This window comes from Devosia crocina (genome assembly GCF_900116545.1).
GTDB lineage: Bacteria > Pseudomonadota > Alphaproteobacteria > Rhizobiales > Devosiaceae > Devosia > Devosia crocina.
In genome coordinates this window covers 567,377-625,047 of sequence record NZ_FPCK01000001.1, presented here as the reverse complement: position 1 = coordinate 625,047, position 57,671 = coordinate 567,377, and the positions used below count along the sequence as shown (strand labels likewise).

The window sequence follows — 57,671 nt, the reverse complement described above, 5'->3', positions numbered from 1 at the left end:
GGAAAGATCTTTACCGCCATCCGAGGCGGCGCCAATGAAGCCGCGGAGGCCATTGCCGATGGCCAGTCCATGCGCATCCTGGATCAGGAAATCCGGGACGCCGAGCAGTCCCTGCGTCAGGCGCGGTCGGACCTTGCCGGCATCATGGCTTCCAACAAGACCGTCATGCGCCGGATCGAGGAGAACCGCGCCAAGGAAGCCAAGGACACCGACAGCGCCCGTGCCGCTATCGCTGCAGGCCGCACGGACCTTGCCCAGGGGCTTGCGCAACGGATCGCCACCATTCGCGGCGAACTGCAGCGCGACCAAGCCGAGCTCGATCAGCTCCTGCCGCGCCAGCAGCAGATGCTTCGCGCCATCCAAGACACCGAAGCGCGCATCACCCAGATGAAGCGCGAAGTGGAAAATGTGAAAGCCAATGAGGCGCTCCTCAAGGCGCAGTCGGCGCTGGCCCATAGCCAGTCCGGCATCAACACCCGCCTCGGCAGCGCCGTTGACAGCCTCGAGCGCATCAAGAAACGTCAGGAAGCGACCGCAGGCCGGATCGCGGCCGGCGCGGAATTGGCAGCGCTGGAAAACGGCAACGATCTCGACCGGCAATTGCTGGAAGCCGGCATCGGCGGATCCAATCAGTCTGCCGACGATATTCTGGCGCAATTGATGTCGCCCTCATCGGTCGACCCGCTCTCCTTGCCGGGTCAGAAAAAGAGCGACTGATTGCAAAAAGGGCCTGACCGATTGATCAGGCCCTTTTTTTCTAAGGAGACTGGAGCTGTACGCCACCATCAAGGACGTGAGCGCCATTTTGCCGTGCCTTCAAGGATCGGCTGCGCGCCTTAGAGGATGTTTGCCGCTAGAAGCCCCAGCAGAATAAGGCCAAGAGCGACCCGGTAGATGACAAACGGCGTGTAGCTCTGCCGGGCGAGCCACTTCATCAAAAGTGCAATACTGGCCAGCGCACTGATAAAGGCCAGCGCTCCCCCCCAAAGTGCATAGGCGGTGAAGTTTGCATCGCCGCTCCGCACCAGATCAAGCGTCGTCAACAGTCCGGCACCAAGAATTGCCGGAATGGCCATCAACATGGCCAGCCGAGCCGAAAGCGGCCTGTCGAGCCCGATAAATCGTCCAGCCGTCATGCAGATGCCCGACCGGCTCACCCCCGGAATGATGGCAAGGCACTGCGCCAGACCTACGATCAGGGCATCGCGGAACGAAAGTCGCTCGATCTCGCCCCGTTCAGAAGGCCGCCTGTCAGCGACAAACAGCAGCACGCCGAACACCAGTGTCGTCACCGCGATGATGCCGACAGAGCGCCCGGCTTCCGTCACCAGATCCTTGAAGATCAGGCCCGCAACCACAAGCGGCAGGCTGGCAACGATCAGCACCCAGAGCGTTCGTGCCGCAACGCCACCGCGCGCCAATACGGTATCGCGCAGGCCGCCGAGAAGCATTGCGATGTCGCGCCAGAAATAAACGAGAATGGCGCCAAGCGACCCGATATGAAGCGCTATGTCGAGCGACAGTTCTTCCGCCGGGGTCATCGTAAGAGGCGCCAGCCCCAAGAGGTTCAGCAAGGCACGCCCGAGGATCAGATGCCCCGAGGAACTGACGGGCAAAAACTCCGTGATCCCCTGCACCAGGGCCAGAAAAACCAGTTCGACATTCATTGGATCTACCTCGTCCACACCGTGCGCCGCAGCGACGACAGAGCGATAGGAGTCTAAGGTAACCGTTCGATTAAGCTTCCCCCACGTCACCTCGGCGTGTTTTCGCGGCAAGCCGTACCGCACTCGGAGTGTGAAACAACATTGCGGCAGACCGAGACCCGATCACGATACAAACGCAACCCTTGAAATGTAAAGCGATCGTTTTACATGTGCTGCATGGACAAGCGCACCAACATCATAGCCGGCGCCGAGCGCATTTTCGAAAACCAGGGATTCCGCGGCATCGGTGTCGATGGCATCCTTGCCCCTTCCGGAACCTCGACCCGTACTCTCTACAAACATTTCGGCTCGCGCGAGGGCCTTGTTCTGGCTGTGGTGGCGGAACGCCACCGCAGCTTCATGGAGCGCCTGCGCGACTGGCCCGAGGCGCACGATCCGATCGGCAGCCTTTTCGATGTTCTCGAATCCTGGCTTTCCGAACATGGCGCTCGCGGCTGCATGCTGCTGCGTGCCCATAGCGAATATGCCGGTTCACACCCCGATATCGCCAGCCTCGTTCGGCAGCAGAAGCGCGAGTTCGCAGACGAGATCGCCCGGCGGGTCGAAACCGCCCTCGGCCAACCAAACAACGAGATCGCACTCTCGATCTGGCTGCTCTTTGAAGGCGCGACGGCAGCCGCAAGCGTGACCGACAAACCCGTCGTACAATCTGCAAAGCGCGCGGCTCTCACCCTCCTTTCCGACAGATGAGAGCGACTTTTATGGACAAGCGGTTCAACCTCGTCGCTGCGGCTTTTTCTCTGACAGCCTTGAGCTATGGCCTCGCCCGTTTTGCCTATGGGCTCCTCTTGCCCGCCATCAGCGACGATCTCGCACTAAGCGCTCCGGCCGCTGGGTGGATTGGCGGCAGTGCCTTTGCCGCCTATTGTCTCGGGATCGTCTTCGCCTTCACTTTTGACCGGCGATTTGGTTCCCGCGCCATCGCGGTGGCGGCAGGCGTGGCAGCAACGGCCGGTTTGTTGCTCGTTGCGATCGCTCAATCAGCACTGGGCATCGGGCTGGCCATGGCACTTGCGGGACTGAGCACTGGCCTCACTTCACCCCCGCTCGCTGCTGCCGTCGCGCAGGTTTTTGCGGACGCCGAGAGGCCACGGGCAAATGGCGCCATCAATACTGGCACAGCGATCGGGATCGTCCTTTCCGGTCTTGCCGTTCTTGCGCTCCCCGGAAGCTGGCGCATCGTTTATGCCATCTTTGCTTCGGCAGGTGCGCTGGTGACGCTCTGGCTCTGGTTCTCCGTTCCGCAGGCAGAAGGTCGAACGGGCAGCACGCCGATTTCTTTTCTATCCTTTACTCGCGCTGGGACAGGCAGGCTTGCGAGCAGCGCCTTCATGGCTGGTCTTGCCAGCACATCGATCTGGACCTTCGGCGCCAATCTCCTGCGCGAGGAGAGCGGTTACAGCCATGGCATGATCGCGCTTGCGTGGATCGTCCTGGGCGCGGCTGGATTGATTGGCATAGTCACAGGCCATCTCACCACCCGGTTCGGCCTTCCAGCGATCCACCGTATATCCATACTGCTGATGGCTCTGGCCATTGCCAGCCTCACCCTTTCGAGTGCCGTTCCGCCCCTCGGCTTCGCTGCAATGGCACTTTTCGGTACAGCCTATATCGTCGCCACCGGCACATTCCTCCTGTGGGGCATCTCTCTTTATCCCGAAAGCCCGGCCTTCGGCCTTGGTCTGCCCTTTCTCCTCCTCGCTTTGGGACAGACCGCAGGTGCTCCACTTTTTGGGACCGCTCTAGACCTTATCGGCCCTACAACTACCCTCCTCCTTTTCGCCGCCACTATGACCATCGCAGCCTTTTGCAGTTCCAGATCTGCATCCAAGGTCTTGGGGGCTGAAAATAATATCGCAGGGCCTTCCGAGAGGGTGTCGACGGTCGATTCTCGACACCACGAAAACTCGCATATCCATTCATGAGCGACATTCTGCAATCTCCCGCACGATTAGTCCCGCTACGTGAGGCGAACACGCAGCTGCGGATCTACCGGGTACATCGAAGCACCCCCTGCGTTGAAGCTGTCCGTCATGACAGTTGGGTTTTCTCCGGCTAGGGTGTTTGAAAAGCCCGCATCATGAGTCTCTGCGCTTGAACGACATCGATAAAGACGTTGCCGCCATTCGGCAGATTGACACTATCCCCTCGATTCTTCAGGTGGTGACGGACGCGACCGGCATGGGGTTTGCAGCGGTCGCGAGGGTAACCGAGAACAAGTGGTTCGCCTGTGAAGTTCTCGACAACATCCATTTCGGTCTCGAGCCCGGGGGCGAATTGCCGCTCCACACCACGATTTGCAACGAAATCCGCAGCGTGCGCGAAGAGGTCGTCATTGATCACGTGGCGGAAGACCCGGTCTATCGCAATCATCATACGCCCGCGATCTACGGCTTTCAGAGCTACATCTCAGTTCCGATCATTCTGCCGGATGGGGAAATGTTCGGCACGCTGTGTGCGATCGATCCGCATCCGCGCAGGCTCAGAGGCACAACCTTGCCCGGCATGTTCCGGCTCTTTGCCCAGCTCATCGCCTTCTATCTCGATGCCAACCAGAAGCTGAGCGATACGCGATCGGACCTGCGCACCGCCCACGCCAATCTCCAGAACGCCAACTTCGATCTGGCCGCCGAGCAGTCGAGCTCCCAGCTGCGCGAGCAATTCATCGCCGTGCTGGGACATGACCTGCGCAATCCTCTTTCGGCAATCGAGGCCGGGCGCCGAATGCTCGAGAAAGAGCACAAGGACGCAAAGTCGGTTCGCATTCTTCGCCTCATGGGTGAGAGCGTTGAGCGGATGTCGGGCCTGATCAGCAATGTCATGGATTTTGCGCGTGGCCGACTGGGCGGAGGCATTGGCATCGAGCGATCTTCAGGACAGCGCATCGAACCTATGCTGGCGCAGGTGATCAATGAGATCAAAGCCGGGCATCCTGACCGGGTTATTGAGACTCGCTTCGATCTCGCCTATGCCATCGACGTGGACCAGGCTCGCATCGCGCAGATGTTTTCCAATCTGCTCGGAAATGCGGTCACTCACGGTGCGCCGGAAACCCCGGTCGTGGTGCACGCGATGGTGGCAAATGGGCATTTTGAACTCGCGGTAAGCAATGGCGGCGCACCCATTCCGCCTGAGGCCATGCAGCGGCTGTTCCAGCCATTCGCCCGTGGCGAAGTCAGAGCCAATATGGAAGGGCTGGGCCTCGGGCTCTACATCGCAAGCCAGATTGCAGAAGCGCATGGCGGGCGGCTGGAAGTGAGCTCAACCGAGGGCGAAACAAGGTTCACCTTCCGCGTGCCGGTGAGCGCCACGCTTCGATCCAGCCCTTGACTGGATCGACAAGCGACTTCCGCAGTCCCGGCATCAAGCAAGATCAGATCGGCGCGATTGCGCCTCCTCAGCGAAGAGTGCTGGGGTTCAATCACTGCAAATGTGAGACGAGCCTTGCTTCTGACATCAATGACTGCAATATAGGATCATACGTTTCCAGCCTCAGGCGGCTGTCTATCCCGCTTGCAACGGGTTTCTGGCTCTCTGATCCACCTTGCGAACGTCCTACGCCTTGCGCATGTTGCACTAGGCTAACCGCTCGTTTGCCATGGCTCCGAGCTTACCAGGAAAAATCATGTCTCAGATCACCGGTACAGTGAAGTTCTTCAACACCACCAAGGGTTTCGGTTTCATCACCCCCGACAGCGGTGGCAAGGACCACTTTGTGCATATTTCCGCCGTCCAGCGCTCGGGCGTTGATGGCCTCTACGAAAATGATAAGGTTTCCTATGATGTCGAAACCGGCCGCGATGGCCGCGAGTCGGCGATCAATCTGATCCTGCTCAAGTAAACATGAATGCAAAGGCCGCCTCTCGGGCGGCCTTTTTTCTTGAGGTGAGGAGACGACGCTGAAACCGCATGTAACCGCTCTTGAACGGGCTTTCGAACTTGCCAGGAGTGGCAAATTTTCAACCGTGTCGGAGATCAAGGCGGTTGTTTCCAGGGAAGGCTACGGAGCCAGCCAACTCACCGGCCCTGCCCTGTCCCGGCAGCTGCTCGCCTTGCTAAGAGCGCACAAGCAACCATGAACTAACGGCGCCATGCTCTGCAGGACGTGTGGTGCTCCTACCCTGCTGCAGGCAAACGACCGTCAGGAGTCATCTGGTTCACAGCATCGGGCAGAGTTTCCGACAAGCGCTTGAGCAGGTCTTCGCGCGACAGCCCAGTTTTAGCGACCAGCTCTGCAATCATGTCCTCGCCAAGCGTCTGCTCGAGGTCGGACGCATCCACAGGATCGTTGGCGCCTTGGTTGACCCAGCTATCCGCCTTTGCCCCACGGCCAGTCTGGCGGAACTGATCAACCAGATCTCCAAGCCCGCCGGTGAGAACATTCCCACCCGCAGCGCCACCAAGCAACCCGCCAAGGCCGCCGAGAATATCTCCAAAGCCGCCTTTGTCACTGCGGCGATCTGCGGGGTCGCCTGGCTGGTTGCCCATTCCGTTGAGCAGCTCACCGAGTTTGTCGCGGTGCTGGTATCCGGCAACTGCAAGAAGGCCTAAAAGCGCCACCATGGAAGGGGTTTTGGCCATGTTGTATCTCCTTGTCTGCTGATTATGCTCGACGGCGGGCGATCACGCCCCAAACGAACAGGATGATCAAAGCACCGACGACGGCGCCAATCAGGCCTGCACCCTCACCGGGATCATACCAAGCGAGAGCCTGCCCAAGGAACGTCGCCACAAAAGCACCGACGATCCCGAGGATTGTGGTCAAGACGAACCCCGACGGTTCATTCTTCCCGGGCATAATAAATTTGGCGATCACGCCTGCGATAAAACCAATGATGATGGTCCAGATGATACCCATGGCACACTCCTGATGCTGGACTGCAACGCTCATGGGGTCGCGACGTTCCGGCTCGACTTGCGCCGCGAGGTTGGGCAACACACTCTGCTTTCCAGGTGAATGCTGGCAGGGCAACGCTCCTCGACCTATCGGGCCGCAGTACATCGGGTGGATCCAACGCGGCTATCAGCGGAGAGCGTCTGAAGCCGCGGATCTCCAGCTACCGCAACGCATATATGGCCAGCGTTCGCGCCATGCAGCTTAAGAGCCATGCCGCGCCCGTCCGACCTTGCCAGCACATTGCAAATCCAAAGCAAGTCACCGCACTGCTTCGGTGAAGCGTGGTGGTCCTCTGAGACGAAGCAAAGAGTTTAGTCGCCGTCGCCTTGGCGTGCACCCTCCTGCAACTCTGCCAGAGCACGCCTCATCTGCAGACCCTCTAAATCCTCGCGCCAGCCGACGATGTTGGAATAGTAGAACCTGTCGAAATCAGCAGAGGAAAGGCTCGAACCCAAACCTAGGTCAGCTGCGATGGCCGACAAGATGCGTCGATATTTGTCGGCGATCAATAGCCGTGATTCAACCGACTAGGGTTTCATTCTGAAAGATCGGAAATTGCCAGGTTCGAGGGTGGTGACACTCGGGTGACACAGGACCTACGGCAAGAGGAGCACTCGTTCCCAAGTCATCTTTATATTGGCGCACCCGGCGAGATTCGAACTCACGACCTCTGCCTTCGGAGGGCAGCGCTCTATCCAGCTGAGCTACGGGTGCAGACCGGAATCGGGCTTAAGCCCGGTGGAATGGCTGCAAACTAGTGCAAGGTCCGCTGGGGTGCAACTGGGCAAATGCGCTAGGGCACATAAAGCGCAGGGCACCTTGCTGACAATTGCTGACCTGGCCCGAATTCATCAATCATCTGCGGGATCGAAAGGGAAAAACGCATGGAACTGTTTCGAGCCGACGATGGCCTCCTGCGCTGCCAGTGGTGCGGCGGCGCAGCGGAATTCATTCCCTATCATGACAAGGAATGGGGTTTCCCGGTAGGTGACGACGTGAGACTGTTTGAAAAGCTGTGTCTTGAAGGATTTCAATCGGGTCTGAGCTGGCGGACTATACTGAACAAGCGTGAGGCCTTCCGCGAAGGCTTTGCGGGCTTTGACCTGGGGAAGGTGGCAGCCTTTGCCGATCAGGATATTGAGCGGCTGCTTGCCGATCCCGGCATCGTGCGCCACCGTGGCAAGATCGAGGCTGTGATCAACAATGCAGCGCGTGCCATTGAGCTGAAAGAAGAGTTCGGGTCTATTGCCGCATACGTCTGGCAGTTCGAGGAACGGGAAGAAACCGCGGCTCCTCGAACCCGCTCGACCTCGCCGCAGTCAATCGCCATGTCTAAAGATCTAAAAAAGCGCGGCTGGAAGTTTGTCGGACCGACGACGGTCTACGCCTTCATGCAGGCCATGGGCCTCGTTAACGACCACGCGGAGGGTTGCGCCAGCCGCCCGCTCGCCCAAGAGGCACGGCAGCGCTTCGCCAGACCGACCGGATTGGGAGCCTGACTAACGAGCAAAAGCCCCGCTCTTCAGCGGGGCTTTGGTCTTACTCGGCAGCCTTGAGAGTCCTGTGCCCTGGCTCGGATGGGAGCGCCTGCGCACCGGCATGCTCGTGGTCATCCGGCGCTTTGGGCATGAAGCGGCGGGTAAAGCGGCTGAAGCTATCGATATAGGTGAGCAACACCGGCACCACCAGCAGCGTCAGCACGGTCGAACTGAGCAGTCCTCCGATAACCGCGTGGGCCATAGGCGCATTTTCACCCGAGCCGCCATGAAGATTGATCGCAAGCGGGATCATGCCCGAGATCATGGCCAGCGTCGTCATGATGATCGGACGGAAGCGGGTAGCGCCCGCTTCGACCAGCGCCTCGTAAAGATTTGCCCCTTGCTTGACGTGCTGGTTGGCGTTGTCGACCAGAAGGATCGCGTTCTTCACCACAAGACCCATCAGCATGATGAAGCCGATAGCCGAGAACATGTTCAGCGTGGAACCGCCAACCAACAGACCGATCATAACGCCGATCAGTGCCAGCGGCAGCGACCCCATGATGGCGACCGGCTGCAGGAAACTGCCGAACTGGCTAGCCAGCACCAGATAGATGAACACGATAGCCAGCAACAGCGCCGAACCAATGGCAGCTGACGTTTCAGCGATTTGCTCCACATCACCACCAAAGGAAGTGGAATATCCGGTGGGTAGCTCCATGGCACCAACCAGCGCCTGAAGCTGTGGCGTGACTGTGCCCAGTTCCACGCCCTCAAGGAAAGCTTCGATGGTGACGCCACGCTGCAGGTCGGTTCGATTGATGGTAGCAGGGCTTGTGCTCTGAACCACTTCGGCAACCTGACTCAACGTGATCATCCCGCTGGACCCGGTAGCGCCGGACTGCGCTATAGGCAAGCTGCCGATCGCGTCGATGTCGTCGCGCAAAGATTCGGGCAGTCGCACCACAACCGAATAGATCTGACCGTTCTGTGCCGTCCAGTCGGCGACTTCCTCGCCGCTGATGAGCGGGCCCAAGGTCGCAGCGATCTGGTTCATTGAGACACCCAGATTGTCGGCAAGGTCCCGATTGACCTGGATACCTACGACCGGTTGCGCTTCGTCGAGACTGGACGTGATGTTGATCAGGCCCTCGATCTGGCCCAAGTCAGCAACCAGTTGGTCGGCCAGACGCTCCAATACCGTGAAGCTATCGCCAAAAATGGTGATCGCGACCGGAGCCCCAGATCCGCCTCCGCCCATTCCACTCGACGACGTCACCTGGAACTCGGCCCCGGGGATAACATCAAGCGCGCGACGGATGCCGGGCATGAACTCTTCAGGGGTGATGGTGCGCTGCGATTTGTCGACCATCGTGACAGTCATCGAGCCGCTATTGGAACCGCTGGCAGCGAGCCCGCCCGCAACAGTTGAATAGGTGCGCTCCACTTCGGGATAGGTACGCAGGATGCTTTCCGCCTGGCGAAGCTTGGCGGCGGTCGCTTCTTTGGAAGTTCCGGCGGGTGTTTCGATATTGACCGAGAAGATACCGGTGTCAGTGACAGGGATGAACTCGACCCCAACGCGCGGAAAGAGCATCACCGAACCCACAAGGGAGAGCACGGCTATAAACAGCACCGTTTTGCGGAACTTGAGCGACCAGCGGACCACATGACGGTATCCGCCAGTGAACCATACAAACAGCCGGTCGAACTGCTGAACAGCTTTGCCGATGGGGCCACGCTTGGCATTCGGATTGGCTGCCGGGTCGTGCCAGACAGATGACATCATAGGGTCGAGCGTAAACGCCACAAACATCGAGATCATCACCGCCACCGAAACGGTAACGCCGAACTGGAGGAAGAACCTGCCCATGATGCCGTCCATGAACGCCACCGGCAGGAACACCGCGACGATGGACAGCGTCGAGGCCAGCACCGCCAAACCGATTTCATTCGTTCCGTCGAACGCCGCCTGGCGGTGGCCCTTGCCCATATGCAGATGCCGCATGATGTTCTCGCGCACCACGATGGCGTCGTCGATCAGGATGCCCACGGCCAGCGACAGGGCCAGAAGCGTCATCATGTTGAGCGTGAAGCCCAATGCATTGAGCGCAATCATCGTGCCGATGATCGAAATAGGCAGGGTCAGTCCGGTGATTACGGTCGAACGCCAGGAGTTGAGGAACAGAAAGACGATGATGACGGCGAGGATAGCGCCTTCAATCAACATGTTCTGCACGGCGTGGAATGAATCCTCCACCGGCTTGGCATTGTCCACCACGACTTCGATATTGACCCCATCGGGCAATTCATTGGCAAGAAGGTCGGCGATGACATGACGGATTTGCTCCGCCACCCCGACCGTGTTGGCGCCTTGCGTCTTGAGCACGTCGATAGCCAAGGCAGATTCGCCGTTGAGAATGGCTAGGCTGTCGGCTTCGCCGGTGCCATCCACGATCGTGGCGACATCACGCACGGTGACAGGCTGCCCCCCCTGGTTGCCCACGGTGATGTCGTAGAAATCCTCTTCGTCCTGCAACCGGCCCAACACCTGGAGCGACTGGACGATGCTTCCTTGTGTGATCGAACCAGCTGCCAGATCCCGATTGGCAGCGCGCAAGGCGTTGACCACGGCATCTGGGCTGATGTTATAGGCGGCAAGCCGGTCTGGATCGATCTCGATATTGAGCTGGCGCGGCACGCCACCCACAACCGTTGCGCTACCGACGCCACTGATGTTTGAAAGACGCGTCGAGATGACGTCTTCCGTCAGCGTCGTCAGGTCTCGTGCCGATAAGGTGTCCGAACTGACAGCCAGCGACAGCAGCGGCAGCGCGCTGGGATCGAACCGGAGGATCAGGGGGTCATTCGCACCATCTGGCAGGTCGGCTCGCACAGGGTCGATCTTGTCGCGGACCTCTTGCAGCTTTTCCTGCGAATTCTGCTCGAGGTCGAAGATCATCAGGACCATAGCCTGGCCCGACTGCGCAGTGGATTGGACCGAGTCGAGCCCTGCAATGGTGTTGACGGCGTCTTCGATGGGTTCGACCACGTCTGCTTCAACCGCCTCGGGCGAGGCACCGGGGTAGCTCACGACAACCGCAACAACCGGGAAGTCGATGTCGGGCAGCTGTTCGATGGGAAGACGCTGATACGAATAGATGCCGAACACCATGATGGCCACCATGATCATGGTGGCAAAGACAGGGTGACTGACGCTGATGCGGGTCAAAAACACGGTTTCAGCCCTCCACGAGCAGAATGGTATCGCCTGGCTGCAGTTCGGCAAAAGCGGCTGAAACAAATACATCGCCTTCGGCGAGCCCACTCACTTCAAGAAGGCTTCCACGGCTCCATTCGCGCTGAACCTCGATCGGTTTGCGCGTCAGCGTTTCGCCTTCAAGCACGAGAACGAACTGACCTTCCGCATCTTCACGCAGGGCCGATGCAGGTATGGCCAGGGCGTTTTCCTGCTGCCGCACGACGATCTGACCAGTGGCAAACATGCCGCCGCGCAGGCTGCCGTCCGGGTTGTCCAGATCGATATAGATCGGAACGGTACGGGTGCCGCTCAGCGCCACGGGATTGACCCGTGACACCTCTCCTGCAAACTCCCGGCCATCGAGACCAGTTACGGTGACGGTTGCGTGTTGACCCTGATCGACCAGAGCGCTGGAATTGACAGAAGCCGCGCTGTCGAACTCCATCGTTTCCAGATTGACGATGGTGAACAGCGGCGTACCGGCCTGAATGGTTTGACCCGGATCGACGGAGCGCGCCGACACGGTCCCCGAAAGCGGCGCCTCAACCGTGGCGTTGGCCAGGGAGAGCTCGGCTGTTTCCACGGCACTCTCAAGTGCTTCAAGCTGGGACTGCAGCGCGGCTGCAGCAGAGCGAGCCTGCTCGAGCGCGGATGGCGTTGTAAGGCCCTGGCTCGCCAGTTGCTCGGTCCGCTCCAGCTGCTGCTCGGATGATTGCAGCTGGACGCGGGTAGCACTGGCGGTCGCCCGCTGTTGACTAAGCTGCAGTTGCAGGGCGGCCGTATCGATCTGAGCCAGCACATCGCCCTCCTGAACCGTATCGCCAGGACGGACTGTCACCGACAACACCCGGCCTGAAGCCTGCGATGCAACTTCTGAGCGCTGCCCCGGCTCCAGGGTACCAGTTACCTTTACGGTTTCCGCCAGGGTCATGGGCGTCACGGTTCGCATTTCAGATTGCCTGATCTGACGAACGAGGGTCTGTTCCTGCGCCACCTCGACCTCTTCAGCCGGCGGTGCTGGATTGAGCAGAATGTACGCAGCGACAGCAGCAACGATCAATATCAGCACGATCCAGGGCAGAATCCTGCGCTTGGGCTTCAGGCCCTCTGCGACGCGACGGGCATTCTCTTTTTCCCGTTTGCTCTGTGCCCATTCGGGCTTTTCATGGGCTGTCGTCGTCATGGTGTCCTGGAGCTAGCTTGGTCGAGGCTGTCTATCGGCCGGGGGCACTGAGTTGGGTATGGCATGCGCTGCTGGCGGTTACGCTTGTGTTCCAAAGGTGTGACACTGCAAGGACAGGTCCCCCTCGAAACGGGCCGCGGGCTTGTTTGGGTTGACGGACAGACCACGGGCAAGTCAAGCGAATTCGCTCCCTTCTGTGACTCTCATATTGCCGCAACATTGCGGACGCGCGAAGATTCAGACGCAATGCAATGGCAATCATTCATGCGCATAAGCTGGTCCATAATGAGGTAGCCATGCGTATTCTTCTGATTGAAGACGAACTCGATCTGGCTCGCGCCCTGATCAGCGCGCTCGAGCGGCACGACATTCTGGTGGATCATGTATCCAATCTCGCCACGGCGCTCGAAGCTGTGAAGAATAGTGTACACTCCGTGGTTATTCTGGATCGCAACCTGCCAGATGGCGACGGACTGACCATCATCCCGGATATCAGGCGTGCTCAGGCAGGCCTGCCGATCATCGTACTCTCTGCACTGGGTCAGGCTGCCCAGCGCATCGAAGGCCTTGAGACTGGCGCAGACGATTATCTGGCCAAACCCTTTGTCGTCGATGAACTCGTTGCGCGGATCCGCGCCTTGATGCGCCGGCCTGCTGCCTTGGCCGAGATGAGCGTGACCGTAGGCCAACTCGCCTTCAATCTCGGCGATGGCACCGCGCTTGTTGCCGGCACTCCGCTGACGCTGACGCGCCGCGAAGTGCTTGCTCTGGAGGTCTTGGTGCGCCGCGCCGGCCGTACCGTTGCCCGCTCAGCCCTTGAGGAAGCCGTCTATGGCTTTGATGACGAGATTGCCTCCAACACGCTCGATGCGCATATCTCTCGCCTAAGGCGCAAGCTCGCGCCTGCTGATGTGGAAATTCATTCGATACGCGGTATCGGCTATCTTCTGAAAGCAATCGCGTGAGAAAGCACAGCACCATTTCGCTGCGCAAGGTCCTGTCCCGCGGGCTGATCGCCATTCAGGCTGTCGTTCTTGTCGGCTTTACGGTTCTCGCCATTCTTCCGGTGATGCTGACGGTTTCGGAACAGCAAGGGCTCGATGACAGCGTAATCGACGATATTGTGAAGTCAGTCGCGCGCACCGAAACCGGAAGCTTTGCATTGAGTGAAACGAAGGGGCTGCGCACGATCCAGCTCGACTATCCGGACCTCTGGTTCGTGGTGGTCGATGCGGCAGGACATGTGCTGTCACAGGGAAACACGCCCTTGCAGGCCCGCCTTTTTCCGCAAAACCTGGTTCATTTTTCGTCCGCCAATTTCGCCAATTCGGACGATGCCGTGATGCCCTATGCGATTGTGCGGACGCGCGACACGGCCGACGGACGGCTCTGGGTGATGACCGGTGGTGGCCCGCTCATGGGCATGCGGATCATCGGCCATGTTCTGGCTAATCCGTTCTTTCTCGGCCTGCTGCTGCTGCTGGCGACCACTACACTGGTGGTCATCCCGCCGCTGATCAAGCGCTCGCTCGTAGGCCTGGAGCGCGTCGCCCAGGAAGCGGCGATCGTCGATGTCAGCAAGACCGACATTCGCCTTTCCTATGACGGGGTGCCGACCGAACTCGTGCCCCTTGTGCGCGCCTTCAACGGCACGCTCGATCGCCTCGATGGAGGCATTGCGCGCCAGCAGCGCTTCATGGCCGACGCGGCACACGAACTGCGCACACCGATCGCCATTTTGCAGACGCGCCTGGAATCACTCCCCGATGGCCCCGAAAAACGTCAGCTGCAGCGCGACACCGCTCGCCTTGCCGGCATGGCCAATGAGCTTCTCGATCTCCAGCGCATGGCGCAGTCACCTGACAGTTTCCAGCCGGTCGATCTAGTGGAGATGGCAGCACAAGTGACCGCTGATCTGGCGCCTCTCGCAATCGACGCGGGCAATGACATCGAGTTCGTCGGTCCGCCTGCTCCTGTTCTGGTGCAAGGCGACACATCCGCCCTTAGCCGCGCCGTGGCCAATCTCGTGCACAATGCCATGGCCCATGGCGGCCCCAAGGTCGCCATTCGCGTCGAGGTGACGAAAAACGGCTCTATCGCCGTTTCCGACAATGGTCCGGGCGTAGCGCCGGACCATCGCGAAGAAATTTTCTGGCCTTTCCATCGCCTGTCGCAATCCCCAAACGGGGCTGGACTGGGCCTGAGCCTTGTGAGCGACATCGTCACCCGCCATGGCGGCAGGATCAGCGTAGGCACGGCGCCACAAGGAGGCGCGCTCTTCGAAATCAGCCTGCCTTTGGCGGCCTAGTGCTGCCAGCGGTCCCTCAAGACAAAGACGAAGCCAAACAGCGCCAGCAGCGTCAAGCCGAACCAGGTCAGTGCATAAACAAGATGGTTGTTGGGAAAGCTCAGAACCGTGAGGCCCCCGATAGGGCCGCTTGATCCTGTCGCATCGGCATCGATAAAGAAGGGCGCAGGATCATCGATCCCGAGTGTTGCCGAGATTGCGGCGACATCGCGTGAATACCACCGGCCTGTTTGCGCATCATTGCTGCGCAGGAAACCGCCTTCCGGCTCAGTCTGCCGCAGGAGCCCGGTTACCGTGACATTGCCCGGCGGCCGTGGCACCGCGGTCTCGCGATCGGGAGATGGTACGAAGCCGCGATTGACCAGCACCTGCCTCCCGTCGGCAAGCGTGAGCGGGGTCAATACCCAGAAGCCGCCGCCATGAACCGTCACGGCTTGCGCGAAGGCATCGGTGCTGCCGAAGCGCCCTGAAACGGACACGCGCAGGTATTCATTGGCCACCGGGTCAAGCGCACCCCAATCATGCATGTCGAGATCAACGGGAGCGGAGGTGCTGCGCGTTTCAACCGCAACGATCAGCTGGTTTTTCCAGGCGAGCCGATTGATTTGCCAGATGCCGAGGGCTGCGAAACCGATGGCACAGGCAAGGCAGAATGCGCAAAAGGCCAGAAGGCCAGGAGACAGCTTGGCCCCCTGCCCTTTTCGTTCGGTCATGGCACTAAAGGAGATCGGCCGGGTTCATGATGTGTCCCGGCATCATGTTGGTATTGAGGTGGAACATGACCCACAGCGAACCGGACAAGGCGATGACGATGATGATGATGGTGAAAATTGCCGCCATCATCGTCCATCCGCCTTCGGACTTGGTGTTCATGTGGAGGAAGTAGATCATGTGGACCACGATCTGCACCGCACCGAAAGCCATGATCACGATGGTTGCGACCATTGTGTCGGCGATCACATCGGCCATGACCAGCCAGAAAGGAATGGCGGTGAGCACCACCGAAAGGGCGAAGCCGATCAGGTAGCTGCGGCGCGTGCCGTGATTGTGCTCTTCGTCATGCGCATCGGGATTGGGATGCGCATGGGCCATCCGCGCCGCGGTCAGACTGTCATTGGTGGTTTCAACACTCATCGCAGCATCCCCATCAGATAAACAACGGTGAAGACGCCGATCCAGATGACGTCAAGGAAGTGCCAGAACATGGAGAGGCACTGAACGCGAATCTTGTTGGCGGGAATGAGCCCCTTCATGCCGATCTGAACCAGAAGGATCACGAGCCAAAGAATGCCGAAAGCAACGTGCAGCGCGTGCGTGCCAACGAGCACGAAGAATGCCGACAGGAACGCGGAGCGCTGCGGGACAGCGCCTTCATGGATCAGGTGGTTGAACTCATAAAGCGTAAACCCCATGAACACTGCACCGAGAAGGCCGGTGATGATCAGCCAGATGATCGTGCCCTTCTGCTTGCCCTCCTCCATGTCCAGCATGGCAAAGCCATAGGTGATGGAGCTGAGCAGCAGCGCCGCTGTGCTCATCGCTACCAGCTTGAGGTCGAACAGGTGCTGGGGCGATGGACCGGCGGCATAATTGCCCCCAAGTACCCCATAGATGGCAAAGAGCGACGCGAAGATGAGGCAATCGCTCATCAGATAGATCCAGAACCCGATCTGGGTCGAGCCATGGGGTGCATGGTGATGCGGCACGAGTTCGTAGAACTGTGGGGCCTCACCGTCTGCGGTTTGAACCTGAGAACTCATTAGCGTGCTCCGCCCAGGATCTGCGTTCGTTCGTCTTCCACCTGCGTCACCGCTTCGGCCGGGATGTAGTAGTCACGATCGTAGTTGAAGGTGTGGATGATGGCGGCACCGATGATGGCAACGAAGCTCAGGATAGCCAGCCACCACATGTACCAGATGAGCGCAAAGGCAAGGACGGTGCTCAATGCGGCGATCACAACCCCCGTACCGGTATTACGCGGCATGTGGATCTCGAGGAAGTTCTGCGTCGGGCGCTGCGCATGCCGGCTCTTCATGTCCGCCCAGGCATCGTTGTCATGGATCACGGGTGTGAAGGCGAAATTGTACTGCGGGGGCGGCGAAGAGGTGGCCCACTCGAGCGTGCGGCCGTTCCAGGGATCGCCCGTTGTGTCCCACTCCTTGTTCTTGCCCAGGATCGACACGACGAACTGGATCACCATGGCCGCGATACCGCCGGCGATCACCAGCGCACCGATGCCAGCAATGATGAACCAGATCTGCAATGACGGATCATCGAAGGTGCGCAGACGGCGCGTCACGCCCATCAAGCCCAGCACATATAGCGGCCCGAAGGCGAGCCAGAACCCGACATTCCAGAGCCAGAACGAGATCTTGCCCCAGAAAACGTTGAGCTTGTAGCCGAACGCCTTTGGCCACCAGTAGTTTATGCCTGCGAAGATGCCGAACAGCACGCCGCCGATGATGACGTTGTGGAAGTGCGCCACAAGGAACAGCGAGTTGTGCAGCACGAAGTCGGCCGGTGGCACGGCAAGCAGCACGCCGGTCATGCCACCGATGGTGAAGGTCAGCATGAAGGCGATGAGCCACATCATGGGCAGCTCGAACCGGATACGACCCTTGTACATGGTAAAGAGCCAGTTGAAGATCTTGGCGCCCGTCGGGATCGAAATGATCATGGTCGTGATGCCGAAGAACGAGTTGACGCTCGCCCCCGATCCCATGGTGAAGAAGTGGTGCAGCCAGACAAGGTAGGACAGCACCGTGATCACCACGGTTGCATAGACCATCGAGGTATAGCCGAAGAGGCGCTTGCCCGAGAAAGTTGAAGCGACTTCGGAAAAGATCCCGAACATGGGCAGGATGAGGATGTAGACCTCCGGATGACCCCAGATCCAGATCAGGTTCACATACATCATCGGATTGCCCCCGAAATCGGAGGTGAAGAAATTGGTGCCGACATAGCGGTCGAGCGCCAACAGCGTCAGCACCGCCGTCAGGATCGGGAAGGACGCCACGATCAGGATGTTGGTGCAGAGCGAAGTCCAGGTGAAGACCGGCATCTTCATCAGCGTCATCCCAGGCGCGCGCATCTTGATGATGGTCGCGATCAGATTGACGCCCGATAATGTGGTCCCCACCCCGGCCACCTGCAGGGCCCAGATGTAATAGTCCACCCCAGAGGCAGGCGAGTGTTCGATGCCAGAGAGCGGCGGAAAGGCCAGCCAGCCGGTTTGGGCAAACTCACCGACGAACAGGCTCATCATCACGAGCACAGCGCCGCCCGCGGTCATCCAGAAGGAGAAATTGTTGAGGAACGGGAAGCTGACATCGCGCGCGCCGATCTGCAGCGGAATGATGTAGTTCATGAAGCCGGTAATCAGCGGCATGGCCACGAAAAAGATCATGATCACGCCATGGACCGAAAACAGCTGGTCGTAATGGTGGGCGTTGAGATAGCCCTCGGACCCGTTGAACGCGATCGCCTGCTGCAGCCGCATCATCAGCGCATCGGCAAAGCCGCGCAACAACATGACAAGGCCCAGCACCATGTACATGATGCCGATCTTCTTGTGGTCGACGCTCGTGAACCACTCCTTCCAGAGATAGCCCCAGAGCTTGAAATAGGTCAGTGCGCCGACAACGCCCACCCCGCCGATGGCGACAACGACGAAGGTGACGATGACGATCGGATCATAGGGCAGAACGTCCCAGGTCAGGCGACCGAAGATGATGGACCAGAATTCGTTGCTCATAGTGCGTCCGCCGGTATGGTTTCAGTGGAGGCCAGCTTGCCGGCGAGCCATTCGAGCGCGGGCGCATTGCTTTGCGCGACCGCTTCTCGGCGATCAAGGCCACGTCCCAGAAGTGGCGCGGTGCTGGGCGCAGCGATTGCCGGTAGCTTGGCGGTCATGGCGATGGCTTCGTCTGTCGAGCAGATGGCTGCAACATAGGTTTTTTGCGGACCGAACGGAGAGCGGTTGCGTTCGCCACCGCCATAGAGCTCGGGAGCCAGATTGTTGAGCCCTGCATGGCCAAGGCCTCCGCGCTCGTCGATCGACATCATCTCGCTCATGCACATCTTGTCGCGCTCGACGCACATGTTGACGATTGCGGTGTAAAGGCCGCTCTCGACACCGGCAAAGTGCATGACGGGCACATGTTCGCTTGGTTTTTCGACCTCGAGATAGCGCTGGCGGTTGAGCATGTCCGGCGAATTGCGAACATCGGCAACCCAGGTGTCGAACTCGGCATCGCTGACGCCCTTGGTTGCAAATTGCATGCCCGAAAAGCCATGGCCGCTATAGTGGGCGGCAATGCCCTTGTACTCGCCCGGCACGTTGATCACGCCATGGAGACGCGTCTGCATGCCCGGCATGGCATAGATCATGCCCGCCATGGCCGGGATGTAGAAGGAGTTCATGACCGTGGAGGCGGTCAGCTTGAAGCTGATCGGCCGGTCGACGGGCACGACCAGTTCGTTCACCGTGGCGATGTCGTATTGCGGGTAGATGAACATCCACTTCCAGTCGAGCGCAACCACTTCGACCTCGAGCTGCTCGACCCCTTCTGGCACGAGACGGTCCGGCCCGATGCGGGAGAGCTGGCGATAGGGATCGAGCAGATGGGTCGACACCCACGTCACCGCGCCAAGGCAGATGATAATGGCAAGCGGAGCGGCCCAGATGACGAGCTCGAGATGGGTCGAGTGATCCCAGTTCGGTTCGTATTTGGCGTCCGTGTTGCCCTGCCGGTATTTGCGGGCGAACACGACCACGAGCACCATCACGGGGATGATGATCAGCAGCATGAGCACAGTCGCGATGATGATCAGATCGCGCTGCTGCATGGCCACATCGCCCGCGGGCGCCATGACAACGGCATTACATCCGCCCAGAAGCGATGCAACGAGGGGAACGAGGAGAAATTTGGCAAATCGAGACATTGCGGCCCTTGGAAGGAAGACTGCACCTGGACTGCGGCCTACTCCTGTGGCTAGGCTTGCGCCATCGGACATTTTGTCCACTCGCATGTCGCCGCGCTATAATGCATGAGAAAACGAAATTGCCCACACTCGGGCATTTCTCTGCAGCAGCCGAAGCGCGACTGGGCAGATAAAATCAGTAATTTCAGGAGCTTAGCGAGATGGCCGCTTCTTCTACCCATGTCGGTGAAACATCGGCAGAACAAGATGCGCGCAATGTCAACGACAGCCACCGGCCAGTTGACGCGGGAGAAATCGCCATCGGTGTGATTATTGGTCGCACCTCCGAGTTCTTCGATTTCTTCGTCTATGCGATCGCCTCCGTGCTGGTTTTTCCCGCGGTTATCTTCTCCTTCACTGACCCGCTGACCGGGACCCTCCTCTCCTTTGCGGTCTTTGCCCTTGCTTTCGTGGCCCGGCCTTTCGGCACCGTCATCTTTTCGGCAGTCGACCGGAACTATGGACGCGGCGTCAAACTGACGATTGCCCTTATGTTGCTGGGCGTCTCGACGGTAGCGATCGCCTTCCTGCCCAGCTACGATCAGGTCGGCTGGCTGGCCATAGTGATCCTGATCATCTTCCGCATTGGCCAAGGCCTCGCCCTTGCAGGCGCTTGGGACGGTCTTGCTTCGCTGCTGGCCCTGAATGCGCCGCAGAACAAGCGCGGCTGGTATGCCATGGTGCCTCAGTTGGGCGCCCCGATCGGCCTGATCGTTGCGAGCGCGCTTTACGCCTATCTGTCCTCGGCCCTGTCGGCGGAAGATTTTCTGGCCTGGGGCTGGCGCTATCCGTTCTTTGTAGCCTTCGCGATAAACGTCGTGGCGCTTTTTGCGCGACTGCGCATTGTGGTGACGCCCGAATATACTGGCCTCTTCAAAAGCGGCGAACTCGTCCCCTCCACCATCCGCGAAACGCTGTCCAATGACTGGCGCAACATCGTCATCGGTGCCTTCGCGCCGTTGGCGAGCTTTGCCCTATTTCACATGGTCACAGTGTTCCCGCTCTCCTACGTCTTCCTCTACACTCAGGAAGCGCCTGCCAATTTCCTCGTCATCGAGATTTGTTCTGCCTTTGTGGGCCTCGCGGCCGTTGTGCTGTCGGGCTATCTCGCCGACCGGTTCGGACGGCGTTGGCTTCTCGGCGTCACCGCAGCGGCAATTGGCATTTTCTCGATCTCGGCTCCGCTCCTTCTAAATGCCGGTTCGAGTGGCGAAATCCTCTACATGGTGTCCGGCTTCATCCTGCTTGGTCTCGCCTTTGGCCAGTCATCGGGCGTCGTCGCCTCCAACTTCACCCGGCTCTACCGCTATACAGGCTCCGCCCTCACCTCGGATCTCGCCTGGTTGTTCGGCGCGGGGTTTGCTCCATTCGTGGCCCTGGCGCTCTCAAGCGCCTTCGGCCTGATCTCGTCGGGCGCCTACCTTCTTTCTGGCGCGATCTGCACGCTTGTCGCGCTCTACCTCAACCGGCAACTGGCCCGTACCAACTAAGAAACAGTTCAATCTGGATCATCCTGTGCGCTGTCACGAAAGTGGCAGCGCACATTGTCTTTTCAGCGCCGGAAAAAAGAGATAGTGATGGCACGCAATCTTGTATGGTACATGGTGTCACGCCGCAAAAGTACTTTCGCGGCGACTATCGAGAGACGGAACGGCGAGGAGCAGAAATGGCCAAAACATACGCAATCGTGGGTACGGGCGGCCGGGCCAGGATGTTCTACGAGGCTATTCTGGGACCGCACAAGGACAGCTCACGAATCGTGGCACTGTGCGACACCAACCAGACCCGCATGGACTTCACCAACCGGCTCTTCACCGATGAACTCGGGGGCAAGGCGGTGCCGACGTTCAAGGCGGGTGAATTTGATCGCATGATCGCCGAAACTAAGCCCGATTTCGTGATCGTCACTTCGGTGGATCGCACCCACCACAAATATATCGTCCGCGCCATGGAGCTCGGCTGCGACGTCATCACCGAAAAGCCGATGACGATCGACAAGGAAAAGTGTCAGCACATCCTCGATGCCGTGGAGCGCACCGGGCGCAATGTCCGTGTGACCTTCAACTATCGCTATGCTCCGCACAACTCGGCCCTGCGCGAACTGATCGCCGAAGGCGTGATCGGCACCCCGACCTCCATCCACTTCGAGTGGCTGCTCGATACCCGTCACGGCGCCGACTACTTCCGCCGCTGGCACCGCGACAAGCGCAATTCTGGCGGCCTGATGGTGCACAAGTCGACCCACCATTTCGACCTCGTCAACTTCTGGCTCGGCTCGCAACCCGATACCGTTTTTGCCATGGGTGACCTGAAGTTCTACGGCCGCGCCAATGCCGAAGAGCGCGGCGTATTCACCTCCTATACGCGCACCACGGGCGTCGAGGCGGCCAAGAACGACCCCTTCGCCATCGACCTCACCTCCAACCCCATACAAAAATCGCTCTATTGGGACGCGGAGAAGGAAGACGGCTACCAGCGCGATCAGAACGTCTTCGGCGATGGCATCTCCATCGAAGACACGATGAACGTCATGGTCCGCTACCGCAACAAGGCGGTGATGACCTATTCGCTTTACGCCTATGCACCCTGGGAAGGGTTCAACGTCGCCATCAATGGTACGGGCGGGCGCCTAGAGCTGACGGTGCATGAAAACTCCTACATCAATGCCGGCTCGACCTCCGACACCGAGGGCTCGGCCAAGGGCGTGAAGCTCTATCACTTCCCGCTGCATGGCGAACCGCGCGTCATTCCCATCAAGCACGCCGAAGGCGGACATGGCGGCGGCGACAAGATCATGCTCGAGGAGATCTTCGGCAATGCCACGCCTCGGCCTGGCTATGGTGCTGATCATCGCGATGGCGCCCTGTCGATCCTGACGGGCATCGCTGCAAATCAGTCCTTCGCGACTGGCCTGCCGGTAGATGTGAGAAGCCTCGTCAGGCTCTAGTTCGACTGCACTGTGCAGAATCGCGGGGCTCCGCTAGCCCTTGTGGAACTGGACCTTGCTTAAGCTAGGCCCTTTGCCACAAGCTGGGACGAAAGGTCGGAAGGGACCGATCTCTGTTCCCAAGGAGCCCCGTCATGTCCGCTTTCGCGCTCTATCCAAGTCTTGTCGGCATGCCGGTTGTTATCTCGGGTGGCGCTTCCGGCATTGGTGAATCGCTTGTCCGCCAGTTTGCGGCACAGGGCAGCAAGGTCGGTTTCGTCGACATCCAGGCCGAACGCGGGACCGTCCTGGCGCAGGAGCTGAAAAGCGCCGGACACTCGGTGCTTTTCACCGCTTGCGACATCACTGACACCCAAGCATATCGGGCAGCCATCTCCGGCTTTGCCAAGGCTCATGGCGACGCCCTTGTGCTCATCAACAATGCCGCACATGATCAGCGGCATGAGTGGGCGGACGTAACGCCGGCCTATTGGGACGAACGTATGGCCGTCAATCTCAAGCACAGCTTTTTTGCCATCCAATCTGTCGCCAACGGCATGATTGCCGCCGGCCGCGGCTCGATCATCAATACAGGCTCCATCAGTTGGATGATCATGAGCCCCAAGATCCCCGTCTACGAAACTGCCAAAGCTGCGACCCACGGCCTAACCCGCGGCATGGCGCGGGAACTGGGCAAACACGGCATTCGCGTCAACACACTTGTGCCCGGCTGGGTGATGACGGAGAGGCAATTGACTCATTGGGTGGATGATGCGGCAGAAGCGCAGATCGACAAGGACCAGGCACTAGCCGGACGTGTCGGACCAGATGACGTCGCCCGCATGGCACTTTTTCTCGCCGCTGACGACAGCGCCATGATCTCTGCCCAGCAATTTGTGGTCGACGGCGGTTGGGCGCATGCCTGAGCGGGTGCGCATTTCGGTGCGTTGACCCTTTCAGCATCCCCATCTAGCCTCCTTGTAAAAACTCACCCCTAGAGGACGCAATGGATCTGCTCGTCAATCTTTATAGTCAGCGGCTTGACGACTTGGGCCGGCGGGTCGAAGCCACGGCGGCGATCATACGCCTGGCCCTGCCGCCCGAGCAGCACCTCATAAAGCACTGGGTCCGCAGCAATTTCTCAGAGTATTGGGTTAGCGAAGTCACCGCCGCTATGGCGCACCAGCCGCCCGGCTGTTTTGTTGCGACGGTGGATGGACAACTCGTCGGCTTCGCTTGCTACGATGCCACTGCACGCGGGTTTTTTGGCCCTACAGGCGTTTCGGAAGCTCATCGCGGCAAAAGTATAGGCATAGCACTGCTCTACCACACGCTCGCCGCGATGAAGGCGCAGGGCTACGCTTATGCCATCATCGGCTCGGCGGGGCCGGTCGACTTCTACGTCAACGCCCTTGGCGCCCTCCCTATCCCGGCAGCCGAGGGAGAGAGTATCTACAGAGGCATGCTGCGCAGCGAGTAGATAGAAATGAAGTTTTCAAATCGGGAAACACGACAAGACTCTTCACACCAACCCTGCTACAAAGTATATCTAAAAATATACTAAAATGCTGAAAGTCAGCGGATTCACGTACCTGTGTATTATACTCGACTTCGCCTGAGTGCTCGAAAACTCTCCTCACCCAAAAACAGGAGAGAAAATTGGGACTTCTGGGAAGCGTACTCGATCTCGACAAGACTCTGAACGGCATCCTCGGCGGCGGGAGCGGGGGGTCCTCGGGCCTATTGAGCCCCGTGACTAATCTCGTAGCCAATCTGACGAATATTGGCGGCGGCAGCGGAACTAGCGGTGGAATCGAAAATCTTCTTGATCTCGAATTGCTCAACGACAAGGGCGTCGTGCAGCTTACGCTCCTGGGCAAGGATATCGTCGTCCTGCCCGACAATGGCGGCATCATCGAGACAGATTTATTGTCCGATGGTGACATATTGGGAGGATTAACCGGAGGAATTACAAATATCATCGAGCTTGATGGCCTCCTCAGCGACGCCGGACTACTCAATCTCACCGGGCTTCTGGGAGATGATGGTATTTTATCGCTTGACGGTATTCTTGGGGAGGTTCTGGGACTACTTGGCATCATCCTCACGCCTCGAGATCCCAATGATCCGCTGGATCCGGATGCTCCGGTAGATCCCAAGGATTTCGAGAACCAGCTGATCGGCACGTCGGCTAAAGACACGTTCACCATGCCTCAATCCTCGACCTATGTAGATGGAAGAGGCAATATCGACACTGCCAATTTCGCCCGCAGCGCAGAGGGACTAAGTTTTGCTGTTGGCAAAGACGCAGTTCTTTTCGCAGAGGGTGACGATATTTATTACCTGCGCGATGTAGAACGCATCAACTTCTTTGAAGGAACACTTCTTCTTGATACCGGAGCAGGTGAGAATGCTGGCATGGCTTACCGGCTATACCAGGCAGCTTTTGATCGTATCCCGGATGCCCCGGGTCTTGAATATTGGATCGGTCGCCTTGACAGCGGTAATGTAAGCTTGACGGCGATTGCCGACAGCTTCATTCACTCGCCAGAATTCATTCGCACATTCGGCACAAAGGAAACTGTGTCCAACGAGAAATTTGTCGAACTTCTATATACTCACACCCTGGCTCGAGATTTCGATCAATCAGGCCTCGATTACTGGGTTGAACGCCTCGATAACAACATGACCAATCGCGGCGACCTTCTTGCCTTCTTCTCAGAAAGCGAAGAAAATCAGGCTCGTGTTGCCGAAGCCATCGACAACGGGATCTGGCTTGCCTGAGGTAGCAATTTAGCTGCGGAAGGAGTGTTCTGGTTGGTGTTCGGGTAGCATCTTGCTAACCCGAACACCCGCTTTTGTGCCATCCGTTGCGGATTGGTTGTTTTAAGCCAATCCGCCGATGCAGGCATATTTGAGTTCGAGGAATTCGGTAATTCCGTGGTGGGAGCCCTCGCGGGAATTGCCGCTCTCCTTGACCCCGCCAAAGGGGGCGAGTTCGGTGGAGATGAGGCCGGTATTGACGCCCACCATGCCATATTCAAGGCGCTCGGTGACATGGAAGACGCGAGCGGCGTCGCGCGTATAGAAATAGGCGGCAAGGCCGGTGTCGGTCGCATTGGCTGCAGCGATGGCTTCGTCTTCGGTGGTGAAGCGAAAGACCGGTGCGAGAGGGCCGAAGGTTTCTTCGCCGGCAAGGGTCATCTCGCCGGTGGCGCCAGTCAATACGGTGGGCTGGAAGAAGGTGCGCCCGCGCGGGTCCCTTTTGCCACCGATCAGAATTTCGGCACCCTTGGCAACGGCATCGGCGATGTGGGCCTCGACCTTAACGACTGCGTCTTCGGTGATGAGAGGACCCTGCATGACGCCGTCCTCGAAACCGTCACCCAGTTTGAGCTGCGCGACACGGGCGACGAGCTTTTCGACGAACCGGTCGTGAATAGCATCCTGAACATAGATGCGATTGGTGCAGACGCAGGTCTGGCCCATGTTGCGGTATTTGGATTGGATCGCGCCCTCGACAGCTGCATCGAGATCGGCGTCGTCGAAAACGATAAAGGGTGCGTTGCCGCCGAGTTCAAGAGCGACCTTCTTGACCGTGGTGGCGGCCTGCCGCATCAGGATCTTTCCGACTTCCGTGGACCCGGTGAAGCCCACAAGGCGCACCTTGGGATGACTGGTCAACACGCCGCCGATGGCGATAGCGTCTCCGGTAAGGACATTGATTGCGCCCGGGGGAAAGCCGGCGCGACGCGCGAGTTCGGCCAGCGCCAGGGCGGTGAGCGGAGTTTCGGGCGCGGGCTTGATGACCACGGTACAGCCAGCAGCAAGCGCCGGACCGACCTTGCGGGTGATCATGGCAGCTGGAAAATTCCACGGGGTGATGGCAGCGACGACGCCGATCGGCTGGCGCAAAACCATGATACGGGCATCGGCACGGTGCGACGCAAGCATTTCGCCGGCAACGCGCTTGGCCTCCTCGGCGTAGAATTCGATATAGGAGGCGGCGTAGTCGATCTCGCCCAGCGCCTCGTTGAAGGGCTTGCCCTGTTCGGAGGTGAGGATTGTGGCAAGATCTGTCCGATGGGCCATGATGAGATCGAACCAGGTCCGCAGGATGGCGGAACGCTCCTTGGCTGTGCGCCCCGCCCAGAGGGGAAAGGCTACAGCGGCAGCTTCCACCGCCTGCTCTGCCTCCGGGGCACTCAGGTCAGGAACCTGCGCCAGTGTTTCACCCGTGGATGGATTGGTGACATCGAGCGCAGGCGAACCGACAAAGGCGCCATCGATAAAGCATTGTGAAACAAGAATCGTCGGATCGGAAAGCGTGCGCATCAAAAATCCTGGTTTGGCGCCAGACCGGAACTGCCTGGCCGGATAGGTCCGAACGCGCGGCGCGCGAAAACGTGCGGGCAGTGGCAGGTCCGGACAGGATCAGGATGGCACCTGGCAAGACGAAGCACCAGAGCATGCGCGCGCAATCGTGAGAAATACGGCGACTGCGGGTTGACGTGATGGCTGCGGCAGCCAAGGTTCAGACCGAAGATTTCTTGCAAGCGTCCGTTTCATGTCCAGAAATGCAAAACCCGTGATCGGGGTCATCTCCTGCAATCGCCCCATCGAGGGCGAGGAAGGCTATACGGTCAAGCGCCGCTATGTGGATGCGGTGGCGCTTTATGCCGACGCCGTGCCACTGATCATTCCCAGCCTTCCCGATGCTGCGGATGCTGCCGCCATGATCGAGCGGCTCGACGCAGTGCTGTTGACCGGCAGCAGTTCCAATATCGAGGGGCACCGTTACGGGGTCCCTGGCGGAAGAGATCCGTTCGATCCGAAACGCGATGCCATGGCGATGGGGATCATCGCAGCCGCAGGCGAGACGGGAAAGCCGGTCTTCGGGGTGTGCCGGGGATTGCAGGAAATCAATGTGGCGCTGGGCGGAACGCTGCGCGATCAGCGCGACGGGCCCGGCGGCTCTGTCGAGCATCATGCGCCGGATGGAGTAGCACTCGAAGCCATGTTCGGCCATTGCCATCGTGTTGAAACCGTGCCGGGAACACCGCTGGCTGCGATCATGGGCACCGCTCCGATCGGGATCAACAGCGTACACTATCAGGCGATCGACAAGCTGGCCGAGGGTCTGACCGTCAATGCCCGGGCCGAAGATGGCGTGGTGGAAGCGGTATCGCGCGGAGGCCCTGCCCCCATCCTGGCGGTGCAATGGCACCCGGAGTGGCAGCCGGAAGGGCGTGCGCACGATCTTGCTTTTTGGCGGGAAGTCGGGCGCCTTGCGCGCGGCTGAGGCCCGCCGAAACCGACGGCGCCTATTTCTCCGATTTGAAACTGCAGCGCCCAAGCGCGGCCAAGACCCAGGAATTGTTACATGAGCTACCAGACGCACCTCTTTATCGATGGCGCTTATGAAGGGGGAAACGGCCCGAGCCTGCCCGCGCATGAGCCGGCAACGGGCAGGCTCATGGCCGATGTCGCATCGGCCGATCCCGGACAGATCGACCGCGCGGTGCGTGTCGCGCATGCAGCTTTTGCCGGGTGGAGCCAGACAACGCCGAAGGCGCGAAGCCTCGCGCTGTTGCGCATGGCCGATGCGATCGAGGACCGGGCTGAAGCGCTTGCCGATGTGGAAGCGGCCAATGCCGGCAAGCCCTGGCGCTTCGTCAAGGCGGGCGAACTCGCCAATGTGGCCGATGTCTTCCGCTTTTTCGGCACGGCCGTGCGCAACATGCCCGCCACCGCCGCCAATGGCTATCGCTCGAGCCAGCACACGAGCCTGATGCGCCGCGACCCCATCGGGGTGATTGCCTCGATCGCGCCCTGGAACTATCCGCTGCTGATGGCGGCCTGGAAGATCGCGCCGGCCGTGGCGGCCGGCAATACGGTCGTGATCAAGCCCTCGGAGAATACGCCACTCAGCCTTTTGCTGCTGGCTTCGATCCTGAGCGAGTTTTTGCCCAAGGGCGTGGTCAATGTAGTGACCGGCAATGGACCGGATGTAGGACAGGCACTGATCACCCACGACCTTGTGCGCATGATCTCGCTGACCGGGGATGTGCGCACCGGCCGGGCGGTGCTCAAGGCCGCGGCAGGCGAGACGATCAAGCGCACCCATCTCGAACTCGGCGGCAAGGCTCCGGTGATCGTTTGCGCCGATGCCGACCTCGACCGGCTGGTGGATACGCTGCGCGAAGCGAGTTTCTACAATGCGGGACAGGATTGCACGGCCGCCTGCCGTGTCTTTGCCGATCGCTCCATCGCCGATAAGGTGACCGAGAGGCTTTCGACCATGATCGGTTCGCTGGTTTATGGCGCGCCACAGGAGAACGATGTGGAATTCGGGCCGCTGATCACGGCTGCGCAACGGGACCGCGTCGCCGGGTTCGTTGAGCGGGCACGCGGCGCTGGCGCAGAGATCGTGGCCGGCGGAAAAACACCTGAGCGCGAGGGCTATTATTACGAGCCAACGCTGGTCACTGCCCCCATCACCGCGGAAATCGTGCAAAAGGAAGTGTTTGGGCCGGTGGTGACCGTAACAGCGTTCGATGAGCCGGAGACCGCGCTCAACTGGGCCAACCAATCCGAATATGGCTTGGCCTCATCGGTCTGGTCACGCGATGCCAGCCTTGCCATGCAGATCGCCAACCGGCTAGAATATGGGGTGACCTGGGTCAACACCCATGGGGTCTTTGCCACCGAGATGCCCCATGGCGGGATGAAGAATTCCGGCTACGGCTCGGATCTCTCCATGCAATCGCTGCTCGACTATACCCAGATCCGGCACATCATGCTCGCCTCGTGACGGGCCTGATCCGGATCAGGCGCTGAGCGCCAGTTCTGCGGCATTGACCCGGAACAGGGCGGCAACCACATCGGACTGGGTGACCATGCCGACGAGCCTGCTTTCCGCATCGACCACGGGCACATGGTGATGACCGGTTTCGGCCATCACCTGCACGATGCGGGCAATGGGCGTGTTGGCAAGGACCGTGCGTACCGAAGGCGTCATGACATCGCGCGCCTTGCCTCGAAGGGGGCGATCCGAATTGTTGATCGAGCGCAGGCGCCAGCCAAGGCCTGAGCCGGTGGCCGAGGGCCCCCAATCGGCCTTGTCGAGAAGATCGGTCTGGGTGAGGATCCCCACGACGCGGCGCTCTGCATCGACTACCGGCAAGGCCTTGATGCCATTGCTGCGCAGAAGGCGCAGGGCTACCCGGAGCGAGGTGCTCGGCGCCACGCTGGCCACTTTTTGCGCCATGACCGCTGCGGCAACGACTCCGCCGGAGCGCCGGGCGAAAGCCAGGATTTCAGCGCGCTGCAACACCTCTTCGAGATCGTTGGGATCAACGGGGACGATTTCGTCGCGTTCACGAATGGCGGAAGCAAGATCATGCACCGTGACGCCCAGGCCACCGCCCGGAAGCGGGGTGGCGGTGGGAAGATGCGGCTGGATGGCATGCGGATAGGGCTTGCCGGTCAAGCGATTGTAAAGCGTTGCCACCAGCACCAGGGCAAGCGAGCCGCTGAGCACCGGCCAGAGCACGAAGAGATAGCCCAAATCATGAATGGCGGGACCGCCGATCGCTGCCGTCAACGCCACCGCTCCGCTGGGGGGATGAAGGCATTTGAGGCTGAGGAGCGCGAGAATGGCGGCCCCCAGCGCAAGTGCTGCGGCGAGGGCTTCCTGAGGCACAAAGAGGGCACTGGTGACCCCGATCGCAGCCGCGATGCCATTACCCCCGAGAACCGCCCAAGGCTGGGCCAAAGGGCTCGCCGGAACCGCAAACAACAAAACCGCCGAAGCGCCGAGCGGCGCGATCAGCAGCGGCACATGTAGATGGGCGGCAGTGAGAAAGCCCAGGCCAGCAATGGCAAGAATGCCAAGAAGGGCGCCGATGGCGGCGCGGAGGCGCTCGGCTGGACTGACGGAAACAAGGGCCGGATGAAGGCGCGACCAAAAGCGGGAGAAGATCATGGCCGGTTCCTAGCCGAGACTGTCCACTGCGCCAAGGCACGGCCAACCAAAGGCGCCTTCTGGCGCGGAAACCTTTTCGTACCGGGCGCGCGTACTGCCCAAACTTTACGCAGGGCGCTGCGGTTTGGGCGAAATGGTTGGTGTGCGGAGGGGAGGAAGCAGGGTTTCCCGTGAGTTTGGGTTGGCATGGAACATGCATCGACTGCGACCGTGAGATGATCACAGGCGTCCAATGATGGGCGCAGGCACAGCCGCCATTGACCTTCGGCCCGAGCGGGCCGGCAGATCAATGGCGGCTTTTTTGTTTCTGCGTTTCCAGCGGGCGGAATCGGCGAGGTGAGAATGGAAAAGCTTGTGGTGATCGGCGCGGGAATGGCGTCGGGACGCTTTCTCGAGCATCTGACCGAGAGGAACCGCGAGCGGTTTGAGATTACGCTGTTCGGTGCCGAGGCGCTGGGCACCTATAACCGGATCCTTCTTTCCCCCGTTCTGGCGGGGGAGATGGCGTTGGACGAAATCGTGACGCATGGGCCGGACTGGTATCGCGAGCGGGGGATCACCGTGCATCTTGGGAACGCGGTGACCGCCATCGACCGGGGAAAGCGGCAGGTGATCTCACGGCGCGGGGCGACGCCCTATGACCGGCTGGTGATCGCGACGGGATCGGCCCCGGCCATGCCGCCCCTGCCCGGCATCGGATTGCGCGGCGTGACCGCATTTCGAGACATTGATGATCTCCAGCGCATGCTGAGAGTGGCGCAGGTGCCGGGGCGGCGCGCCGTGGTGATCGGAGGTGGCCTTTTGGGCCTTGAAGCCGCGGCGGCCCTGCACCAGCGGGGCATGACGGTGTCGGTGCTTCATCTCAAGGGGCATTTGATGGACCGGCAACTCGATCCGGCCTCCGCCGCGCTTTTGGCTCGCGAGTTCGAGCGGCGGGGCATCCGCATCGTCTTGGGTGCCGCAACCAGGGCGATCCTGGGGAGCGGGCATGTGGAAGCGGTGGCGCTTGAAGACGGTTCGGTGATCGAAGCGGACCTGGTGGTGATGGCAGCCGGTATCCGGCCAGAGACGCGGCTGGCGACGGATGCGGGGCTTTATGTGGAGCGCGGCATCGTGGTCGATGATGGCATGGCGACATCGGACCCTGCGGTTCTGGCGCTCGGTGAATGCGCCGAGCACGATGGCGTGTGCTATGGGCTTGTGGCCCCGCTCTACGACATGGCGCGGGTCGCTGCGGCCCGACTGCACGGAGGAGAGGCCACGTTCCGGCCGGTTCGCACGGCGACGCAGCTCAAGGTGTCAGGGGTTTCGGTGTTTTCGGCGGGCGATTTTGCCGGAGCGGGGGATCGCGAGGATATCGTCTTGCAGGACGAAGCGGCCGGCGCCTATCGGCGGCTGGTGCTCAAGGACGGGCGCCTCCTCGGCGCCGTGCTTTATGGCGACGTGACGGATGGATCCTGGTTTTTCGATCTCGTGCGCGAGGGGGCCGATACCGCCCCGATACGCGAGCTGATGATTTTTGGCCGAGGGCTGGCCGACAGTGCGGCGCTTGAGCCCTATGGCGGCCGCTGCAGCCTGCCGGGTTGAGCGCCATGACGGAAACCTTCGTGACCGATTCAGCGCAGAAGACGGTGCGCACCACCTGCCCCTATTGCGGAGTGGGATGCGGGGTGCTCGCCCGGCCAGAGGCCGATGGGAGCGTCACGATTGCAGGCGATCCCGATCACCCGGCCAATTTCGGCCGGCTCTGTTCCAAGGGCGCGGCGCTGGGAGAAACCCTGTCGCTGCGGGATCGGCTGCTGCATCCGCAGATCGAGGGTCAGGAGGTGCGGTGGGACGAGGCACTCGATTTCGTGGCAGAGCGGTTCACAGCAGCGATCCGGCAGTTCGGGCCGGACAGCGTTGCCATCTATGGCTCGGGGCAATTGCTGACCGAGGATTATTATGTCGCCAACAAGCTGATGAAAGGATTTGTCGGCAGTGCCAATATCGACACAAATTCCCGGCTCTGCATGGCGTCCTCGGTGGCCGGGCACAAGCGCGCATTCGGGTCCGATACGGTGCCGGGAAATTATCGCGACCTCGAACTGGCCGATCTCGTGGTGCTGGTGGGCAGCAACCTTGCCTGGTGCCATCCAGTACTGCACCAGCGCCTGATGGCGGCCAAGGCGGTGCGGCCGGACATGCGCATCGTCGTCGTCGATCCCCGCCGGACCGTGTCAGCCGATGGGGCGGATCTCCATCTGCCGATCCGCGCCGATGGAGATATCGCCCTTTTTGCCGGCCTATTGCAGCATCTGGCGACGAGGGATAGCGGTTCCGACTATGCGGCGGCGCATACCCTTGGCAGCCAAGCCGCGATCCTTGCCGTGCGGAACTGGGACCTCGCACGCGTGGCCGAAGCGACAGGCATTGCGGAACGCGATCTCTCGACCTTTTACAGCTGGTTCGTGGGCACCGAAAATGTGGTGACGGTTTATTCCCAAGGGGTGAACCAATCGGCGACCGGCAGCGACAAGGTCAATGCCATCATCAATTGCCACCTTTATTCCGGGCGCATCGGACGGCCGGGCATGGGGCCTTTTTCGGTAACGGGACAACCCAATGCCATGGGTGGGCGCGAGGTGGGCGGGCTTGCCAACATGCTCGCAGCGCATATGGATTTCACTCCGGACGCCATCGATCGGGTTGGGCGGTTCTGGGGCGCAAAACGGATGGCGCAGAAGCCGGGACTGCGGGCCGTCGAACTGTTCGATGCCATGGCGGCGGGGCGTATCAAGGCTGTCTGGATCATGGGGACCAATCCCGTCGTGTCCATGCCGGATGCCGATCGGGTGCGGGACGCCCTCAAGACCTGCCCATTTGTGGTCGTTTCGGACATGACGGCGCGCACCGACACAGCCGAACTGGCCCATGTGCTGTTGCCAGCCGCCCCCTGGGGCGAAAAGGACGGCACGGTGACCAATTCTGAACGGCGCATCTCGCGCCAGCGGCCTTTTCTCGCCCCGGCCGGAGAAGCACGCCCAGACTGGTGGATGATCACCGAGGTTGCGCGGCGCATGGGGTTTGCCAAGGCCTTTCCCTACAACAGCCCGGGCGAGATCTTTAGAGAGCATGCTCTTCTTTCCGGCTTTGAAAACGGGGGCAAGCGCGACTTCGACATCTCGGGACTGCTTGCGGGTGGGTATGAGACCATGGACCCCACCCAGTGGCCGGTGCGCGAGACGCCGACGGCGCGGCTTTTTGCCGGTGGCGAATTTTATACGCCGGACGGCAAGGCAAGGCTGCTGCCCATTACGCCCCCTCCTCCCATCACAAGGGTGCCGGGTCGTCTGATGCTCAATACCGGGCGGGTCCGGGACCACTGGCATACGATGACGCGGACCGGCAAAACGGCGCGCCTTTCCGCCCACTTTGCCGAGCCCTTTGTCGAGATCCACCCCGAGGACGCGCGACGTCTCGGGATCCGCAAGGCAAGCCTTGTGCGGCTCGCGCGAGGCGGCAGGGAAGCAGTGGTGCGGGCGCTGGTGACAGAAAGGCAGCAGCCGGGCAATGTATTCGTGCCCATGCACTGGACCGGGCAATTCGCATCAAGCGGGCGCGTCGATGCGCTTGTTGCTCCGCAGATCGACCCTGTTTCGGGTCAGCCGGCCCTCAAGATGAGCACGGTCACGGTCGAGCCCTGGCGCACCGCGCTCCACGGCTTTTTCGTCGCGACCGAACGACCGCGCCTCGACATGGATTACTGGGCCTGGGCCGAAGCGGCGGGCGGTGTCAGGGGCGAGTTTGCCCTTAAAGAGGAGCCCGCGTACTGGGAGGGCTGGATTGCCGAGCGATTTGGCGACGGTACGGATGTGCAAAGGCTGAGCGTCGGGGACCGGCACGCAGGACGCCGCAGCTTTGCCGGGGTGAGAAACGGCAGGCTCGCCTTCGCTCTCTTCGTGTCGCCGGACCCGGTGCTGGTGGCGCGCGAATGGGTGGTGGGGCAACTCGAGGCGGAAAAGATCGACGGGATCAGGATCCTTGCAGGTCGACCGGGCGCCGATATGCCTGACAGGGGCCCGATCGTCTGCGCCTGCCACGGGGTCGGCCGCAACACGATTCGTGCGGCGGTGCGCGGTGGCGCCGAAAGCCTCGACGCGGTGGGTGCGGCGACCAGGGCCGGCACAAATTGCGGCGCGTGCCGCAGCGAAATCGCCACGCTGATCCGGACGGAAACGGCGATGGTAGACTAGACGGCGCTGAATCACGGCACTTCAGGCAAGGAGCGCCACGAAGACGAGGCGGAAAAGGTTGAAGAGGCCGAAGACCGCAAGCCAGGCTGCAAGGGCCAGAACGACCACCACGGCGCCGCGCGGATAGCGTCCCGACCACGCCAATGCTCGCCGGCCCGCCCGCTCAAGCATTTCTCGCTTGCCTTGTCTCACCTGCATGATCCCCAGATGATATCGCAGGAGTGACGAATGGGCCATAGGAGCGATTGCACGCCAGCAATTCAGCGCCAAATGACCCTTTTGCGCGTGCCGATGACCAGCAGCGCGAAGAGCCAGAGCGATGGCGAGGCCTGGGCCGTGCTCTCGAAGCCATTGAGGAGCGCCAGCCCGGCAGCGAGTGCAGCCCGCAGGGACCAGACGGGATCAAGGCGCAGCAGCGCCCGACGCGTGCTGCCGAAAAAGACCAACAGGAGCCAGAGGCAATAGACCATGAGCGCAGGCAACCCCAGCTCGACGAAGAGCGAGAGATAGCCGCTATGAGGCGTCTGGATGGTGGGCAGGCCGAGCGCCAGGCGAACAAGGGGCAGCATGTGTTCGGAACTGTCGATGGTCGCCCAACCCCAGCCGGTCCATGGCCGCTGCCAGGCAAAATCGAGGAACCGCGCCCAGATTTCGGTGCGTCCGGTGAAGGTGATATCCCGCCCCAGCAACTGGGCGAGAGGCGCGAGGACGCTGGGCAGAAGCAGGACGGCGCCCGCAGCGAGGAGCACTTGGCTTGCCATGGCGACGGACCAGGGCACCCGCGCCCGGGAGAACAGCCGGTTCAACGCGAGGACCCCAAGGCCCAGCGCTGCGACGCCGAGCGCCGTCGCCGACTGCGCACCGGCAAGGCAGGCGAGCGTTGCAGCGCCGAAGACCCAGTCTCGCCGGCACGGTGCCGTGCGACTGCGCCAGCAACCACACAGCAAAATGAGCGAAAAGGCGGCGCATTGGCCAAGGGCATTCTTGTGGCCGAACACGCCCTTCCAACGCCCGGCATCGAAACCCTGCATGGTGCCGAACGGAATAAACAGTGCCGCAAGGACAGAGAGGACGAGGAGCGCGCCAAGCAGATCGAGCACCGTGCGCGAAATGTCGGGAGGTTGGAAGCGATAACGGAAAAAGATGCAGGTGGCGAAAAAGAGCAGGCTCGTGCGCACCATGCCCAAAGTATTGCCGAAGGCACTGGTGGTGAGGAGCGAACTGACACCGAGCAGGAGAAAGAGGAGAAAAAGCGGTTCGGCAAGAACGACGGCTGTGGGACGGAGCATCAGAAGACGCAGCGCGCCGTAAAGGCAGGCGGCCTGAAAGGCGAGATCGATCACCCTTATGCCGGGCGCGGCATCCGTGGTGATCGAGGAGGGGAAATACCAGGCGCGGGATAGCCACAGGATCACCAGAAAGAGGCAGGCTCGATCAAGCAGCACCAGAAGGCTTTGGCTCGGGCGGTGCACCATGCGCCCGGTGCGGGGCAGAGCGAGGTGGATAGTCTCGGCGCTCATGGAGTGGCCCCTGCCCCATGCGCATCGAGCACGCCGTCATAGATGCGCTCAAGATTGGCAGAGCAGTGCCGGATATCGAAGCGATCCTGCATGTGGCGGGCGGCTGCAGCGCCCATGCGCGCGGCGAGAGCGGGATCATCGAGGAGAGTGAGATAGGCTTGGGCAAGACGGGAGACATCGTGGGGATCGATGGCAAAACCTGTCACGCCATGGCGAAGGGTTTCCGCCGTGCCGGTCCGATCCGAAGTGACAACGGGAATGCCATGGGCCTGCGCCTCAAGGAGAACGAGACCCAATCCTTCGGAGTGGCCCGTTGGCAATTCGCGGCTTGGCAGGGTGAAGAGGCGCGCCGTGGCGATGATCCCCTGCGTTTCCGCCGGCGATTTGGGGCCGTGGTAGGTTATCCCGCGGTTTCGAGCCGCGTGGGCTTCGACGAGGGGGCGCAGGGGACCATCGCCGACCACGTGCAGTTGCGCATCGGGACGGGAGCGGAGGACCAGCGCGAAGGCTTCGAGCACCGCATCGATCCCTTTTTGAGCAACGAGGCGGCCGGCATAAACGATGCGCGGCGGGGCGGATGCGACATCGGCTATGCCCTTGGCGGGCAGCGGGATGCCGAGAGCATGGGTGCGCACGCGCGCGGGATCGAAGCCGAGCGAAAGGACGCGGCCGCGCAGATAATCGGACACCGGAAGAATGCGGGCGGGCGAGCGCACAAGCGCCCGTCGCGCCAGCGCAAAAGACAGAGCATAGGGCGAGCGGAGCGAAGCGCGGACGGCAACGTCGTGTCCGTGGGCGGTGACGAGCAACGGCACGCCGAGCCGCACCGCAAAGGGGCGAATGAAGGCACCATTGGTCAGATAGTGCGCATGGATGAGATCGGGCTTGATCTCGGCAAGCAGACGCTCAAGCGGGGGGCAGAAGCCGAGACGATAGGCAATGCGCGCGCGCCGGCCGGGCGGATTGTTCCAGAGCACCGTGCGTTCGACCTCGGGATGATGATCCCCGCTGCGGGACAGGGCCAGAAGCGTGAAATCATAGCGGCGGAGGGCGCGGCAATGGGCGGCGATAAAGGTTTCGGTGAGGGCGAGCGCGGTTTCGGTGAACACCAGTACGCGCGGCTTCATCAGGCAAGGGCCGGCTGGCGCGTGGGCGAAAGTGCCGAAAGGCTTTGACTGATGGCGGCGCGGAAGCGCCGGTGCCGGTCTTCCGCCCAGGCGGTGGCGGCGGATCGGGCAACGGGTGGTGCCGCCAAGGCCGCAAGGAGGGAGCGGGCAAATTCGGGCGCGGTTTGCGCGCTGGCAACGAAGACTGGCACGGCATCAATGCCGCGCAGGCCCAAAGGGGTGCTGACGAGCCGCGTGCCAACGGCAATGGCATCGAGCGTCTTGAGCTGAATGCCGCTACCAGCGGTGGTCGGAACCGCAAGCACGCCGACGCTGCGCAGGAAGTGGACGGGGTCCTCGACAAAGCCGAGGCCGCGCAGGTTCGGCCCTGCCCCATTCGCCATTTCTGAGCCGCGCCCGGCGACGTGAATGCGCAGATGGGACGGCAGGCGGGGATAGATTTCGTCGATGAACCAGCGCAGGCCCGCGCGGTTGACATCCCAGCTCCAGGTGCCGAGGAGGCCGATATCGGCGGTCTGCGGAACCGGGTAAAAAGCGGGGACGGGACGTGCCGGCAGCGGCATGGCGTGCACTTTTGCCGTGCCGAGGCGGTCGAAGACGGCTTTATCGGTGCTGGAAAGCGTCCAGACCTGATCGGCACGGCGGGCGAGTGCGGTCTGAAGATGACCGAGGAGGCGCGCCTCGCGGCGCAGCAGCGCCCGCTTGAGGGGATTGGACGTGATTTCAGCCTGCCGGGCATAAAGCGCTGCTTCGTCATTATGCGCGATGACCACCAGGCGGGGGGCGAGACGCCGGGCCATGGGGAGAAGCCAGCCCATCTGCGCGTGATCGATCACCAGGAGATCGGCCGGCGCGGCGCGCAGGAGCCGGTCGAGATAAAGGGGCGAGCGGAACTTTTCGCAGACATAGGGGCGGCCTGTGGCAAGGGCGCCGGCGAGCCAAGTGAATGAAGAGAGCCCGGCATTCCTGGTTTCGATGGCGCGCGCGGGCATGGGGACGGAGCCCGGAGGGGACGTGTGGCTGTTTCGAGGGTAGCCGAAAACCGTCACCTCGTGCCCAGCGTCGCAGATGGCCCGGACAAAGGCGGCGCTGGCGATCTCTCCGCCACTGGTTTGCCTATGCGGCAGCACGGTGGTGGCAAAGAGCACGCGCATGGCCTTCAGGCAGCGGCGCGATTGAGGGCGCGGACCTGGCTCTCGATCCAGCCATAGGTCTTTTCAAGACCGGTGCGCAGCTTCTGGCTCGGACGCCAGCCCAGTTGTTGCTCGATCAGGCGATTGTCCGAATTCCGGCCACGCACGCCCAATGGCCCGGGGATATGATTTTTATGCAGGGTCTTGCCGGCAATCGCGCAAACCATGTCGACGAGCTGGTTGATCGAGACCATCTCGTCCGAACCGATATTGACCGGCTCTGCGACATCGGAGCGGGCAAGGCGCAGCGTGCCTTCGATGCACTCGTCTACGTAGAGAAACGAGCGCGTCTGCTGGCCATCGCCCCAGATTTCGATGTCGCCGTGATGGGTGGCCATAGCGACCTTGCGGCAGATGGCAGCGGGCGCCTTTTCGCGGCCGCCCATCCAGGCGCCGCAGGGGCCGAAGACATTGTGGTAGCGCGCGATACGGTTGGCCATGCCGTGATTGCGATTATAGGCGAGATAGAGACGCTCGGAAAAGAGCTTTTCCCAGCCATAGTCGCTGTCGGGCGCGGCGGGATAGGCGGAAGCTTCGGCGCAATTGGGCGTATCAGGCGCGCTCTGATTGTACGCGGGATAGATGCAGGCCGAGGACGAGTAGAAGACGCCCCGAATGCCCCGTCGCTGCGCGAGATCGGCGAGATTGGCATTGATTAGAACGGAATTGTGCATGATCCGGGCATCATGCTCGCCGGAAAAGATATAGCCGGCTCCGCCCATGTCGGCGGCAAGCTGATAGACCTCGTCGAAGTCCCGATCGAGTGCACGATCAACAAGCGAGAGATCGCGCAGATCGCCGAGCATGAAGTCATCCGCCTCGGTCTGGCTGAAAGCGGGCGGCACCAGATCCACACCGCGGACCCAGAAGCCTTCGCGCTTGAGGCGGCCGACAAGGTGATGGCCGATGAACCCACCGGCACCGCAGACAAGGGCAGTTTTGACCATGGCTATCCCACTTCGATTTCGACACGAGGAGATCAAGGCTAGAGCTTTTTCGCAGGCACACCGTGCCGGCGGCCATGGGAGATAGCTTCTCCGCATGGCGCTGAGGCAAGATTAGGAAGATCGAGAACTTAAGGCCGCAACGCCTTTAGGCAAGAAGCAAAACTATAGTGAGCAAACCGGATCGACTTGCTTGCAGAGAGTGGCCGCAGCCACTCCCTTCGGAAGAGTTAACGTTTATTTACTTACGTAATCACACGAGGCTGAAGAGATCAACTACTCCGGACGAAGAAATCGCGGCATAGCCGTAGGTTGAGGGATGAATTCCGTCAGTGGTCCACTTGCCAGCTGTGCCATCGACCTTCCAGCGGCCCGAATTCCGGGCGCTTTCCACCTGGTCGGCAACATCGAAAACCGCTGACAGGGGATGCCCGTCCTCGCCTGCCCTGATTGCCGCAGCGCCGGGCGCTGCCGACACGCCGGTGACGATGGGGGCGCCATCACGCAACCAGTCATTGAGGCGCTCACGCGTGCCTGCCCCGGACAGGACGAAGCCGGGGGACGGCGCCTGATTGGCAAGGGTCGCGAAGCTGTCGGTGCTGGTGGTGCTCGGGGTGATGGTCGTCTGGAACACGCGGCCGCCTGCGGGCATTCGGCTTGCAAGAATGCGCCAGAAGGCCAGCATATCTGACTGGACCTGGACGAGGCTGCGGCCCGAGCCAATATCGTTCAGCCCAAGACTGGACACTGCATTGCGCACATAGGCGAGCACAGAGAGACGCTTGGAATGGCTTTGCAGTGCCAATTGCAGCCGGTCCCCACTTTGCGACAGGTTGACGTAGCCATGGTGATTACCCAGGGCGCGCGCGATCATGCCGACATGGTCCGATGCATCGGCGCTATCCCCGACCCCCTCGCCGAGGCTATCGCCGAAAATGGCGGTGGCCTTGCCGCGCGTGCGGCCCAGAAGGGCGAGCGGCCAGAAACCGAAGGACTGGGCAGTGCCGGTGTGGGGCGCAAGCGTATAATCGGGCAATTCGCCCGTGCCCACATTGGCGCGCTCCCCATTGCCGGCAACCTGGCCGGTGGCCCCATTGTAAAAGATCACCGTAGCGCCGGCCGAGACCCAGATATTGGTCCAGAACTCGGCGCCATCGGGAATGTTGAGCGCAAGGAAGTCGGAGACGAGATAGGACCCGCCCGGCACGAGCCCGCGCACCGCATCATCGAACTTGAGCCGGTGGAACGTGCCGGCGGGATATTCGACTGACGCGCCGACGATGGAGCCGGCCACATTGGGATATTCGAACTTGGCGCCGGAGCGCTCCACATACCAGTTGGGCAGGACCATGGCGATCTCGGTGACCGCGCCGCGCGCCCTGTGGTGATTGCGGGCGCTGAGACCCTTGTTGCTGCCTGCTTTGGCATTGGCGAGGCGGCAATTTGTGGCAACCTGGCCAAAATACTGAGCGGACCCGAGCGGGAACAGCGCAGCATTGGCAGGCAGGGGATAGCCTTCGCGCAGCAGCGCAAAGAAGGCCGATTGCTCGGCGCCGAGTTCGGCAAGATCGGTGGTTTGAGCCATCATGACACCTGGTGAATGAGTGGACGGGAGCGGAACAGCAAGGAGCGTCCTCTCCATGTGAGGTAGTTCTGCCCCTGTGGGAGCGTGGGTGGGACCAGCAGTGCCGGCAAAGCGAGCGTGGACGATCTCAGTCCAAGACCGAGGCCGAACATCAGCTCGCTCCAGAAGAGGAAAAGATGGAATAGGCTTGAACACCTGCACCGGGTGCGAAAGGCATGACATCCTCCTGATTTCGTCGGAAACCAATTTTAGGAGGGGGTCGGCAAGCCGGGGATAGTTGCGCGGTTGGACCCTACGGTACCGGTCCGGTCACGCGGGCGTGCAGCGGCAGGAAAGGCGCAGCGAGGGACCTTGCGCGATGCCGAGCACTCAGGAAGGCGTCATGGAGCAGTGCCGGGACGAGAAGCGCCAGAAGGATCAGGATCGGCTCGCTTTCAACGCCCGCAAGGCGCAGGCCAAGATGAACGGCCTGATGCAGATACATGATGGTCAGCGACCTATGGCCAGCAAAGGCGAGCACAACCCGAAGGGGCGGGACGCCAAGGCCGAGGCGCGCAAGCAGCATGGTGGCGAAGGCAAGTCCGATGGCGGTGGCGACCCCCAGCAGGGGGACACCGAAATCTCCGAATTTCATGTCGGTATGCGGCGGCATGAGGAGGGCGAGCGGCACCAGGACCAGTGCCGAAAGCGCGATCCACAGGGGGTTGAGTGCTCCTCTGCGCTGTGCCCAGAAACCAACGAGAATGAGGACCGCCGCCATGGGCATGCTGCCCACCCCCAGCACCATGGTGGCTTCAGGCAGCAGAGCCGGAAGCGCATAGGCGCCGATAACGAGGAAGCCCACAAAGATGTGTCGCGCGGGAGACCCCATGTGGAGCGCGGCCTGGGCCAGAACAAGTCCGCCGAAAAGGCAGGGAACGAACCAGAACGTGCCGAACATGCCGCTCAAAACACTGCCGCCAAGGACGAGCTTGGCCAGGAGTATGGACCAGCGGTCGATGCCAAGCGCCGGCACGGGACCATGGAGCGCCGATACGGCAAGGGCGGGTAGGCCCAGGAGCACCAAAAAGCCAAGATAGGGCAGCAGCAGCGCGGTGAGCTTGCGCATGGCAAAGGCTGCAATTGGCCTTCCATGCAAAGTCATACCGGCAAGAAGGAAAAAGAGCGGTATATGGAAGGCATAGATGAAGCCCTTCAACTGCTCGGCGAGTGGCCAGCCGGAAAAGGCCAGAACGTGGCCCCACACGACAAGGACGATCCCGAGCCCTTTGGCGCAATCGAGCCAGGGAAGGCGTGTGGTGCCGCCCGGGATCATGCCGGCACGACCAGGCGCCTGCGGCTTTCAGCCCGGACGATCAAAAGCACCGTCGAGACGGTGAGCAGCACCGATGCAGCAAGCCCGGCATAGCTTGCAAGAACGATCTCAAGGCCCTCATGCCAGAGCAGGAAGCCCAGTGCCTGCAGGCCCACACCAAGTGCGATCAGCAGGGTGCGAGCCCGGAGATAACCGGCTCCCGACAGCGCGTCGGCGGTCAGCGACTGCAGCGCAAAAAGGACGAGTATCGGTGCCAGATGGGCGAGATAAAGCGTTGCCTGCCCGAACTGGGCGCCGAGAAGAAGCGGAATAGCCATGCCGCCGACCAGGAGGCCACCTGCTGACGCTATCGCCACCAGAAGCACGACCGGCAGGATGATGAGGGCAAATCGCAGCGTGGGGGCCATGCCGCCCCTGCCCTCGGCGAAGAAGCGCGGATAGGTGAGACGCAATACGGCCTGAAGTGGCAAGAGCCCCATCTGCACGAAGCGCTGGGCCACGCCATAAAGCGCCAGGGTCGCAGGATCGACAAGGGCGCTCAGCACCACGCGATCCACATTGTGCTGGCCTGCCCGCACCATCTGGCTGCCCATGAACCAGGTGCCGTCACGTAGACCCTCGGCCAGCAAGGCCCCGGACGGGGCGGGCGGATAGAGTTTTGCTGCGATGCTTGCTGCAGCCAAGCCTGTGACGAGAAGACCTGCGGCACTTGCGAGAGCCAGGGCTTCGAGCGAGATAAAGCCCAAGTGTAGGGCAAGGAGAACGGCCGGCAAGCGCGGCAGGGCCTGCATCAGACGGAAGCGATTGGCATGACTGAGGCGCCCCAAGGCGAGGGCGCTCTGTTCGGCATTGACGATGAGCCGCAAACCGCCGAGCTCGCAAAGGCCGATCGCAAAGATGATGGCGGGGCTGATCCGGTCGCCGATCACCAGCGCGGTGGCGAGCGCAAAAAGCGCGGCCGCGGGAAGAATGGTCAGACCGAGCATCTTCCGCATATGGGCGCGGGCTGCGGAAAAGCTGAGGGGATTCTGGGTCGTCCGCTTGACGAGGTAATCTCCCGCACCCCAGCCGACCAGCTCGAAGCAGAGCGGCGCCCAACTGAGGAGCGCCACATAAACACCATAGGCCTCAAGCCCCAGTACGCGGGCATAAATCGCGAACAGAACGAACTGGGCGAGCGCAGGCACCAGCATGGCGGCAAGGCTGAAAACATAGAGGCGGACGGGGCGCCGGACCACCTCATCGCGCTCCCACAAGGTGCTGAAACAGCGTTTCGTAGGCGTCGGCGGAACGCGCAACCGAAAAATGCCGCGCCCTTTGCCGCTGCTCCTGGGGATCAAAAGGTCGATCGAGGGCCCGGATCAAGGCCGAGCAGAGGCCTGCTTCATCGCCCACGGCCACAAGGGTGCCATAGCGGCCATCGGCGAGGATTTCTGCGGGTCCATCGGGGCAATCGGTGGAAACGATGCTGCAGCCAGCGCCGAGCGCTTCGACCAGCACATTGCCAAAGCCTTCCCAGATGGAGGTGAGCGCGAAAACATCGGCCTCGGCCAGGAAGGGCCGGATATCAGAACGGTAGCCGGGCATGGCGACATCGCTTTCAAGGCCGAGTTCATCAAGGAGAGCCTCTAACCGTGGCCGCTCTGGTCCTTCGCCAAGAATGATCAGCCGCGCCGGGCGCTGAGCCCGCACCAGCGCAAAAGCGCGGATCAGCGTTGCAAAATCCTTTTGCGCCATGAGGCGGCCGGCAGCGAGTATGACGGGCCTGTCCTTGTCAAGCAGCCAGGGGTGGAGCGCGGGACGATCCTTATTCCCGGCGTCGTCGCAAAAAGCAGGATTATAGATGACCCGGATCGTGTCGCGGGACAGGCGTGCGCTCTTTGCCAGGGCATCGGCGAGGCCCGCGGAGACGGCGACGATCGCATCGGCCAACGGATACACAAACGGCTGCAGGGTGAAAGCCGCCCGGTAACGCCAGGTGGGGGCGTGGCGCGCCTCCAAAACTGGATTGGACCGCTCGGAAATCACCAGCTTTGTCGGCACACGGGCAAGTGAAATTGCCGCAATGGCCGCGATATTGGTGGTGGGCATGGCGGTATAGAGCAGGTCGTAGCGCAGGGAGCTCAGGTGCACTGCCAGTTTCAGGATGGTTCGCGGGGTGGTGGCGCAGCCGAGACGGACAATGCCGATGCGCGGATCGGGCAGGTATTCGTCGGGCCTGGCGGCACGCGCGAGGATCAGGGTGACGCTATGGCCGCGCTCGACAAGGGCGCGGGCAAGTTCGACCATCATGTGCTCGACGCCGCCGAGTTCCAGAGACCAGAAAAAGAGCCCGATCCGCATGGCGCCGCTCACGATCGTTTCGTGGAGAAGCGCATGGCACCGCTGCGGCGCATGGCAAGGGCCTGCCGCAGGAGAAGGAAAATGAAGCGCGGGATGACAACGGCATAGCGCGGGCCCAACCGGCGCGGTTCGCTCAAGGCGCGGAACAGCCATTCAAGGCCATGCTCGCGCATCCAGCGGGGGGCCCGTGGCTTGAGGCCCGCGTGGAAATCAAAGGCCGCGCCAACGCCGCATAGGGTGAGCCCCGGCAACTGGTCGCGATGCCGATGCATCCAGATTTCCTGCTTGGGGGCTCCGAGGCCGATCCAGACGATGTCGGGCCGTGCAGCATTGATCCGGGCCAGCTGTGCCGCCGTTTCGGCCGGCGTCGAAATGCCCATGGGCCGCGCATCGGTGCCGACGATCTCGATGCCGGGATAGCGCACCAGCAACCGGGCGGCGAGCAGTTCGGCGACACCGGGACGTCCGCCAAAGAAATAGTGCCGCAGCCCGGTTCCGGCCGAACGGGAAGCGAGATAAGCCAGGAAATCCGGACCTGCCACGCGTTCCGCCGCCACGCCGAAGAGCAGCCTCCCGGCCCAAACCAGCGGCTGCCCGTCGGGCGCGACGATATCGGCTTGTGTCAACGCCTCGGCCATGCCGGGCTCGTCGTGACCGCGCACCAGGCCATGGGCATCGCTGAAACAAACAACGTGCGTTCTTGAGGAGCCGCGCCAGCTCTCGATGCGGCTGGCGAGATCCTGCAGGGACGTAACGGCAACGGGAATGCCGAAGAGAGAGAAGGCGGAGGGACAAGACATCGTAAAAGCTTTGCTCAATGGCGGGAGCGCGCCGTCCAGAAGGGAGCGGACTGCACCGCCGACAGCTTGGCCTTGAGCGCCACGGCAACAATGTTTGGCCTTGGCAGAAGAGACTTCGTCTTACGAACGCGCTTCAATGTGAACACATGCACCTCCCCTACAATAGATTATTTTGTACTTACTATTCCGAAAACTTGAAAAACTCTCTGCGCGCGGTGATCGCCAATATCTTCATGTCCAGGAGAAGTGAGAAATTCTGGATATAGGCAAAGTCATGGGCGATACGTGCGATCGACTTGTGGCGGTCGACGGTTGAACCGCGCAGGCCATGGCACTGGGCCCAGCCGGTGAGCCCGGGACGCATGCTGGTGCGGAACGCGTAGCCGTGGACCAGATCCTCGTAGACGACGCCCGCCGCGCGCATGCCGGGCACATGCGGACGCGGCCCCACCAGCGACATGTCCCCGATCAGAATATTCCAAAGCTGCGGCAGTTCGTCGATGCCCGACCGACGAAGAAATCGGCCCAGAGGCGTTACCCTCCCGTCATTGACAACGGCTTCGATCATGCCTGAGGGGTCGCCGGCTGCTGCGTGCATGGAGCGGAATTTCAGCGCCTCGAAAACGCGCCCGCCCTGCCCGACGCGTTTCTGCCGGAAGAGGACGGGGCCACCGTCACCGATCCGGATCAGGGCCCCGACTGAGAGCATCAGAGGCAAAAGCACGATCAGCGCGAGCGTGGCTGCGAACATATCGAACAGTCGCTTGAGGCCCAGTTGAACCTGTCGCACCCAAGTCTTGGCCGGCATGCTGGGTGCGGCTCCACTCCAGCAAATCGGCAAACCACCCAGCCCGTCCAGTTGCCTCGGAGGGGATGATGACTTCGCCTGGGCAGAGTCTATCGTGGACAGGAGAGATCCGGAATACTTCAGGCTCAGTTCCGACACTTCGCACCTCGGAGGTGAAACAGAAGCTTAATCGAAAATTAACTATTCCTAATTTCTCTTACATAGTTATACTGAGCTTCACAAGCGAGATAATTACCGCCGAACCAAGTAAACCGAGCGGCTGACAATTGCCTCTTCAAGAGGCCTGCGCACGCCTGTGCCGGCGAAGACTTCATTACGCGCGTAAGCATTGGTGCGGATGAGCTGATGCGTTGCGGGGGAGGCAGAAGTGCAGGCCTTGGACGAGGAACAGATCGATCTTCGCGCCGTTTTGGACCTGCTGCGCCGCAAGATCTGGCTGATCCTGATCGTGGCCTCTGCAGGCATGGTCGTTGCAGCCGGAGCGATCTCTGCCATGCCGCTGCGCTATACCGCGTCTGCCCTGATCCTGGTAGACACGGCTGGAAGAGATGTCCTCGATGGCGGGCGAGTGCAGCCCTCGGCAGGCTGGGACAATGCACGCGTGGAAAGCGAAGTGGAGATCCTGCGCTCCCAGCCAATCATGCTTGAGGCTCTCGAACGCAGCGACCTTCAGAGAGATCCGTCCTTTCAGCCTATGCCGGGCTGGGGCCAGCGCCTAAGCGCCATTTTTGGTGTTGGACCAGGAGTAGCCCCGACCGAGGCCGAAAAACGAGACACAGCAATTGAACGGCTTCGGAGCGCCCTCTTGGTTCAGCGGCGCGGCCTGACCTATGTGATCGCGGTCAATGCAACTGCGGATGCGCCACAGCTGGCAGCCCGGATGGCCAATGCCGTGGCCGAAGCCCATATCGCGCTCCAGACCGAAGACAAAGAACGCGGCATACGCATGACACTGACGCTGCTCGAGGCGCGCCTCTCGCAGGCTGCCTCAGATCTCAACAGCAGCAAGGCAGCGCTCGATATCTTTTTGCACCGTACGCTGCCGCTGGCGGCAGAGAGGGAAGAACGGCCGGACGCGGCTCAAGCGACAGCCGGCGGATTCCACGGCGAGCTGGTTTCTTCCGACAGCATAGGACAGCAGGATACGGGCGCGGGCGAAGCGATCGTTGCGACGGATTTGCCGCCAACCATGCTGGCGAGCTTCTTCGCGCTGCAGGAAAGCGTGGAGCTAGCGCAAAGCAATTACCGGCAGCTTCTCAAGCGCACCAATGAATTGCGGCTCGACGCGGAACTGCAGATTGCCGACAGCCGCATCATCGCCGCCGCCGCACTTCCCTCAACACCTTCTTCGCCAAGCCGGCGGCTGCTCCTTGCGCTCGCCTTTGTGGCGTGCCTCGGGATCGGCGTTGGCTCCGCCTTTGCAAATGATGCGCTGACCGGCGGATTCACCTCTCAGGAGCAGATGGAAGCGACAACGGGTCATCCGGTGCTGACGAGCGTGCCCATAGAAAAGATGGCGCCAACAGGCGCCGCAAGCCTTGCCGATAGCGTCGTTCTTGCTCCGCGCGCTCCTTTCGCCGAAGCCATGCGACACCTGCAGCTTGGGCTCGACCAAACGCTCGGCAGCGGTCAGGGCGTGATTGCGGGCAAGGTGATCTTGGTGACTTCGGCCATGCCGCGCGAAGGCAAGACGACCTCTGCTCTTGCCCTGGCTCGCACCTATGCGCAGGCCGGAAAGCGCGTGATCCTGGTTGAGGCCGATCTCAGGACCCCTGAACTGCACCGGCATCTGGGTGAAACCGGCCACGGTGGCCTCGTCGATTTCCTGCTCGGCGATGAGGGCGGAGGCGCCCAGAAGCCGCTGGTAACGGCTGACCCGATGAGCGGCGCCTGGACTATCCTGGGCGCAGCGGGAAAGGAGAACGGGGCGGAGCGGCTCCTCGCCGGCAGGGGGTTTGCGGCGCTGATGGACACGGCGCGACGCCACTATGACATCATCCTCGTCGACACCCCCTCTGTCAGCCTTGCAGCCGATGGCGCCTATCTCCTCCGCTATGCCGACGCCGTTCTAGTCCTTGTGCGCCACGCACTCACCCCCCAGCGCAGCCTATTGCGGTCTTTGACACTGCTCGAGCGCGCCAATTTCGCCCAGGTCCCCATCGTGCTTACCCTTGTTGCATCGCCCAACGCGTGAGACGAGGTGTCTGCAACAAACGCAACCAGCCAGTCATCCACTATTCACTCCACCTGACAATCTGATATACCAGATTTCAAAGAGGAGGAGATGACGATGGTGAAACTGACACGCCGTGCCTTTACGGGAGCGAGTTCGGCGGCTTTGGCTGCGATGCTGCTGCCCCGAGGTGCGTTCGCACAGAACGAGACCCTGCAGCTAAGCTGGTGGGGCAACAATGAGCGCAGCGATCGCACTTTCCGCGTGATTGATCTCTTTGAAGAGGCCAATCCAGGAGTTTTGATCGCCGGACAATCTCTGCCCGGTGGAGGCGATTACTGGACTTGGCTTGCCACGCAGACGGCAGGAGGAAATCCGCCGGACGTGATCCAGATGGATTACCGCTATATCTTCGAATATGCCGGACGCAATGTGCTGCTGCCGCTTGATGAACTGATCGGCTCCGCCATCGATCTTTCCAACTGGCCGGATGAGCGGATCGAAATCGGCCGGGTGGACGGCAAGGTTTATGGGATCAGCCTTGGCGCCAATACGGGTGGACTGATCCTGAACCAGACTGCGTTCGAGGAGGCTGGCATCACTCCCCCAAAGATTGGCACGAGCTGGGAAGAGTTCGGCGAAATCTGTGCCGAGCTGACCAGCAAGACCCCGCGCTCAGCATATTATGGCACCCAAGATGCCAGCGGGCATGAAATCTCGTTCGAAACCTATCTGCGGCAGCGTGGCAAAGCGCAATATTCGTCTGAAGGCGGACTGGGTTTCGAGGTCGACGACGCCCTGGCCTGGTTCACGCTTTGGGCAGAGATGCGCACCTCGGGCGCATGCGCTCCCGCCGATGTGCAAGCCCTCTCCCAAGGCAATGTCGATACGAGCCTTGTCACGACGGGCCGGGCAGCCTCCGGCATTGCCCAATCCAACCAACTGGTATCCTACCAGAATTCCAATCAGGACCAGCTCGACATGGTAAGCTTGCCCGTTCTGCCAGGCGGCCAGCCGGGGCAATACCTCAAGCCCTCGATGTATTTCAGCGTCAGCGCGCAAACGAGAAATCCCGAACTGGCAGGACGTTTTCTCGACTTCTTCCTCAACAACCCAGAAGCCATGCAAATTCTGGGCGTGGAACGTGGCGCGCCCGAGGACCCGGCAACACGCGCTGCCATCGCACCGGATCTCGACGCAGCCTCCCAGGCGGCCTTGGCCTATCTCGATGCCATTGCAGAGCTCGTCGGCCCCCTGCCCCCGGCACCCCCAATGGGTGCAGGCGAAGCGACGACCGTGCTCGGCACGATCTCGGAGGAAGTGGCGTTCGGCGCCAAATCCGTCGAACAGGGCGCGAGCGATCTCGTTGCCGGAATGGCGGACGCGCTGACCCGCGGCACCTGACCAATGCGGGCCCGTCGCATCGGCGGGCCCTCCCCTTGACTTTGGATCTGCGGAAGACTGAGCGGTGGCTGTGAAATTACGCGTAGGGATCGTCGGCTGTGGTGCTGGCCGGACCCATCTTGTCGAAGGCTATACGCCCAATTCCGACCGGTTCGACGTGCTTGCCCTTTGCGACCTTGATCCGCGAAGGCTGGCGGCGGTTGCCGACGAATTCGGCATAGGTCGGCGAACGCTGGATTTTGCCGAACTGCTGGCCATGGACGATATCGATGTCATCGATATCTGCACCCCGCCGGCTGTCCATCTCGAGCAGGTTCTCGCCGCTCTTGCCGCCGGCAAGCATGTGGTGTGCGAAAAGCCTCTTGTCGGCTCCCTGGCCGAGATCGATCAGATCATCAAGGCGGAGGCGAAAGCCGCTGGCCGGCTGATGCCGGTGTTTCAGTATCGCTATGGCAATGGCATCGCCAAGGCCAAGGCGGTGATCGACGCGGGACTGGCCGGCAAGCTCTATGCAGGCACGGTCGAGACCTTCTGGAAGCGCGGCCCCGAATATTATGCCGTTCCCTGGCGCGGAAAATGGCACACCGAGCTCGGCGGGGTGCTGATGGCCCATGCCATCCATCCGCACGACATGCTGACCTATCTTGCCGGTCCCGTTGCGCGTGCCTTTGGCCGCGTGGACACACGTGTCAACGCCATCGAGGTGGAAGATTGCGTTTCCGCCTCGCTCAGAATGGCTGACGGCGGACTTGTCTCGCTAACGGCGACGCTGGGCTCGGCCGACCAGATCACGCGCATTCGCCTTGCCTTTGAGCATCTGACGATCGAGAGCGACCATGCGCCCTACCGGCCCGGCGAGGCGGATTGGCAGATCAGGGGCCGCACGCCTGAAACGGAAGAAAAGATCGCGGCGACGTTGGCCGATTGGCAATATGTGCCCTCGCGCCACACGACCCAGCTGCGCCTCTTTCACGAGGCGATCACAACAGGCGCGCCTTTGCCTGTGACGACGGCCGATGCGAGAAAGGCGCTCGAGCTGGTCACCACGATCTACCATTCGGCGCGCACTGGCCACGACGAAGCCCTGCCTATCGGGCCCGATCACCCGCTTTATCGCAGCTGGGCCCCTTAGCGCTGCAGCGGCTTTCTTGCCTCAGGGATAGGCGGTCGAGCCATCGGGCTTGCGCGTGACCTTGCGCTCCCAGTGGATGTAGTCGTCTGTTGCGAGCACCTTTTCGTCGATTTCGATGCCCCAGCCGGGCCGGTCGGGCCGCAACTCCATATGGCCATCGACCGGAATATAGGGATCGATGGCCCAGGGCGCATGGATATGGGGCTTGAACTCGAGAACCTTGAAATTCGGCTGCGCGGCGGCGAAGTGGATATTGACCGCGGTGGCGAGCGGACCCATGGGGTTGTGCGGTGCCACCGTGGCATAGTGAGCCTCGGCAAGCGCTGCGATGCGGCGCATCTCGCTCAGGCCGCCCACGACGCAGATATCGGGCTGGATGATGTCGGCTCCCTGAGCGGACAGGAGCGAGAGAAACTCGAAGCGATTGTAGAGCGACTCCCCGGTGGCGAGCGGCACGGTGACCTTGGACTTGAGCTCGCGCCAGGCCGGGATATGCTCGGGGCGGATCGGCTCCTCGTAGAAATAGGGATCGTGAGATGCGATTGCCTGCGCCAGCTGCACGGCCTGATATGGCTCGAAAATCTTGGCATGGGCATCGAAAGCGAATTCGAAATGGCTGGGGGTCAATGCGCGCACCCGACCGAAGTAATCGCCCGTCTCCTTGACGAGTTCGCCCCAGCGGCCCGCATGCAGGTCTCGCCGGTAGGGGCTGAGCTTGAAGGCGGTATAGCCGTATTTCTCGTGGAGTTCGCTTGTCTGATCGAGCGCATGTTCAGGATCGGGCGCGGTATAGACGCCGCAATACACCTTGACGCGATCGCGGACATGACCGCCAAGCAGCATGTAGACGGGCAGGCCCGCAGCCTTCCCTGCAATATCCCAAAGGGCGTGGTCGATCACGGATATCGCTGCAAGGCCCAGAGCGCCCGGCGGAAAACGGCACTGCTGGTTGAGCTTGAGCACCAGATATTCGACGCGTCGGGGATCCTCGCCCACAAGATAGTTGAACATATACTCGAGCAGCGGCGGCAACGCCCAGTCGGGCCCGTGATTATAAGCTTCGCCCCACCCGGAAATGCCCTCGTCCGTCTCGATCTTGACGAGCAGGCGCGGCCGGTCGTCGACGCGCTGCATGAAGGTTTTGAGTGCGGTGATCTTCATGATGGTCCTTCAGCAGGAGACGAATACGCCGCTGCGTGAAATATCAGATTTCATCTATGCGGGAAAGCATTAGTGGCGGAAAGAGACGAGCGGGGGCTACTGGCTGGAAGACAGATCAACCGCAGGAGAGGTGCGGTTGCCGAAAACCAGGCGGATATAGACCTCGCCAGAGCGCATGACATGGTTGCGCATGGTGCGTTCTGCTTCATCGATGTCGCCGGTCAAGATGGCAGTGCCGATGCCGGTATGCTCGGCCAGCGCCAAGGCCTTTTCCGCACCATCGGAATGGATGACGCGGCGGGCACTGGCATCATAGAGCCGCTGTTTGCCGATCAGCCCACCGAGATAGAGGCATTCGGATGCGCGATGGATGCGATCGTGGAAAGTTTCGTTCTGCGCGATCAACAGATCCGGATCATCGCCGCCGGTGGCTTTCGTCATATCGGCGATGGCTGCGCGAAGGCTTTCCCGCCCGGCTTCATCGATGCGTTGCGCGGCAAGGCGCGCGATCATGGCTTCGAGGGCTGCGCGGGCCAGGATCATCTCCTCGGCCCAAGTGCGCCCATAAAGAACCACGACGCCACGGCGCGGCAGCGTGCGCACGAGCCCTTCGCTTTCGAGCTGGCGAATGGCTTCCTTGAGAGGCGTCGTGCTGACACCAAGTTCCTCGGCAAGCTGGCGTTCGTTGAGGCGGGTCTCGAAAGGATAGCGCCCGGCGATTATGGCGTGCCGCAGTGCCTTGTGGACATGATCGCGCAGCGTCAGCGACAGGCTGGGATCGAGCGCGTCTAATTTGCCGAACGTGTTCAATGGGCCCTCCAGCTTTTGATATATCAAGCTAGGGCTGCTGAGGAAAGCAGTGTCCTTGCCCTAGAACAGGATCATCCAGCCAATCGAGAGGATGGCGAGGACGAAGGCAATCCAGGCGAGCGCCAGAAGGCCGTCGCGTACGGTAATGGCGAGGGCATAGAGCGCGATGATGCTGGCGCCCCAGGTGGAGGTGAAGGGCACGACTTCCATGATGGGCATGACGCAACCAACGAGAATGCACACGATGGCACCGAGACGCCGGAAAAGCGGACCGGCCGTGGCCGAAGCACGTGGCTTTGCGACCTTATCGACGACGCGTCCCGCCGGAGACAGGAAGCGCAAGAGCTTCTCGCCATATTTGCTTGGGATGCATCGGTTGGCGAGCCAGCGGGGCAACCACAGGTCTTCCCTTCCGAGGGCGATCTGACCGGCCACGAGGATGGTGTTGAGGCCAACCATGGTCGGCAGGCCGGGAATGATGCTGAGAGGGGAAATCACGACCAGGGCGGGGATCAGCAGAACAGGTCCGGCAGCCCGGCGACCGGCAACCTTGCGGACAAGATCGACCGATACGTCCTCACCCTGTTCGATGCGGGTACGGAGCTTGTCGATCAGCTCGGTCAGCTTCCCATCCTGACTGGATTGAGAAGAAGCAGGCGCGGCAATGCCGGCGACTTCAGCCATGGGCTTCTGCCGCGCGGCAGCCTATCCAATCGAGCGGCGATGTCACTGCCATGGCCTTGCCGTCCATTCAGTGCAGCGTTTCGGGCGGCAGGGTGGAGCCGAGAGCACTGATGCAGTAAACGCCAGAAGCGGCCTGTTCCGCGAGTCCTAGATTGATCAGTTGCTCAGCCAGTTCGCGTGGCAATATGCAAGGCCCACGCTGACACAGAAGCGATACGGCGCTGCGTTGCGATGCAGTAAGATCCTTCCAGTTCAGGTTCATGTCATCCTCCATTCGCAAAAGCGTCAAGATTGGCGGCGGACAAAGGTTCCGCAACTGACACGGCCATCATGCAGGTTTAAGCAGCTGCTCAGACTTCAATGGTCCACAACACGGTCCAGGGCCCCAGGCGCCCCTCTTCGGCAAAGCCTTCAAGGTATATGCGGCGTCCCTCGATGGGGGGAACGTTGTCCTGCGTGTCATTGGCGAGGTTGGCATAAAGCCGCAACAGCGATCCGTCGCCCATGCGCCAACTGACCAAAACGCATTTAAGCCCCAGCACCTCGTAGTCCGAGGAGAAGCCCTCCAGCCCCTTGAGGCGCGGCACGATCTCCCTCTTCCGCAGGTCGATGAGGGCGCGATAATGTCCAAGCCAGGACGCATGAGGCTCGATCAACACATCGTCCCAATCGAGCTTGGCCGAGCGGAAGGTCTTGACGCTTGTGGGGTCAACAGTTTCCTCGACATCGGGCTTGGTCGGATCCTCATGCTCCGGCGTGTGCTTGAGTTCTTCCTGCCGGCCCTTACGGACAGCTTCGCGCATATCTGGCGGCACATCGGAAAAGAAGGGGAACGGCTGGCGGCTCGCCCATTCCTCGCCCTGGAACAGCATGGGGATTTGCGGAGACACAAGATAGATCGCCATCAAGGCCTTGACCGCGCTCTGCTCGGCAATCCGGGTGATGCGATCGCCCTTGACGCGATTGCCGACTTGGTCATGGTCCTGCATGTAGACAACAAACGAGGTCGCTGGCAGCCCTTCGCTCGGCTCGCCCCGCCGCATGCCTTCATGCGGCTTCATCTCGCCCTGGTAGGCAAACCCTTCGGCAAGGGCACGGCCAAGTTTGTTGCACAGCTCCTCGACCACTTCGAAATCGGCATAGTAGCCGGTGTTTTCGCCCGTGGCTGCCGCATGGAGCAGATGATGGACATCATCGTTCCATTGCGCCGTATAATGGACGGGTTCGGCACGGGAGTTGCGGCGGAGCCAGAGTTCCTGATTGTCGGAATTTTCCACGATCAGGTGCGTGTAGCAATGGGGGCGCGAGGCCCTGATGCGCGCGGCGAGCAGTTCGAGGATATGGCTCGTGCTGTCGTCCTCGATCGTATGGACGGAGTCAAAGCGCAAGCCATCGAGGTTGAACTCATTGGTCCAGTAAAGAGCGCTTTCGACTGCGAGCTCGCGAACCACCGCTGCATCGGGTCCGTCATAATTGATTGCTTCACCCCATGGGCTTTCGTGGCGCTTGGTGAAGATCGGTGCGATGGCGGGAAGGTAGTTCCCGTAGGGTCCGATATGATTGTAAACCACATCGAGAAAGACCATCAGCGAATGGCGATGGGCGGCATCGACAAAGGCTTTTACGTCTTCGGGCCGTCCGTAATTGGCGGTGGGTGCGAACCAGAGCGCCCCGTCATACCCCCAGTTGAATTTGCCGTAGACCTCGTTGATGGGCATGATCTGAATGGCCGTGATGCCGAGATCGACGAGGTAGTCGAGCTTGCCGATAGCCGCTGCAAATGTGCCTTCTGGCGTGAAGGTGCCGATATGCAGCTCATAGATGACGGTTTCTTCCCAAGGCCGCCCCTTCCAATCGCGATCGGTCCACTCGAAGCTGCGCGGGTCGATAACTTCGCTGAAATCGTGAATGCCGTTCGGCTGATGGCGTGAGGCGGGATCGGGAATTTCCTGACCATCGGGCAGAACGAACTTATAAAGATCCCCAGCCTTGACGCCATCCACATCGAGCCGGTGCCAGCCATCGTCGACCGCTTCGAGATCGATCAACTTGCGCCGTCCCTTGATGCGCAGCTGCATGGTCTTGCATTTGGGTGCCCAGATCTTGAACCGCGTGCCTCCATTACGAACCTCGGCGCCGAAACGCATCTTGTGAGAGCGGGAAATTGTGAGAGGTTTTGGTTGCTGCATCTTCGCTATGGAGTCTCTAGGCTGGGAGAAGTCGGCGCGTTCCCCTCAAGGGAAACAAGGAAGCAGCGATCGGGCGAGCCCGCGATGATGGTTGCGCCCGAGGAGGCGTCACCCAGCCCAGAAGCATGCCGGGGCGATAGATCGGCAAGAACAGTCAGGCTTTGGCCCTGGTGCCGGCGCTGGAAACCAATGCGGTCAGGCCCGAGGTCAAGGGGGGCATAGTCTCCCTCGGCGAACAAGGCGGGATGCGCCTTGCGCAGCACGAGAAGCGTCTGTGTCAGGATCAGCTTTTCGTCGCGGGCGGGATGCGGTTGGGCGAGGCGGGCTTGCAGAGCCGCAAAATCGAGCGCGCGGCGATTGTCGGGATCCACAAAGCTCTGCTCCCAATCCTCGGCGCCGCGGTAGATATCGGGGACGCCGGGAATGGTGAGCTTGAGGACGGTCTCGATCAAACTCTTGCGGCGGCCGATCTCCTCGTAAAATTTTCGCACCGGATGGAAGGCCTGGAGAAAGTCCTGGTTCTCGAGGCAGGCATCGACCAGGGCGCTGACCCGCTCCTCATAATCGCTGTTGTTGACGCCCCAATCGCTGCGCTCGCGCGCCTCGCGCAGAGACTTGCTCATGGCCCCCTTCACGCGGCCGGCAAAGCCTTTGATGTCGCCCGAGATCGGCCAACCGCCAAGGAGCAGCTGGAAGAGAAGGTAGAGATCGTTGGGGTGAATGCCTTTCGCCGCCAAACCGAGCGCGTTTTGCCAGGAGGCGAGTGCGTCGCGCCAGGGCGCAGGATCGTCCGCGATGGCCGAGATGATGAGGCGGATATCCTCGCCCCTCTTGGTGTCGTGGGTCGAGGTGCCGATCAGGCAGTGGGGGTGATGGGCTAGGCGGCGGCGATTGGCATCGTGAAATGCCGCGACCGAGAGGCTGAACCGATCCGGATGCGCGCCGACTTCGTTCAACGAGACCAGACGGTTATAGCGATAAAGCGCGGTGTCCTCAAGGCCCTTGGCCATGGCAGGCCCGGTATATTGCTGGAAGCGGCCGACAATCTCCGCGACGGTGTCGGGGTCATAGTTGCCCACGAGTGAGCCGAGCAGCAGATGCTCGATGAAGTCAAAAACGGCGGGCTGGATCTGTGGCTGCGTCTCTCGCGCCTTGGCAAGGGCACGGCAGAGTTCGCGGCGGTCGCGGGGATGGACGCCCTGCGCGTCTATATAGGTGCGGTAAACCTCGAGATGGGCAACAAGCTCGCGCCAGGCGCGGCGGAGGGCGGACTCGGTCAGATCTGCCGTTTTCGGCACGGACCAGGCAAGCCGGGCGCTGCCCCGGGCAAGCGCATTGAGTTCGGCGGCCAGTTCATTGTCCATCACCCGCAACTTGCAGCGATAAGCTTCTTCGGCAGGAGGTGTCGAGGGCCCCACGAAGCCGGCATAGGTGGCGGTAACAACCTCTTCGCCGGGCGCAGAGGTGAGAAGGCGCGTCAGCTGCGCGCCGATCTCG

General features: G+C 61.2%; 49 protein-coding genes and 1 tRNA gene (2 of these 50 running past the window's edge). 20 read left to right on the top strand and 30 right to left on the bottom strand.

Annotated features, from left to right (window positions below):
• Positions 1-717: the 3' portion of a PspA/IM30 family protein gene (locus BM364_RS02870; RefSeq protein WP_092420648.1), read on the top strand. The gene continues 12 nt to the left of window position 1, outside the view; only the last 717 of its 729 coding nucleotides appear in the window; its start codon lies off the left edge, out of view; it ends in the stop codon at positions 715-717.
• Positions 718-836: 119 nt separating this feature from the next.
• On the opposite strand, the gene BM364_RS02865 is transcribed toward BM364_RS02870, so the two are convergent.
• Positions 837-1,667, bottom strand: coding sequence for an undecaprenyl-diphosphate phosphatase (locus tag BM364_RS02865; RefSeq protein ID WP_092420646.1), 831 nt, complete (start codon positions 1,665-1,667; stop codon positions 837-839).
• A gap of 216 nt (positions 1,668-1,883) precedes the next feature.
• Between BM364_RS02865 and BM364_RS02860 the strand changes: the two genes are divergently transcribed.
• The 4 genes from BM364_RS02860 (at position 1,884) to BM364_RS02845 (ending at position 5,568) form a co-directional block, all read left to right on the top strand.
• A complete protein-coding gene (locus tag BM364_RS02860; RefSeq protein ID WP_092420644.1) occupies positions 1,884-2,417 on the top strand; it encodes a TetR/AcrR family transcriptional regulator in 534 nt (177 codons plus the stop codon).
• Between the two features lie 11 nt (positions 2,418-2,428).
• On the top strand, positions 2,429-3,652 hold the full coding sequence (locus BM364_RS02855) for an MFS transporter (protein WP_175528435.1): 1,224 nt from the start codon (positions 2,429-2,431) through the stop codon (positions 3,650-3,652).
• Positions 3,653-3,821: 169 nt separating this feature from the next.
• On the top strand, positions 3,822-5,057 hold the full coding sequence (locus tag BM364_RS02850; RefSeq protein WP_092420638.1) for a GAF domain-containing sensor histidine kinase: 1,236 nt from the start codon (positions 3,822-3,824) through the stop codon (positions 5,055-5,057).
• Between the two features lie 295 nt (positions 5,058-5,352).
• Positions 5,353-5,568 carry a cold-shock protein gene (locus BM364_RS02845; protein WP_092420636.1) on the top strand — a complete coding sequence of 72 codons (216 nt, stop codon included), beginning with the start codon at positions 5,353-5,355 and terminating at the stop codon, positions 5,566-5,568.
• A 275-nt stretch (positions 5,569-5,843) separates the two neighbouring features.
• Here BM364_RS02845 and BM364_RS02840 read toward each other — a convergent pair whose 3' ends face one another.
• The 3 genes from BM364_RS02840 to BM364_RS02825 form a co-directional block, all read right to left on the bottom strand.
• Positions 5,844-6,308, bottom strand: a complete 465-nt coding sequence (locus BM364_RS02840) for a YidB family protein (protein WP_092420634.1) — start codon at positions 6,306-6,308, stop codon at positions 5,844-5,846.
• Positions 6,309-6,330: 22 nt separating this feature from the next.
• The gene (locus BM364_RS02835) at positions 6,331-6,585 is read right to left on the bottom strand and encodes a GlsB/YeaQ/YmgE family stress response membrane protein (RefSeq protein WP_092423800.1); all 255 of its coding nucleotides are present in this window, start codon (positions 6,583-6,585) and stop codon (positions 6,331-6,333) included.
• 676 nt (positions 6,586-7,261) lie between these two features.
• Positions 7,262-7,338 (bottom strand) — tRNA-Arg (locus tag BM364_RS02825).
• 170 nt (positions 7,339-7,508) lie between these two features.
• On the opposite strand from BM364_RS02825, the gene BM364_RS02820 reads away from it, so the two are divergent.
• The gene (locus tag BM364_RS02820) at positions 7,509-8,123 is read left to right on the top strand and encodes a DNA-3-methyladenine glycosylase I (protein WP_092420629.1); all 615 of its coding nucleotides are present in this window, start codon (positions 7,509-7,511) and stop codon (positions 8,121-8,123) included.
• Positions 8,124-8,163: 40 nt separating this feature from the next.
• On the opposite strand, the gene BM364_RS02815 is transcribed toward BM364_RS02820, so the two are convergent.
• Together BM364_RS02815 and BM364_RS02810 are read right to left on the bottom strand one after the other, a co-directional pair.
• Positions 8,164-11,340, bottom strand: coding sequence for an efflux RND transporter permease subunit (locus BM364_RS02815; RefSeq protein WP_092420626.1), 3,177 nt, complete (start codon positions 11,338-11,340; stop codon positions 8,164-8,166).
• A gap of 4 nt (positions 11,341-11,344) precedes the next feature.
• Complete coding sequence (locus tag BM364_RS02810; protein ID WP_092420623.1) at positions 11,345-12,547, bottom strand: efflux RND transporter periplasmic adaptor subunit; 1,203 nt, start codon at positions 12,545-12,547, stop codon at positions 11,345-11,347.
• Between the two features lie 296 nt (positions 12,548-12,843).
• Between BM364_RS02810 and BM364_RS02805 the strand changes: the two genes are divergently transcribed.
• Both BM364_RS02805 and BM364_RS02800 read left to right on the top strand, forming a co-directional pair.
• Positions 12,844-13,512, top strand: coding sequence for a response regulator (locus BM364_RS02805; RefSeq protein ID WP_092423798.1), 669 nt, complete (start codon positions 12,844-12,846; stop codon positions 13,510-13,512).
• Positions 13,509-14,855, top strand: coding sequence for a sensor histidine kinase (locus BM364_RS02800; protein ID WP_092420620.1), 1,347 nt, complete (start codon positions 13,509-13,511; stop codon positions 14,853-14,855). Before BM364_RS02805 ends, BM364_RS02800 begins: the two co-directional genes overlap by 4 nt.
• Here the strand turns inward: BM364_RS02800 and BM364_RS02795 are convergent.
• Genes BM364_RS02795 through cyoA form a run of 5 tightly spaced genes read right to left on the bottom strand, consistent with a single transcriptional unit; the run spans position 14,852 to position 19,799 of the window.
• Positions 14,852-15,568 (bottom strand): SURF1 family protein, encoded by a 717-nt coding sequence (locus BM364_RS02795; RefSeq protein ID WP_092420617.1) that lies wholly within the window; start codon positions 15,566-15,568, stop codon positions 14,852-14,854. The genes BM364_RS02800 and BM364_RS02795 overlap by 4 nt on opposite strands.
• Positions 15,569-15,572: 4 nt before the next feature.
• Positions 15,573-15,947 carry a cytochrome o ubiquinol oxidase subunit IV gene (gene cyoD, locus BM364_RS02790; protein WP_092423796.1) on the bottom strand — a complete coding sequence of 125 codons (375 nt, stop codon included), beginning with the start codon at positions 15,945-15,947 and terminating at the stop codon, positions 15,573-15,575.
• Positions 15,948-15,985: 38 nt separating this feature from the next.
• Positions 15,986-16,615, bottom strand: a complete 630-nt coding sequence (gene cyoC, locus BM364_RS02785) for a cytochrome o ubiquinol oxidase subunit III (RefSeq protein WP_092420614.1) — start codon at positions 16,613-16,615, stop codon at positions 15,986-15,988.
• Positions 16,615-18,609: a cytochrome o ubiquinol oxidase subunit I gene (gene cyoB / locus BM364_RS02780; protein WP_092420612.1), complete on the bottom strand. Its 1,995-nt coding sequence runs from the start codon at positions 18,607-18,609 to the stop codon at positions 16,615-16,617. The genes cyoC and cyoB overlap by 1 nt, the downstream gene beginning before the upstream one ends.
• Complete coding sequence (gene cyoA / locus BM364_RS02775) at positions 18,606-19,799, bottom strand: ubiquinol oxidase subunit II (protein WP_092420609.1); 1,194 nt, start codon at positions 19,797-19,799, stop codon at positions 18,606-18,608. The genes cyoB and cyoA overlap by 4 nt, the downstream gene beginning before the upstream one ends.
• 200 nt (positions 19,800-19,999) lie before the next feature.
• On the opposite strand from cyoA, the gene BM364_RS02770 reads away from it, so the two are divergent.
• From BM364_RS02770 to BM364_RS02750, 5 genes are all read left to right on the top strand, one after another.
• Positions 20,000-21,328 carry an MFS transporter gene (locus tag BM364_RS02770; RefSeq protein WP_092420606.1) on the top strand — a complete coding sequence of 443 codons (1,329 nt, stop codon included), beginning with the start codon at positions 20,000-20,002 and terminating at the stop codon, positions 21,326-21,328.
• A gap of 176 nt (positions 21,329-21,504) precedes the next feature.
• Positions 21,505-22,785 (top strand): Gfo/Idh/MocA family oxidoreductase, encoded by a 1,281-nt coding sequence (locus tag BM364_RS02765; RefSeq protein WP_092420603.1) that lies wholly within the window; start codon positions 21,505-21,507, stop codon positions 22,783-22,785.
• Between the two features lie 134 nt (positions 22,786-22,919).
• Positions 22,920-23,690 (top strand): SDR family NAD(P)-dependent oxidoreductase, encoded by a 771-nt coding sequence (locus BM364_RS02760; protein ID WP_092420600.1) that lies wholly within the window; start codon positions 22,920-22,922, stop codon positions 23,688-23,690.
• An 80-nt stretch (positions 23,691-23,770) separates the two neighbouring features.
• The gene (locus BM364_RS02755) at positions 23,771-24,244 is read left to right on the top strand and encodes a GNAT family N-acetyltransferase (protein ID WP_092420598.1); all 474 of its coding nucleotides are present in this window, start codon (positions 23,771-23,773) and stop codon (positions 24,242-24,244) included.
• Positions 24,245-24,423: 179 nt separating this feature from the next.
• Positions 24,424-25,548: a DUF4214 domain-containing protein gene (locus BM364_RS02750; protein ID WP_092420595.1), complete on the top strand. Its 1,125-nt coding sequence runs from the start codon at positions 24,424-24,426 to the stop codon at positions 25,546-25,548.
• A 102-nt stretch (positions 25,549-25,650) separates the two neighbouring features.
• Here the strand turns inward: BM364_RS02750 and BM364_RS02745 are convergent, their stop codons facing one another.
• Positions 25,651-27,099, bottom strand: a complete 1,449-nt coding sequence (locus tag BM364_RS02745; RefSeq protein ID WP_092420592.1) for an NAD-dependent succinate-semialdehyde dehydrogenase — start codon at positions 27,097-27,099, stop codon at positions 25,651-25,653.
• Positions 27,100-27,331: 232 nt separating this feature from the next.
• Here BM364_RS02745 and BM364_RS02740 point away from each other — a divergent pair, with 232 nt between their 5' ends.
• Positions 27,332-28,066: a gamma-glutamyl-gamma-aminobutyrate hydrolase family protein gene (locus tag BM364_RS02740; RefSeq protein WP_092420589.1), complete on the top strand. Its 735-nt coding sequence runs from the start codon at positions 27,332-27,334 to the stop codon at positions 28,064-28,066.
• A gap of 81 nt (positions 28,067-28,147) precedes the next feature.
• Positions 28,148-29,578: an aminobutyraldehyde dehydrogenase gene (locus BM364_RS02735; protein WP_092420587.1), complete on the top strand. Its 1,431-nt coding sequence runs from the start codon at positions 28,148-28,150 to the stop codon at positions 29,576-29,578.
• A 15-nt stretch (positions 29,579-29,593) separates the two neighbouring features.
• Here the strand turns inward: BM364_RS02735 and BM364_RS02730 are convergent, their stop codons facing one another.
• A complete protein-coding gene (locus tag BM364_RS02730) occupies positions 29,594-30,751 on the bottom strand; it encodes an HPP family protein (RefSeq protein WP_092420584.1) in 1,158 nt (385 codons plus the stop codon).
• A gap of 342 nt (positions 30,752-31,093) precedes the next feature.
• On the opposite strand from BM364_RS02730, the gene BM364_RS02725 reads away from it, so the two are divergent.
• Entirely contained in the window at positions 31,094-32,338 is a 1,245-nt protein-coding gene (locus BM364_RS02725) for an NAD(P)/FAD-dependent oxidoreductase (protein WP_092420581.1), read from the top strand.
• 20 nt (positions 32,339-32,358) lie between these two features.
• Positions 32,359-34,986 (top strand): nitrate reductase, encoded by a 2,628-nt coding sequence (locus tag BM364_RS02720; protein WP_244542750.1) that lies wholly within the window; start codon positions 32,359-32,361, stop codon positions 34,984-34,986.
• A gap of 21 nt (positions 34,987-35,007) precedes the next feature.
• On the opposite strand, the gene BM364_RS18295 is transcribed toward BM364_RS02720, so the two are convergent.
• From BM364_RS18295 to BM364_RS02665, 11 genes are all read right to left on the bottom strand, one after another.
• Complete coding sequence (locus BM364_RS18295) at positions 35,008-35,178, bottom strand: hypothetical protein (RefSeq protein WP_210186376.1); 171 nt, start codon at positions 35,176-35,178, stop codon at positions 35,008-35,010.
• Positions 35,179-35,246: 68 nt separating this feature from the next.
• A complete protein-coding gene (locus BM364_RS02710) occupies positions 35,247-36,506 on the bottom strand; it encodes an O-antigen ligase family protein (protein WP_092420572.1) in 1,260 nt (419 codons plus the stop codon).
• Positions 36,503-37,633 carry a glycosyltransferase gene (locus tag BM364_RS02705; protein WP_092420569.1) on the bottom strand — a complete coding sequence of 377 codons (1,131 nt, stop codon included), beginning with the start codon at positions 37,631-37,633 and terminating at the stop codon, positions 36,503-36,505. Before BM364_RS02705 ends, BM364_RS02710 begins: the two co-directional genes overlap by 4 nt.
• The gene (locus BM364_RS02700) at positions 37,633-38,781 is read right to left on the bottom strand and encodes a glycosyltransferase (RefSeq protein ID WP_175528433.1); all 1,149 of its coding nucleotides are present in this window, start codon (positions 38,779-38,781) and stop codon (positions 37,633-37,635) included. Before BM364_RS02700 ends, BM364_RS02705 begins: the two co-directional genes overlap by 1 nt.
• An 11-nt stretch (positions 38,782-38,792) precedes the next feature.
• Complete coding sequence (locus tag BM364_RS02695) at positions 38,793-39,773, bottom strand: NAD-dependent epimerase/dehydratase family protein (RefSeq protein WP_092420563.1); 981 nt, start codon at positions 39,771-39,773, stop codon at positions 38,793-38,795.
• A gap of 250 nt (positions 39,774-40,023) precedes the next feature.
• Positions 40,024-41,355, bottom strand: coding sequence for an SGNH/GDSL hydrolase family protein (locus BM364_RS02690; protein ID WP_175528432.1), 1,332 nt, complete (start codon positions 41,353-41,355; stop codon positions 40,024-40,026).
• Between the two features lie 292 nt (positions 41,356-41,647).
• Positions 41,648-42,670: an acyltransferase family protein gene (locus BM364_RS02685; RefSeq protein ID WP_092420558.1), complete on the bottom strand. Its 1,023-nt coding sequence runs from the start codon at positions 42,668-42,670 to the stop codon at positions 41,648-41,650.
• Positions 42,667-43,908 (bottom strand): lipopolysaccharide biosynthesis protein, encoded by a 1,242-nt coding sequence (locus BM364_RS02680; RefSeq protein ID WP_139232459.1) that lies wholly within the window; start codon positions 43,906-43,908, stop codon positions 42,667-42,669. Before BM364_RS02680 ends, BM364_RS02685 begins: the two co-directional genes overlap by 4 nt.
• Position 43,909: 1 nt before the next feature.
• A complete protein-coding gene (locus BM364_RS02675) occupies positions 43,910-45,025 on the bottom strand; it encodes a glycosyltransferase (protein ID WP_175528431.1) in 1,116 nt (371 codons plus the stop codon).
• Positions 45,022-45,813, bottom strand: coding sequence for a WecB/TagA/CpsF family glycosyltransferase (locus BM364_RS02670; protein WP_092423794.1), 792 nt, complete (start codon positions 45,811-45,813; stop codon positions 45,022-45,024). The genes BM364_RS02675 and BM364_RS02670 overlap by 4 nt, the downstream gene beginning before the upstream one ends.
• A gap of 181 nt (positions 45,814-45,994) precedes the next feature.
• A complete protein-coding gene (locus BM364_RS02665) occupies positions 45,995-46,621 on the bottom strand; it encodes a sugar transferase (RefSeq protein WP_092420549.1) in 627 nt (208 codons plus the stop codon).
• 367 nt (positions 46,622-46,988) lie between these two features.
• Between BM364_RS02665 and BM364_RS02660 the strand changes: the two genes are divergently transcribed.
• The 3 genes from BM364_RS02660 (at position 46,989) to BM364_RS02650 (ending at position 51,330) form a co-directional block, all read left to right on the top strand.
• Entirely contained in the window at positions 46,989-48,815 is a 1,827-nt protein-coding gene (locus BM364_RS02660; protein WP_092420546.1) for a Wzz/FepE/Etk N-terminal domain-containing protein, read from the top strand.
• 96 nt (positions 48,816-48,911) lie between these two features.
• A complete protein-coding gene (locus BM364_RS02655) occupies positions 48,912-50,198 on the top strand; it encodes an ABC transporter substrate-binding protein (RefSeq protein ID WP_175528430.1) in 1,287 nt (428 codons plus the stop codon).
• Positions 50,199-50,262: 64 nt separating this feature from the next.
• Positions 50,263-51,330: a Gfo/Idh/MocA family protein gene (locus BM364_RS02650; RefSeq protein WP_092420540.1), complete on the top strand. Its 1,068-nt coding sequence runs from the start codon at positions 50,263-50,265 to the stop codon at positions 51,328-51,330.
• A gap of 21 nt (positions 51,331-51,351) precedes the next feature.
• Here BM364_RS02650 and BM364_RS02645 read toward each other — a convergent pair whose 3' ends face one another.
• From BM364_RS02645 to treY, 6 genes are all read right to left on the bottom strand, one after another.
• Positions 51,352-52,491, bottom strand: a complete 1,140-nt coding sequence (locus BM364_RS02645; RefSeq protein WP_092420538.1) for a mandelate racemase/muconate lactonizing enzyme family protein — start codon at positions 52,489-52,491, stop codon at positions 51,352-51,354.
• Between the two features lie 96 nt (positions 52,492-52,587).
• Entirely contained in the window at positions 52,588-53,301 is a 714-nt protein-coding gene (locus BM364_RS02640; RefSeq protein ID WP_175528429.1) for a GntR family transcriptional regulator, read from the bottom strand.
• Between the two features lie 60 nt (positions 53,302-53,361).
• Positions 53,362-53,985, bottom strand: coding sequence for an exopolysaccharide biosynthesis protein (locus BM364_RS02635; protein WP_092420535.1), 624 nt, complete (start codon positions 53,983-53,985; stop codon positions 53,362-53,364).
• Between the two features lie 67 nt (positions 53,986-54,052).
• On the bottom strand, positions 54,053-54,247 hold the full coding sequence (locus BM364_RS02630) for a hypothetical protein (RefSeq protein ID WP_139232458.1): 195 nt from the start codon (positions 54,245-54,247) through the stop codon (positions 54,053-54,055).
• An 88-nt stretch (positions 54,248-54,335) separates the two neighbouring features.
• Positions 54,336-56,132: a malto-oligosyltrehalose trehalohydrolase gene (treZ, locus tag BM364_RS02625; protein ID WP_092420529.1), complete on the bottom strand. Its 1,797-nt coding sequence runs from the start codon at positions 56,130-56,132 to the stop codon at positions 54,336-54,338.
• A 47-nt stretch (positions 56,133-56,179) separates the two neighbouring features.
• A protein-coding gene (gene treY / locus BM364_RS02620) for a malto-oligosyltrehalose synthase (protein ID WP_092420526.1) crosses the window boundary here: on the bottom strand, positions 56,180-57,671 show its 3' portion. 941 nt of this gene lie beyond the right edge of the window; only the last 1,492 of its 2,433 coding nucleotides appear in the window; its start codon lies beyond the right edge, outside the window; the stop codon is at positions 56,180-56,182.

Excerpts from the sequence above, each read along its gene's own strand:
- BM364_RS02865 (WP_092420646.1), bottom strand. The coding sequence starts at position 1,667 with ATGAATGTCGAACTGGTTTTTCTGGCCCTGGTGCAGGGGATCACGGAG.
- BM364_RS02860 (WP_092420644.1), top strand. The coding sequence starts at position 1,884 with ATGGACAAGCGCACCAACATCATAGCCGGCGCCGAGCGCATTTTCGAA.
- BM364_RS02855 (WP_175528435.1), top strand. The coding sequence starts at position 2,429 with ATGGACAAGCGGTTCAACCTCGTCGCTGCGGCTTTTTCTCTGACAGCC.
- BM364_RS02845 (WP_092420636.1), top strand. The coding sequence starts at position 5,353 with ATGTCTCAGATCACCGGTACAGTGAAGTTCTTCAACACCACCAAGGGT.
- BM364_RS02840 (WP_092420634.1), bottom strand. The coding sequence starts at position 6,308 with ATGGCCAAAACCCCTTCCATGGTGGCGCTTTTAGGCCTTCTTGCAGTT.
- BM364_RS02835 (WP_092423800.1), bottom strand. The coding sequence starts at position 6,585 with ATGGGTATCATCTGGACCATCATCATTGGTTTTATCGCAGGCGTGATC.
- BM364_RS02820 (WP_092420629.1), top strand. The coding sequence starts at position 7,509 with ATGGAACTGTTTCGAGCCGACGATGGCCTCCTGCGCTGCCAGTGGTGC.
- BM364_RS02810 (WP_092420623.1), bottom strand. The coding sequence starts at position 12,547 with ATGACGACGACAGCCCATGAAAAGCCCGAATGGGCACAGAGCAAACGG.
- BM364_RS02805 (WP_092423798.1), top strand. The coding sequence starts at position 12,844 with ATGCGTATTCTTCTGATTGAAGACGAACTCGATCTGGCTCGCGCCCTG.
- BM364_RS02795 (WP_092420617.1), bottom strand. The coding sequence starts at position 15,568 with ATGACCGAACGAAAAGGGCAGGGGGCCAAGCTGTCTCCTGGCCTTCTG.
- cyoD (WP_092423796.1), bottom strand. The coding sequence starts at position 15,947 with ATGGCCCATGCGCATCCCAATCCCGATGCGCATGACGAAGAGCACAAT.
- cyoC (WP_092420614.1), bottom strand. The coding sequence starts at position 16,615 with ATGAGTTCTCAGGTTCAAACCGCAGACGGTGAGGCCCCACAGTTCTAC.
- cyoB (WP_092420612.1), bottom strand. The coding sequence starts at position 18,609 with ATGAGCAACGAATTCTGGTCCATCATCTTCGGTCGCCTGACCTGGGAC.
- cyoA (WP_092420609.1), bottom strand. The coding sequence starts at position 19,799 with ATGTCTCGATTTGCCAAATTTCTCCTCGTTCCCCTCGTTGCATCGCTT.
- BM364_RS02770 (WP_092420606.1), top strand. The coding sequence starts at position 20,000 with ATGGCCGCTTCTTCTACCCATGTCGGTGAAACATCGGCAGAACAAGAT.
- BM364_RS02765 (WP_092420603.1), top strand. The coding sequence starts at position 21,505 with ATGGCCAAAACATACGCAATCGTGGGTACGGGCGGCCGGGCCAGGATG.
- BM364_RS02760 (WP_092420600.1), top strand. The coding sequence starts at position 22,920 with ATGTCCGCTTTCGCGCTCTATCCAAGTCTTGTCGGCATGCCGGTTGTT.
- BM364_RS02755 (WP_092420598.1), top strand. The coding sequence starts at position 23,771 with ATGGATCTGCTCGTCAATCTTTATAGTCAGCGGCTTGACGACTTGGGC.
- BM364_RS02745 (WP_092420592.1), bottom strand. The coding sequence starts at position 27,099 with ATGCGCACGCTTTCCGATCCGACGATTCTTGTTTCACAATGCTTTATC.
- BM364_RS02740 (WP_092420589.1), top strand. The coding sequence starts at position 27,332 with ATGTCCAGAAATGCAAAACCCGTGATCGGGGTCATCTCCTGCAATCGC.
- BM364_RS02735 (WP_092420587.1), top strand. The coding sequence starts at position 28,148 with ATGAGCTACCAGACGCACCTCTTTATCGATGGCGCTTATGAAGGGGGA.
- BM364_RS02730 (WP_092420584.1), bottom strand. The coding sequence starts at position 30,751 with ATGATCTTCTCCCGCTTTTGGTCGCGCCTTCATCCGGCCCTTGTTTCC.
- BM364_RS02725 (WP_092420581.1), top strand. The coding sequence starts at position 31,094 with ATGGAAAAGCTTGTGGTGATCGGCGCGGGAATGGCGTCGGGACGCTTT.
- BM364_RS02710 (WP_092420572.1), bottom strand. The coding sequence starts at position 36,506 with ATGAGCGCCGAGACTATCCACCTCGCTCTGCCCCGCACCGGGCGCATG.
- BM364_RS02705 (WP_092420569.1), bottom strand. The coding sequence starts at position 37,633 with ATGAAGCCGCGCGTACTGGTGTTCACCGAAACCGCGCTCGCCCTCACC.
- BM364_RS02695 (WP_092420563.1), bottom strand. The coding sequence starts at position 39,773 with ATGGTCAAAACTGCCCTTGTCTGCGGTGCCGGTGGGTTCATCGGCCAT.
- BM364_RS02690 (WP_175528432.1), bottom strand. The coding sequence starts at position 41,355 with ATGGCTCAAACCACCGATCTTGCCGAACTCGGCGCCGAGCAATCGGCC.
- BM364_RS02685 (WP_092420558.1), bottom strand. The coding sequence starts at position 42,670 with ATGATCCCGGGCGGCACCACACGCCTTCCCTGGCTCGATTGCGCCAAA.
- BM364_RS02670 (WP_092423794.1), bottom strand. The coding sequence starts at position 45,813 with ATGTCTTGTCCCTCCGCCTTCTCTCTCTTCGGCATTCCCGTTGCCGTT.
- BM364_RS02665 (WP_092420549.1), bottom strand. The coding sequence starts at position 46,621 with ATGCCGGCCAAGACTTGGGTGCGACAGGTTCAACTGGGCCTCAAGCGA.
- BM364_RS02655 (WP_175528430.1), top strand. The coding sequence starts at position 48,912 with ATGGTGAAACTGACACGCCGTGCCTTTACGGGAGCGAGTTCGGCGGCT.
- BM364_RS02645 (WP_092420538.1), bottom strand. The coding sequence starts at position 52,491 with ATGAAGATCACCGCACTCAAAACCTTCATGCAGCGCGTCGACGACCGG.
- BM364_RS02635 (WP_092420535.1), bottom strand. The coding sequence starts at position 53,985 with ATGGCTGAAGTCGCCGGCATTGCCGCGCCTGCTTCTTCTCAATCCAGT.
- BM364_RS02630 (WP_139232458.1), bottom strand. The coding sequence starts at position 54,247 with ATGAACCTGAACTGGAAGGATCTTACTGCATCGCAACGCAGCGCCGTA.
- treZ (WP_092420529.1), bottom strand. The coding sequence starts at position 56,132 with ATGCGTTTCGGCGCCGAGGTTCGTAATGGAGGCACGCGGTTCAAGATC.